Source organism: Nocardia brevicatena NBRC 12119 (genome assembly GCF_000308495.1).
GTDB lineage: Bacteria > Actinomycetota > Actinomycetes > Mycobacteriales > Mycobacteriaceae > Nocardia > Nocardia brevicatena.
The window spans coordinates 1-57,671 of record NZ_BAFU01000066.1; the positions used below are offsets into that span (position 1 = coordinate 1).

Genomic DNA, 57,671 nt, shown 5'->3' on the forward strand with positions numbered 1-57,671 from the left:
CCCCGTCGCAGACGATCGCCGAGGCATCACCGAGCGCCGCCTCGATGATCCGTGCGAGCGTACGCGAGATCCAGTTGTGCCGAGCCCCCGCCGCCACCTCGATCAGCCACCCATCCTCGAGTTCGAACCCCTTGCCGTCTTCCGGCAGGTCGTGCAGATCCAACACCGTGTAGGGGCCGAAGCCGGCATCACGGGTGGCGTGCCACGCTGTCATACTGCCCTCCAATGATCAGGCCTCCCTCTCGGGTGCGGCCCAGGTATTTCGATGGTATCGGAGAGCCCCTACGGAATGTCCGGGTCGACACTCGGTTCGGCGAGCTCAGAGGGCAGCTGCTATACGGTCGCCGATTTCCGTGGTGGACGCCGTGCCGGTGCGGGCGGCCAGATCCGCGGCGACCGCGGAGTGGATGCGCGCGGCGGCTTCGCTGTTGCCGAGGTGATCGAGCAGTAGCGCTACCGAGAGGATGGCGGCGGTGGGGTCGGCCTTGGACTGTCCCGCGATATCGGGGGCGCTGCCGTGGACCGGCTCGAACATGCTCGGGTTGGTACCGGTGGCGTCGATATTGCCGCTCGCGGCCAGGCCGATTCCGCCGCTCACCGCGGCGGCCAGGTCGGTGATGATGTCACCGAACAGGTTGTCGGTGACGATCACGTCGAAACGGCCGGGATCGTTGACCATATGGATGGTCGCGGCGTCGATGTGCTGGTAGGCGACCTGGACCTCGGGGAATTCGACGGCGACCGCGTCCACGGTGCGCTGCCACAGCGAACCGGCGAAGGCGAGCACATTGGTCTTGTGCACCAGGGTGAGGTGCTTGCGCCGGGCCTGCGCCTTGGCGAAGGCGTAGCGCACCACCCGTTCGACACCGAACCGGGTATTGGTGCTGACCTCGGTGGCGACCTCGTGCGGGGTGTCCACCCGGATCGCGCCCCCCGTGCCGGTGTAGGGGCCCTCGGTGCCTTCCCGGACCACCACGAAATCGATGTCCGGGTTGCCCGCGAGCGGGCCGGTGACCCCGTCGAACAGCTTCGACGGGCGCAGGTTCACATGGTGGTCCAGCGCGAAACGGGTGCGCAGCAGCAGTCCGCGTTCGAGTACACCGCTGGGCACCGACGGATCGCCGATGGCGCCGAGCAGGATGGCGTCGTGTTGTTTCAGCTCGGGCAGCACCGACTCCGGCAACACCTCGCCGGTCGCGTGATAGCGCTTGGCGCCCAGGTCGTATTCGGTCTTCTCCACTCCGGGCACGACCGCGTCGAGCACCTCGAGCGCCGCGGCGATGACCTCGGGACCGATCCCGTCACCGGGGATGACAGCCAGCTTCATAAAGACAATGCTCCGTTCGGTTCTACGCGACCGTATACCGGGACGTGCCGGTCGCGAGAGGACGGCACGTCCCGGGTCTCGGGGATCAGAACAGGTCGACCAGGACGACCTTGGTGGCGCCGACCGCTTCGGCGATGGAGGCCTGGACGTCTGCGGAGACCTCGCGGTTCACCCGCAGCACCACGGTGGCGCCTTCCTTGTTCACGTCCTGGGTCAGCTGGGCGGCCAGGATATCGACATCGGCGGCGCCCAGCGCGGTACCGATCTTGCCCAGCGCGCCCGGCCGGTCGGCGTAGTTGAGGATCGCCAGATTGAGGCCCTCGGCGCGCATATCGTAGTTGCGGCCGTTGATGTTGACGATCTTCTCCACCTGCTGCGGTTCGGTGAGGGCACCGGCCACGTTGAGAGTGCGACCGTCGCCGAACACCGCGCGCAGATCGATCAGGCTGCGGTGGCTGGGGCTCTCCGAATGCGTGGTGACCTCGGTGCTGATCCCGCGTTCGGAGGCCAGCGCCGGGGCGTTGACGAAGGTGACCGGCTCTTCGACATGGGCGGAGAAGATTCCGCGCAGCGCCGACAGCTCCAGTATCCCGACCTCGCTCGCCGCCAATTCACCGCGCACCTGGATCTCCACGCTCACCGGCAGCTCGTCGGAGAGCGCGCCCAACAACACACCTTGTTTGCGCACCAGGTCCAGCCAGGGGGCGACCTCGTCGCTCACCGCACCGCCGGCGACGTTCACCGCGCCGGGCACGAACTCTCCGGCCAGGGCCAGCAGCACCGACTTGGCCACATCGGTTCCGGCCCGGTCCTGCGCTTCGGTGGTGGAGGCACCCAGATGCGGGGTCACCACGACCTGCGGCAGCCCGAACAGCGGGCTGTCGGTGCAGGGTTCGGTCTCGTAGACGTCGATTCCCGCGGCGCGCACATGCCCGGACTTGATGGCCTCGGCCAGCGCCTCCTCGTCCACCAGACCGCCGCGGGCGGCGTTGACGATGATGACGCCCGGCCTGGTCTTGGCAATGGCCTCCTTGCCCAGCAGACCCTTGGTCTCCGGGGTCTTCGGCAGGTGGATGGAGATGAGGTCGGCGCGTTCGAGCAGTTCGTCCAGACTCAGCAGTTCGATACCGAGCTGCGCGGCGCGGGCCGGGGAAACGTAGGGGTCGTAAGCGACGACCTTGGTTTCGAAGGCGGCCAGGCGAGCGGCGAACAGCTGACCGATCCGGCCGAGGCCGATCACGCCGACCGTCTTGTCGAAGATCTCCACACCGTTGAACTTGCTGCGCTGCCAGGTTCCCTCGCGCAGGGTGGCGTCGGCGGCCGGGATCTGCCGGGCCGCGGCCAGCAGCAGGGTGACCGCGTGCTCGGCGGCGGTGTGGATATTGGAGGTCGGGGCGTTGACGACCATGACACCGCGTTCGGTGGCGGCGGGAACGTCGACATTGTCCAGGCCGACCCCGGCACGCGCGACGATCTTGAGATTCTTACCCGCTTCCAGCACCTCGGCGTCCACCGTGGTGGCGGATCGGACCAGCAGCGCGTCGGCCTCGGGGACCGCGGCCAGCAGCGCCGGCCGGTCCGGGCCATCCACCCAGCGGACCTCGACGCCGTCACCGAGCGCGTCGACGGTCGACTGGGCGAGCTTGTCGGCGATCAGAACTACAGGACGGCCTGCTTGGCTCACTGTGGGTTACTCCTGGAAGGAAAGGGGATGGTGGTTTACCGCGGCCCAGCTTAGTGGGCCGGCTTAGGCTCCCGATCCCCACCTGGCAGTCGGCCGCCATATGTCGCGGGATGGCGGACACGGGCCTCGGCCGTCCGGGGACACGACGCCGCCCCGGACTCCACGCGGAATCCGGGGCAGTGCATAGAAGAACAGGGGTGTCGCTACCTCAGCGGGCGCCGAACAGAAGCGGCCCGATGCTCTCCAGCAGGACGTTCAGGGTGGCGCTGCCGCTTTCGATGATAATGGGGACCATACGAATTCCTTTCCGTGTTCATTCGACCGTGCCGATCGGTTGTCACACGGAACATCGGCCGCCCGTTCTGCGCGGTTACAAAACCGACAATACAAGTGGCATACAACACAATTATCCCGCGAGCCGCGCGATGAATGCCATAAAAAGTGTCTTCGACCTCGAAGGATGCGATACCACGAAGATGACGGACAGATGTCGACCCCACGTGACAGAGAGCCCGTATCTACTCGAGAAATACCCCCTGAAATGTGGTGCCCATGATTTTCCGGGCTGAACCGGATATGACTGCGGACACAATTTCGCACATCGAATCGCGCGCTGAGAAACGCCGCGTTACCGATTCGTGAAAGCACTGTCCCCGAATACACGACGGGCCCCGCACCTATTCGGTGCGGGGCCCGTCGGTGACATCACTCAGATGGAGCGAACATCCTGAGCCTGCGGACCCTTCTGGCCCTGGCCGATCTCGAACTCCACCCGCTGACCCTCTTCGAGGGTACGGAAACCTGCGCCGGCGACCGCCGAGTAGTGCACGAAGACGTCAGGACCGCCTCCGTCCTGCGCGATGAAGCCGAAGCCCTTCTCGCTGTTGAACCACTTCACACTGCCTTGAGCCATCTTGCTACTTCATACTTCCTGTAGGGAGCCAGGCAAATCACGTCGATGAGCCTGATCTCTCTGTTAACGATGCCACGGCGCGAGAAGTTCCTCCACACGAAATTCGGGTGGATGTGAGGTAGAACGCCCCACGTGGCGTCCGGTTATGGCACCACCCCGAGCCGTCCGTCTCGAGCATCAGGGTTCCCACCTAGTACTCGGGAGCGATTTTCCGTCCGATTCGGCCACATCGGTGCCGGCGGACGCCGCGATGAGCAAAACTGAGATCGCGTCGGCCGGGTGAGCGGCCCCCGCACCGAGTGTTCGCCCGGTGAAGTCGCTTCGACAACCGAGCGGCAAGCCCACAGGGCAACGCTATTTCCTCTCCGGGGCGTCACCACACCCCGGCGGGGCGGCGCATCCGGTGTTCGGGCCGCCCGCACCGATGCGCGACAGGAAGGAATCGAAGTATGTTCTCGACAACCGGATCGACCGCGATACGCCGGACAGCCGCACGTATCGCGGTGATCGCCGCACTCACCGCGATACCGGTGGCGGCGGCGGTACCGGCGATGGCCGAACCGGCATCCCCCGCCCCGACGGTCACCGATATCCACCATCCCCGGCACCACGACCGGGACCGGGACTGGAACCGTGGCCGGGACCGGGACTGGAACCGCGACCGAGACTGGAACCGTGGCCGGGACCGGGACCGGAACCGCGGATGGCACGACAATGATCCGGGCCGGTGGCTGCGACACGTCCTGCCGCATGGCCTGTTCGGCAGCAGCTGACCAACAGATGAAAGGGGCTCGTCCGACCCAGCGGACGAGCCCCTTTTCGTCACGTGCCGAAACGAATGCGGCGCGCGTCTCAGGCGGTTTCGGTGATCGGCCGGTCCACCCAGCTCATCAGCCCGCGCAGCTTGGCGCCGGTGACCTCGATCGGGTGCTCGGCGTTCTGTTTGCGCAGCGACTCGAGCTCCTTGTTTCCGCCCTCGACATTGGCGACCAGCCGCTTGACGAAGGTGCCGTCCTGGATATCGCGCAGGATGTCCTGCATCCGCTTCTTGGTGTCGGCGTCGATGACCCGCGGACCCGACAGATAACCACCGAACTCGGCGGTGTCGGAGACCGAGTAGTTCATGCGGGCGATACCGCCCTCGTACATCAGGTCGACGATCAGCTTCAGTTCGTGCAGCACCTCGAAGTAGGCCATCTCCGGGGCGTACCCCGCCTCGACCATGACCTCGAAACCGGTCTTGACCAGTTCCTCGGTGCCACCGCAGAGCACGGCCTGCTCACCGAACAGATCAGTTTCGGTCTCTTCCTTGAAGGTGGTCTTGATAACACCGGCACGGGCGCCGCCGATGCCCTTCGCGTACGACAGGGCCAGGGCCTGACCCTCGCCCTTCGGATCCTGCGCGATCGCGATCAGTGCCGGCACACCCTTACCGTCGACGAACTGACGGCGCACCAGGTGGCCCGGGCCCTTCGGGGCGACCATACCGACGGTGATGTTCGCCGGCGGCTTGATCAGACCGAAGTGGATGTTCAGCCCGTGACCGAAGAACAGCGCGTCGCCGTCGGCCAGGTTGGGCTCGATGTCGTTGGTGTAGATGGACGCCTGAGCGGTGTCGGGAGCCAGCAGCATGATCACATCGGCCCACTCCGACACCTCGGCGGGCGTACCGACGGTGAGCCCGGCCTCCTCCGCCTTCGGCCGGGACTTGGAGCCCTCGGCCAGGCCGACGCGGACCTCGACACCGGAGTCGCGCAGGCTCAGGGAATGCGCGTGCCCCTGGCTGCCGTAGCCGATCACCGCGACCTTGCGGCCCTGGATGATCGACAGATCGGCGTCGTCGTCGTAGAACATTTCGACTGCCACTATGGTGGTTTCCCTTCTGAAGTGTCGGCACCCGCTCGGGCGGGCACGGAGAAATACGATCTATCGGCTACCGCGATGCGCGGATTCTGCCGGCTAGCGGGTCGCGGTGATCGACTTGGGTCCCCGGCCCACCGCCACCACGCCGGACTGCACGATCTCCCGAATACCGTACGGTTCGAGCATCCGCAGCAGTGCGTCGAGTTTGGACCGGGTCCCGGTCGCCTCGACGGTGAGCGCGTCCGGCGACACGTCGATGACCTTCGCCCGGAAGAGTGTGACGGCCTCGATCACCTGAGTCCGCACACTGGCATCGGCGCGCACCTTCACCAGGATCAGTTCGCGCGCGACCGAGGTCTCCGGGTCCTGCTCGACGATCTTGATGACATTGACCAGCTTGTTCAGCTGTTTGGTGACCTGTTCCAGCGGCAGATCGTCCACGGTGACCACGATGGTCATCCGGGAGATGTCCTTGACCTCGGTCGCGCCGACCGCCAAGGACTCGATATTGAACCCCCGGCGGGAGAACAGGCTCGCCACCCGGGCCAGCACGCCCGGCTTGTCCTCGACGAGAACACTGAGGGTGTGGGTGGTGCTCATGCTGTGTCCTTTCGGCATGACCGATCAGCGCCCTTCGTGGTTACGCACGCTGCCTCCTCCGGGCGCAGACCGATCATGCGGGGTCGTTCCCCTCGTCCGTACGCGCCTGATCCCGCCCGTGGGACATGGCCTCGTGGATGACGGCCGGTTCGGCGGCCTGCTCGTCTTCGTCGAACAGTGGCCGGATACCGCGGGCGGCCATGATTTCGTCATTGCTGGTGCCCGCGGCGACCATCGGCCACACCTGGGCGTCCTTGCCGACGATGAAATCGATCACCACCGGCCGGTCGTTGATGGACTGCGCCTCCCGGATGGCGGGCTCGACATCCTCTTCCCGCTCCACCCGGATACCGTGGCAGCCCAGCGCCTCGGCGAGTTTCACGAAATCGGGGATGCGCAGACCGTGGGTGCCCAGTTCGGTATTGGAGTAGCGCTGGTCGTAGAAGAGCGTCTGCCACTGGCGCACCATGCCCAGGTTGCCGTTGTTGATGATCGCCACCTTGATCGGGACACCCTCCACCGCGCAGGTGGCCAGCTCCTGGTTGGTCATCTGGAAACAGCCGTCACCGTCGACCGCCCACACCTCGCGGTCGGGTCGGCCCATCTTGGCGCCCATGGCGGCCGGCACGGCGTAGCCCATAGTGCCCGCGCCACCGGAGTTGAGCCAGGTGCGCGGGTTCTCGTACTTGATGAACTGGGCCGCCCACATCTGGTGCTGGCCGACACCGGCGCAGTAGATGGCATCGGGTCCGGCCAGCCGGCCGAGGGTTTCGATCACGTACTCGGGCGACAGCGATCCGTCCGCGGGTGGGGTCCAGCCCAGCGGATAGCTGTCGCGGACCCCGTTGAGGTAGGTCCACCAGTCGGCCAGATCCAATTCGATGCCGGCCGGGTCCGAGCGCAGGGTTTCCAGCAGTTCGGCGATGACCTCACGGCAGTCACCCACGATCGGCACATCGGCATGCCGATTCTTACCGATCTCGGCCGGGTCGATATCGGCATGGATCACCTTGGCGTCGGTCGCGAAGGAATCCAGCCGGCCGGTCACCCGGTCGTCGAACCGGGCACCGAGGGTGATCAGCAGATCCGACCGCTGCAGCGCCGCCACCGCCGCGACCGTGCCGTGCATACCGGGCATACCCAGGTTGAGCTCGTGGCTGTCGGGGAACGCGCCGCGCGCCATCAGGGTGGTGACCACCGGAATTCCGGTGAGTTCGGCCAGCTGCCGCAGCTGTTCCGACGCCTCGGCCTTGATAACGCCGCCGCCGACATAGAGCACGGGAGCCTTGGCCTGCGCGATCAGCCGCGCCGCCTCGCGCACCTGCTTACCGTGCGGTTTGGTGACCGGACGGTAACCGGGCAGCCGCATCTCCGGCGGCCAACTGAAGGTGGTCTGCTGCTGCAACACATCCTTGGGGATATCGACCAGCACCACACCCGGGCGACCGGTGGCGGCCAGATGGAATGCCTCGGCGATGATGCGCGGGATATCGGCGCCGTCGGTGATCAGGAAGTTGTGTTTGGTGATCGGCATGGTGATGCCGGAGATATCGGCTTCCTGGAAGGCGTCGGTGCCGATCAGCGGGCGGCCGACCTGGCCGGTGATGGCCACCATGGGAACGGAGTCCATCTGGGCGTCGGCGATCGGGGTCACCAGATTGGTGGCGCCGGGCCCGGAGGTCGCCATACACACTCCCACCTTGCCGGTGGCCTGGGCGTATCCGGTGGCGGCATGGCCCGCGCCCTGTTCGTGGCGCACCAGCACGTGACGCACCTTGGTGGAGTCGAACAGCGGATCGTAGACGGGCAGGATCGCACCGCCCGGAATACCGAATACGGTGTCGACGCCGAGTTCCTCGAGCGACCGGACCACCGACTGCGCGCCGGTGACCCGCTCGGGCGGGACCTGGCGGCGGGTGGCCGCGTTCGTCGGAACACCGGCGGGGGCCGGCTGGTTCGAAGGCGCGGGCCTACGGGCCGAGGAAGGCCCTGGCCGAGTTGTTGGTGCGCTCACCGTCTTGGTTCCTTACTGCTTGTCGTTTCGACCCCGGTTGCCCGGCCGGTGGCCCGGTCTCCCGGTATGTCCGCCACCGATCCCGGACCGCGGTCGTGGTCCGGACACGTCATCTCGGCACATCACGTCGCCCGACATATCTCGTCTCGACTCATCTTCGTCGTACCGATGTCCCTGGTCCGACACCTCAGGCTCCCGACACAAAAAAGCCCTCGACAGCCAGAGGCTGTTCGAGGGTGGCGCGTCGCAACGCGAGCTGACGTATTCGACTCAGGTAGTCGGGCTCAACGCTGGACGCGCCGACCGATTACGAGCAACTCGTTTCGCTTCACGCGCACGACGGTATGTGTGCGCGTGGTGCGGAGTCAAACAGCTGAGCGCCACGTTCCCATTATGTGGGACGACGGCGGTGCTCGGGTCCATCCACCATGATGCGAGGATGGTGGGGTGTCATCACCGCATCAGTCCGTGCCACCTCCTGAATCGTCCCATATCCCCACAGCCGGGACCGATACGGGTAGCACATCCGTCCGGCCTGGTGTGACACGGGTCATTCGGGTGCCGCGCCTGGCCTTTCTCGGCGTGTTCATGCTGCTGCTGTGCGTGTTCTTCCCGATCGTGGGCTGGCCCGCCGGACTGTGGTGGCTGCTGCTGCTCCCGATCGTCGTCTCGGTCTGGCTGCTGCGCACCCGGACGACCGTCACCCCTGAAGGGCTGCGCCTGCGGACGATGTTCGGCTCCCGGTTCGTCGAATGGGAGCGGATCCGCGGCCTGCGTATCCCCAAGCGCGGCTTCGTCCGCGCCCACCTGGACGACGACACCGAGGCGAAACTACCCGCGGTGAGCTACGACCGCCTCCGCGACCTGGCGACCGCCTCCGGCGGCCGCATACCCGACCCCTTCGCCCCACCCCCGGCCTCCGAGACGAGCGATGGCACCGCTCCCGACACCAATGCCTCGGAAACCCCGGAAACCCGAACCGGGTCCCCCGACAACGGCGACGGCCTTCCCTCGGACGACGACACCGGTACCACGCCGCCCTCCTCACCGGAGTAGCGTGGAGCGGTCATGAACTGAATATCCCGGGCCCATAACCCTCCAGTCCCGTATCCTTCGGAGTTCGCGGCCCACCTCGGATCCGGACCGACCGGAGCGATTTCGCGACAACGGAATCACGGAGGAAAAGGCCCGAGCCCCAAGGGACCGCGAACACGCGCCGCCGGAAAAGGCAGCGCAATCGAGACAGCCCACCCCGGGTCTGGACCACCGGAGCGATTTCACACAGCAGAATCGCACGGGGAGCAAGCCCCGAGGCACCACAGCCGCGAACAACACCGCCAACAACGGAGCACCCCTGGTTCGCGGCCCGCCCCGGGTCTGGACCGACCGGAGCGATTTCGCGACAACGGAATCGCGGAGGGAGGGAAGACCTGGGGTAACAGGGCCGCGAACAGCGCCGCCGGAGGCGGCGCGATTAGACACAGGACCAGCATGCCACCGCTTCGTTCACGCACCACCACCATCGGCCGCAATGCCGCGGGCGCCCGCGCCCTGTGGCGGGCGACCGGCATGACCGATACCGATTTCGGCAAGCCGATCGTCGCGATCGCAAACTCCTACACCCAGTTCGTCCCGGGACATGTGCATCTGAAGAACCTCGGCGAGATCGTGGCCGAGTCGGTGCGCGCCGCGGACGGGGTACCGCGCGAATTCCACACCATCGCCGTCGACGACGGTATCGCCATGGGCCACGGCGGCATGCTCTATTCGCTGCCCAGCCGGGAGATCATCGCCGATTCGGTGGAGTACATGGTGAACGCGCACACCGCCGACGCGCTGGTGTGCATCTCCAACTGTGACAAGATCACCCCGGGCATGCTCAATGCCGCCATGCGGCTCAACATTCCCACGGTGTTCGTCTCCGGCGGACCGATGGAGGCCGGTAAGGCCGTGGTTGTCGGCGGCGTGGCGCAGGCCCCCACCGATCTCATCACCGCGATCGCGGCCAGTGCCAACAGCAGTGTGACCGAGGAAGGGCTGACCGAGGTCGAGCGCAGCGCCTGCCCCACCTGCGGATCCTGTTCCGGGATGTTCACCGCGAATTCGATGAACTGCCTCACCGAGGCGCTCGGACTCGCGCTGCCGGGCAACGGTTCCACCCTGGCCACCCATGCCGCGCGGCGCGCCCTGTTCGAGCGGGCGGGCACAATCGTCGTCGAGATCGCCAATCGCTGGTACCGCGACGACGACGATTCGATATTGCCGCGCAATGTCGCCGATGCCAAGGCATTTCGCAACGCGATGGCCCTGGACGTGGCGATGGGCGGTTCCACCAATACGGTGCTGCACATCCTGGCCGCCGCGCGGGAGGGTGAGATCGACTTCGATCTGCGGACCATCGAGGAGACCAGCCGCCGAGTGCCCACCCTGTCGAAGGTCGCGCCCAACTCCGACTACCACATGGAGGATGTGCACCGGGCCGGCGGTATCCCTGCCATCCTGGGCGAGCTACGCCGGGCCGGACTGTTGGAAACCGATGTGACCACGGTGCACACGCCGACCCTGGACGAGTGGCTCGACACCTGGGACATCCGTTCCGGCAAGGCTTCCGAGGAGGCCGTCGAACTGTTCCACGCCGCCCCCGGCGGGGTGCGCACCACCGAACCGTTCTCCACCGAGAATCGCTGGTCGTCGTTGGACACCGATGCGGCGAACGGCTGTATCCGCGATATCGAGCACGCCTACACCGCCGAGGGCGGCCTGGTGGTGCTGCGCGGCAACCTCGCCCCGGACGGCGCGGTGCTCAAAACTGCCGGAATCGACGAGGAGCTGTTCACCTTCCAAGGTCCAGCGGTGGTCGTGGAATCCCAGGAAGAAGCCGTGTCGGTGATCCTGGAGAAGAAGATCCAACCCGGCGATGTGATCGTGGTCCGCTACGAGGGGCCGGCGGGCGGGCCGGGTATGCAGGAGATGCTGCACCCCACCGCGTTCCTCAAAGGGTCGGGCCTGGGCAAGAAGTGCGCGCTGATCACCGACGGCCGATTCTCCGGCGGCACATCCGGGTTGTCCATCGGCCACATCTCCCCCGAAGCCGCCGGCGGCGGGGCGATCGGCCTGGTGGAAAACGGCGACCCGATCCGCATCGATGTCGCCTCCCGCACCCTGGAGCTGCTGGTGGACGACACCGTCCTGGCCGAACGCCGGGCCAAGATGGAGGCACGCGAACGGCCGTGGCAGCCGCTGCACCGGGAACGTCCGGTCACCACCGCACTGCGCGCCTATGCCGCGATGGCGACTTCCGCCGACAAGGGCGCCGTCCGCCGCATCCCCTGACGCCGCGCCGCACGGGCCGGCCGGCCGACGAGCATTGTCCCCGGCCGGCCCGTGCGTAGGCTTCCGGTCATGAGCGAGCACGATACCCGAACCGTCGTCACCGAGTTCCTGCGCCGCGTCGCCGCGGGCGATCCGGATACCATTGCCGGCCTGTTCTCGGAAACCGTCGACTGGCAGGTCAACTGGCCGGAGGGAGAACACCCCGCGACGCCGTGGATTCGTCCGCGATCGACCCGCGCCGACGTGGCCGACCATTTCCGCGCCCTCTCCGAAGCACACGCTCCCACCGCACCGAGCGCCGACACCGCACCGCCGACCGTCCTGGTCGACGGTGACAACGCCGTGGTACTGACCGAGATCCGACAGACGGCCGCGCCCACCGGTCGGTCCTATACCGCCGGATGCGCGCTGCGTTTCACCGTGCGGGACGGCACCATCACCCGTTACCACGTCTACGAGGACAGTCTCTCGGTCGCGCGGGCGTTCGCCTGAGCAGGTCACGCCACCGACTCGGTCGCGTGCTCAGTCGAACGGGCCGATACCGACGAACGGGTTTCCGCCGTGCAGATACCACCAGGTGCCCACGGCGGCGGCGATCGCCAGCACCAGCACCACGAATGAACCGCCGCCAGGACGGGTGGCCCAGCCCCGACCACGGTCGAACGACCAGCGACCGGGGCCGGTGAGTATGACGATCGCCGCGATTCCCGCCAGGACGGACTCGTATTCGACCGCGCCGGGCCCCGCCTTGTATTGGAAACCGGGGTGCATCCCCTGTTTCCAGGCCCAGGCGTCGAGCATCACCGCCAGCACCGCACCGGCGGCCAAGGGGGTGGCCAACCCCAGGACGAGCAGCACGCCGCCACCGACCTCACCCGCGGTGAGCAGCGCGGCGGCCAGCGAGGGCTGATGCCACCCGCCCTGCTCCATCATGTCCCGGGTGCCGTCCAGGCCGGGCCCGTGGAACCAGCCCGTCAGTTTCTGCAGCCCGTGATAGAGGAAGGTGGCGCCGAGGAGCAACCGCAGCAGGAATAGGCCGAAATCGAGGGTGCCGCGGCGGTAGTCGCCGTTATGGCGCAACCGGGCGGTACCGTTCGGCGGGTTCGACGCGGGCGGGATACTGGCGTAGGAATAGGTGTTGTTCCCGCCCCGGGGCAATCCCACGGTGGGTTCGTCCGGTCCCTGAGGGCCGGGGCCAGGGGGGACGGCCGCCCGCACGGTGGGATCCTCGACCTCGGGGTCGAGGCCGAGTTCCTCCTCGGTGCGCGGTAGCGGTTTGCCTCCCGGACCGACCGGGGTGAACTGCCCGGTCGGCAGGTCATAGGGACTGCCCACATCCCCTCCGTTGGTGGATACCGCGCCCCGCGTCCCACCGGCCCCGTTACCACCTCCGGACGCCGGTTTCCCCATGGTCGGCGACGACTCGGACGCGGCCCCGTCTCTCGGCTTGGCACTCACGCATCCAGCGTAGGCCGCCGGCGCGGCGCACACCCTCACTGCGACTGGCGTGTCCGAGCCACCACCGAGAGGCGCGGCGACAGCGGTGTCCGTTACGTTGGGAGGTATGAAGGCGGTTGGCGCGCGACATGTGATGGTGGGAGTGCTGTTCGGCGCACTTGCCCTGGGCGGATGCGCTCGATTCGACGATTCTGCGTCCAGCCCGTTCACCCCGGAACCCACGCTGCACGGCGCGAACATCGATCCGAAGAAACCGGATCGGGCACCCACCTCCACCACCCGGCCCAGCGGTCCGTGTATGGACCCCGACCCGGCGGTGGTGGCAACCTGTCTGGACACCACCGGCGGGCTGATCTCCCTCGGCGGCACCGCACTGGTGGCCGAACGGCGCACCGGCCGTATCCTGCAGGTGGCCCCGCAACAGCCGCCGGTGGAGATCGCCCGCGTGGATGTGGACCCCGCGGGCGACGGCGGGCTCAGTGATATCGCGCTGTCCCCGACCTACGGCGAGGACGGGCTGATCTACGCCTATATCACCACCGGCAGCGACAACCGGGTGGTACGCCTCGCCCCCGGCGGCCCGCCGAAGCCGATCCTGACCGGAATCCCCAAGGGCGCTACCGGTAACCGCGGCGCCCTCGACTGGCGCGACCCCGACCAACTGCTGGTGCTCACGGGCGATACGGGCAACCCGGGCGCCGCCGCCGACCGCGGCTCACTGGCAGGCAAACTACTGCGCCTGAACTCTCCGGCACCGGGCAACGCCACCCCGGAAATCGCGGCCACCGGGATCGGCAGCGCCGGTGATATCTGCCTGGGCGGCGACCAGGTCTGGATCACCGACCGCGCCCCGGGCGTGGACCGACTGCAACGCCTCGGCCCTGACGGGCAGGTCGCCACCGCGTGGACCTGGCCGGACCGCCCCGGTGTCGCCGGATGCGCGGTAACCGCGGACGGTGTCGCGGTCGCCCTCACCGAGGCGAAGGCCATCGCCATGGCCACCGCCGACCCCACCACCCACGCGGTGACCGCCGAACCCACGCTGGTGGCGCAGAACAAATACGGTCGCCTACTCGGCGCGGCGCCGGGCGGCGACGGCAGCATCTGGGTCGGCACGGTGAACAAATCCGAGGGTGGACAGCCTGGCCCGTTCGACGACCGCGTGGTACGCATCCCGCCGCCCTCCGCCGGTGGTGGCGGACCGGACTGAGTCTTTGGCCGCGCCTTCGGCGCGGCGTGTTCGCGGCCTTCAGGTCTCGTGTTTCGGCGCCCGAGACTCGCGCCTTCGGCGCATGCGCTTCGGGCGCCGAAACGCGAGACGGCCGCGAACGGGGCCGCGACGGCGCGGCTCCCGAGGGGTTGCGTTGGGGGCGGAGCTTACGGCGGAGTGCTGCTTACAGCGGAGTGCCGGTCGGCAGGTATGGGTCGGGCTGCGGTGTGCACGAGGATCGACGGCGCGGCGTAACCCTGCTTCGGCGGGCCGAGGGGCGTGTGCGTTTTGGGTGGGATTACGCCGCTATACCGGATCGGTGACAGGGTTGGTCCCGTTGTCGTACCTCGCCGGGCGGTAGGGCGGGGCGTTCAGGAGCAGGCGGCGAGGACCAGTTCACGGACACGGGCGGCGTCGGCCTGGCCGCGGGTGGCCTTCATGACATCGCCGACGATCTTGCCGGCGGCCTGTACCTTGCCCCCGCGGATCTTGTCCGCGATATCGGGGTTGGCGGCCAGCGCCTTCTCGACCTCGGCCTGCAGGGCACTCTCGTCGGTGACCATGCCCAGACCCTTGGTCTCCACGATCCGCGCCGGATCGCCTTCACCGGCCAGCACCATGTCGACGACCTGCTTGGCGACCTTGTTGTTCACGGTCTTGGCCTCCACCAACCCGATCACCTCCGCCACCTGGGCCGGGGTGATGGGCAGGTCGGCCAGTTCGACACCGCGTTCGTTGGCCTTCTCGGCGAGATAGGCGACCCACCAGGAGCGGGCCTGGGTAGCGGGAGCGCCGGCGTCCACGGTGGCGATGATGAGGTCCAACGCGCCGGCGTTCACCAGATCGCGCATCACCTCGTCGGAGATACCCCATTCGGACTGGATGCGGGCCCGGCGCAGCCACGGGTACTCCGGAATGGTGCCGCGCAGGCCCTCCACCCATTCGGCGGCGGGCGCGACGGGCTCGAGATCGGGTTCGGGGAAGTACCGGTAGTCCTCGGCGGTTTCCTTGCGCCGGCCCGGTGAGGTGGAGCCGTCGGTCTCGTGGAAATGCCTGGTCTCCTGGACGACGGTGCCGCCCGAGGCGAGAACGACCGCCTGCCGGCGCATTTCGAACCGGACGGCGACCTCCACGCTCTTGAGCGAGTTGACGTTCTTGGTTTCGGTGCGGGTGCCGAATTCGGTCGCCCCGACCGGCATGAGCGAGACATTCGCGTCACAGCGCAGCGAACCGTGCTCCATCCGGACATCGGAGACGTTCAGCGCCTTCAGCAGATCGCGCAACGCGGTGACATAGGCCCGCGCCACCTCCGGCGCCCGCTCCCCCGCACCGGTGATCGGCTTGGTGACGATCTCGATCAGCGGCACACCGGCCCGGTTGTAGTCCAGCAGTGAATGGCTGGCGCCGTGGATCCGCCCGGTGGCGCCGCCGATATGCACCGACTTACCGGTGTCCTCTTCCATATGAGCGCGTTCGATCTCGACCCGGAAGACGCTGCCGTCGTCGAGCGGGACATCGAGATGGCCGTCGGTGGCAATGGGTTCGTCGTACTGGCTGATCTGGTAGTTCTTCGGCTGGTCCGGGTAGAAGTAGTTCTTGCGCGCGAACCGGCCCCACGGCGTGATGGAACAGTTGAGCGCCAGGCCGATCCGTACCGCGGCCTCGACCGCCTTCCGGTTCACCACCGGCAGCGAACCGGGCAGGCCGAGGCACACCGGGCAGACCTGCGTATTCGGCTCCGCGCCGAACGTGGTCGGGCAGCCGCAGAACATCTTGGTCTCGGTGGACAGCTCGACGTGGACCTCCATGCCCAGAACCGGTTCGTACCGGGTCACGACATCGGCGTAATCCATCAGTTCGACGGTTGGTGCGCTCATGGTCAACAGTCTATGGCGTGCCACCGCGCCCCGGGCCGCTGGTGCGCTCACCGGAGACCGGGGCCGCCGCGCGACCCGCGCCGACGGTCACTTCCGCGAGAAACGCTGTTTCAGCCAGTCGGTAACGGCGCCGAGTATCACCGGGTCGATGGTCGTCTCGATCGTGGCGTATTCGTCGACCAAACCGGTCCCGGCCGGCTGCATCAGGTGATTGAGCCCCTTGAAGGTACGGACGGTGGCGTCGGGATTGTCGGCCAGCAGCTGCCGCATCACCGGCTCGTTCTGCGCCGCGGAGACCTGCAGATCCTTGGAACCGAAGAACGCCAGCACCGGCATCCGCAGCGCGGACAGCGCCGGGGCCGGATCGTAGCCCACCATGGCCGCCGTATAGGGGGTGGCGATGGATTCGAGCTGGTCGGCCGGAACGCGTTTCTCCTCCGGCTGGGATTCGTTGTGCGTTCGGATGATGTGTCGGGCCCGTTCCAGGTCTCCGGTGCGCAGCGCCCCGACGAGCTCGGTGATATAGGCCAGGTGGGCGTCCGTCTCCTCCGGTGACGCGCCCGCAGCGCGCAGTATCTCCCGGTTCTGCTTCAACAGGATATCCGCGCCCGATACGGCCGGACCGGCCATGGAGATCACGAAGGCCACACCGCTGTCCGGTCGCGCCGCGACCAGCGGTGCGAGATAGCCGCCCTCGCTGTGGCCCAGCAACCCGACCCGGGTCGGATCGATCTCGGGGCGCCCACGCAGGAAATCGAGCCCGGCCCGGATATCGGTCGTCAAATCGTCATAGCCGGCTTCCTGCAGCACCCCGCCGGTGCCACCGACACCGCGGTCGTCGACGCGCAGGACCGCGTATCCGACGCGGGTGAGAACATCCGACAACACCAGGAACGGCTTGTGCCCCATGAGTTCTTCGTTGCGGTCCTGCGGTCCGCTGCCGGTGATCAGCAGGACCGCGGGAAACGGGCCCTGGCCCTCGGGGCGGGTGAGCGTGCCCGCGACGGTGATATCACCGCTTCGATACGTGACGTCCTCGGACACGTACGGCAGCGGCGGTTTCGGCTCCTGCGGCCGCTCCCGCCCGCGCACCGCACCGCGCTCCATGGCCAACGTGAACGTCCGGCCGGACTGGGTGAAATCGCCGGTGATGCGACCGGTTCCGGTATCGAGGCGACCATGGAAGGCGGCATCGCCCGGAACGTTGGGGACGGAGAATTCCACCCGTCCCGGCTCCGTGACGACCTTGTCGAGACTCGCCCCCACGATGCCCTGGGCCGGAATATCGATGGTGGCGCTGTCGGGTCCGGTGAAGTTCACCCCGACCGCCAACGGCTGCGCGGGAAGCTCGATCGTCCCGTGCCATTCTCCACGCACCGTGCCACCGCTGCCGGGCTCCGTAAGGGAACAGCCGGTGAGCAGCGCAACGACCATGGACAAGACCAGCAGGACCATCCGACCGGTGCGCATGCGCCCCACTGTACCGACGAGCCCGCCGTACCGGGGCGAATCCACCGGCCCGGACCGGTCGGGCGGGGCCGGTATCCACCCGTCCGGCCGATGGCGGTCCGTCCGCTGTCAGCCGAAGAAGGCCTGCGCTTCCTGGTACCGCTCGGCCGGCACCCGTTTGAGCTGCTCGGTGGCCTCGGACAATGGCACCAGGCCGATCTCGGTTCCGCGCAGTGCGACCATCTGGCCGAAATGACCCGCGTGTACCGCCTCGGCCGCGTGCAGGCCGAAGCGGGTGGCCAGGACCCGGTCGTAGGGGGTGGGGCTGCCGCCGCGCTGGACGTGGCCGAGGACGGTGGTGCGCACCTCCTTGCCGATCCGACGTTCGATCTCGGGGCCCAACTGTTGGGCGACGCCGGTGAAGCGTTCGTGCCCGAATTCGTCGATACCGCCCTCTCGGAGGGTGAACCCGGTGTCCGGCGCGGGATGCGAACCCTCGGCCACCACGCAGATGAAATGTTTGTCACCGCGCTGGAAGCGGCGCTTGATCATGGCGCACACCTCCCGCACATCGAACGGTTCCTCGGGGACCAGGGTCAGATGGGCGCCGGCGGCCATTCCGGAGTTGATCGCGATCCAGCCCGCGTGCCGGCCCATGACCTCGACCAGCATGACCCGCTGATGCGACTCCGCGGTGGTGTGCAGCCGGTCGATGGCCTCGGTGGCGATGGACAACGCGGTGTCGTGGCCGAACGTGACGTCGGTGCAATCGATATCGTTATCGATCGTCTTGGGCACGCCGACCACCGGAACACCCTCTTCGGACAGCCAACTGGCGGCGGTGAGCGTGCCTTCCCCGCCGATCGGGATCAAGGCCTCGATACCGTTGTCGTCCAGGGTCTGCCGGATGCGGCCGAGTCCCTGGCGCAGTACGTCCGGATTGGTGCGTGCGGTGCCCAGGATGGTGCCGCCCTTGGCGAGCAGTCGGTCGGTACGGTCGTCGTTGAAAATCTTGATCTTGCGGTCTTCCAGCAGGCCCCGCCAGCCGTCCTCGAATCCGACGATCGCATCGCCGTACCGACCGTTCGCGGTGCGGACGATAGCGCGGATAACAGCGTTCAGCCCCGGGCAGTCCCCGCCTCCGGTCAAGACTCCGATGCGCATGGCGCTATCTTGCCCGGTTTACGCCGGCGTCGATCCCCCGCCCCCATGACGATCGGGTTACACCGGCCCGGACCACCTCGCCAAGGGTGTCAGGACGTGCACACCCCGCCGGTGAACTCGCCGAGATGTTCCGATAGCAGGTCGGCAATCTTGTTCAGCATGCCTATCCCGTCGGAGTAGGTGCCGGAATCGGGTTGTGCCGCAACGGCGATCGCGATCTTGCCGCCGCCGGTGGGCACCAGCCCGAACTGTCGGACCAGATAGCCGCCGGAGGTGTCGGGCCCCCAACCGCCCTTGTACTCCGCCTTGTCGAACTCCGCTCCCAGACCCCACTGCTGGTTCGTGCCGATCTCGTCCATCAGGTCGACCACCGCCGCGGAATCGGATAGACACGGCAAGCGGGAAGCGAAAGTCACCTGGTCGGCCAGCGCCCATTCGGCCTGGCCGAAGGCCGAGTAGTCGGCGCGGACGCGTTTGGCCGGCACCGTGGTCACGGTATCCCCGGCCTCCCGCAGTACACCCTGCACCGCGGCGGCGGCCTGCTGGGGAGTGCCCAGCGAGTCCCACAGCGCATCGGCAGCGAAGTTGTCGGAGGCGGTGATGGTCGCCGAGACGGAGTAGTCGAGCCCGTCCGGATCCTTGCGGACGGCCGCGATCGCCAGCGGCACCTTCATGGTCGACCAGGCCGGACCGGTGGTCCAATTGCCGAATACCACCGGCCGGTCACCGCCGACCGGCATGATCGCCAGACCGATCCGCCCCGCCTGCTCGGCCTGGAGTTCGGTGAATCCGGCGGCCAGTGTGCCCGGCACGGTGACCGACATCGCCTCGCCGCTGTCGGCGTAGGTCATGAGCGAGCGGGGCGTTTCCGTGGCGAGAGGGGCGGGTTCGGCGGCGCAGCCGGCGAGCGCGGTGAGACCCGTACAGGCGAACGCCACGATCAACCGCCGAGCCAAGGGTACGTACCGGGTTTTCTGGGTATACACATCTCGGCGCATCGTGGTACGGACTCTCACTATCCCGATATCGGCAGTACGGTCGAAAAACCGTACTCCATCCCGGCGCTGTTCGCGCCTTTACGAGCTCGGCCGGTTGTGAAGCACCGGTGTGCGGCGACCCCGGGCTCAGTAGACGTAGACCACCGCGTTCTCACCGCCGCTGCAGGTGACCAGTCCCTTCTCCGCGGTGCAGGTCATGGCGTAGCTCCGGCCGGTCACGGGACTGACGGCCTCCACGACGACCGGTGTCCCGTCCGTGGCGGTGGCGTCGGCGTTCTCCAGATACGCCTTGCGGACCTCTTCGGCGAAACCGCAGCTGGTGACCGAGGTGCCGGTCGCCGACCTGCCGAACTTCCCGGTGCCGGCCTGTGCCTGCGGGCAGGGTCGCGCATCCACGGGCAGAGTGGCCGGGGCCGCGGTGGTGGAGGTGGCCAGGGTCGTGGACCGCGGGACTGTGGTCGCCCGGGGCACCGTCGACGTTACGACGGGCGCCGCGGAACGGGTGACGGCGCCGACCGGTGGGGCGGCGGATTCGTCGGACCCGAACAGCCGGGACCCGAGCACCGCCGCGATCGCGACCACCGCGACCACCATGATCCCGACCAGGATGGGTACGGCGACACCATGGTCCGGCCGCGACTCGGTGCGCTCGGACCGAACGCGCCGACCGCGAACGGAAGACTTCGAGCGAGCGGGGGAATCGTCGACCTCCGAGGTATAGGGGTCGTGAGCGCCACCTGTGGCACCGTATTCGGCCGGCTCCTCGGGATACGGCGAGTACCCGCCGGCATGGTCGCTGTCGCCGAGGTATTCGTCGGGTTCGGGTCGCGGACCGGCCGGCGGACCGAGGGGCTGTTCCGAAGCCGGCGTATCGAGCGAGGGGAACCCCGACATTCCATGGCCGTCGGCGGGCCACTCCGGCGGATACGGGGATTGCCGATCCGGTACGGCAGGAGCTCGGAAACCCCCGGTCGGCGGACCGGACGGGTAACCGGTGTCGTGGACGCGGGTCATATCGTCGAGCGGATACGGCCCGGTCGGCGTGGCACTGCCGGGGACGGCGGCCGGGTGCACCTGCTCGCCCCGGTACAAATGGGCGTCCGGGAACGGACGCACGGACCCGGCCGACGTGTGGGGGTCCGGTTCGGCGGGCGGCAGCGGGACGAGTTGGGTGTCGGAGGGCCGGACCTCGGTGGGGTCACTCGGGATGATGGCGGGCAGGACCCGTTCCCCGGTCGATTCCGGCGATCCGTCCCCGGCGCCGCGGTCCGGCATCTTGATCACCAGCGTGGGGAAACCGCCCGTCGTGGGCGCGCTCGGGGTGCCGGCCGGACGGGCGGGCGGGACCCCCGGCCGACCGACCGCTGTCCGCGGCCCGACCAGCGCGGCACGTGCGGCGCGGGCCAGTGCACCGGCCGTCGCGTACCGATCCTCCGGGTTCTTGGCCATGCCTTTGGCGATCACCTCGTCGAGCGTGACCGGTATCCCGGTGCGCTGGGCGCTCGGCCGCGGTGGCGGTTGGGACAGGTGGGCGCGGATGAGCACGCTGGTGCCGGTGGCGGGAAACGGCGGCGCGCCGGTGAGACATTCGTGCAGGACACAGGTCAGCGAGTAGATGTCGGCCCGGGCGGTGACCGGTCCGGTATCGAAACACTCGGGCGCCATATAGGTGTAGGGGGCGGGGGTGATACCCACCTGGGTGACGGCGCTGTCGCTCGCGGCGTGGGCGATGCCGAAATCGGTGAGATACGCGAAATCGACGTCGGTGACGAGGATATCGGCGGGTTCGACGTCGCGGTGCACGAGTCCGACGGCGTGCGCGGCGTCCAGCGCGGCCGCGACCTGTTCGATGATGCCGACGGCGCGGGCCGGGGACAGCGCGCCCCGCTCGTGCAGCAGCGTGCGCAGGTCGAAACCTCGTACCAGGCGCGTATCGAGGAAGAGCCGCCCGTGGATCACACCCCAGTCGTGGACGGGGACGATATGTGGTTCGGTCAGCCGGGCCACCAGCTGCGATTCCCGCCGGAACCGCGTCCGGTATTCCGGGTCTCGCGCGAGCTCGTCGGCCAGCAGTTTGAGCGCGACCACCCGGTCCTTGTCCGTGTCGTACGCCTCGTAGACCTCCCCCATCCCCCCTCTGCCCAGCAGTGACCGCAACTCGTACGGCCCGAACCGGCCTCCGATATCGGCCCCAGGCGTTTGCACCCGACCTCCTCCGCATTCCGGGCAGACGGCGTCCGACCGTGTTGCCCGTCAGACAGGAGATTGTCCGGGGGAGACCACCCCATGGTCAAACGCGAAGACGATGGCCGCCGCGCGGTCGCGCAGACCCAGTTTGCCGAAGATATGCCCGATATGACTTTTCACGGTGACTTCGGAGATTCCGAGAGCGTGGGCGATCTCACTGTTGGCGTGGCCGCGGCCGATCAGTTCGAGCACCTCGAGTTCGCGGGCGGTCAGGTCCGCGAGCCCGGTGCCGACCGCCACCGAGGCGGGCCGCGTGGTGCGATAGGTGGCCAGAACCCGGCCGGTGACCGCCGGGTCGAGCCACGCGCCGCCGGCGGCCACGGTGCGCACCGCCCGGATGAGATCCTCGGCCGGTGAGTCCTTGAGGATGAAACCCGCGGCGCCCGCGCGCAGCGCACCGGACAGCAGCTGATCGTCGTCGAAGGTGGTGAGCACCAGCACGGGCGGATGATCGGCGCGGGCCCGCAGCGTCCGGGTGGCCTCGATCCCGCCGACACGTTTCATCCGCAGATCCATCAGCACCACATCAGGGGTGTTCGCCGCGACCGCCGCCAACACCTCGTCACCATCGGCGCATTCGCCGATCCGGAAACCGTCCCGGCGGCGCAGGATCCGCCGCAGGCCGCCGCGCACCAGCTCCTGGTCGTCGACGACCAGGACGTCGAGCAGATCGTCGGGGGTGTCGGTGGTCGCCCTGGTCATCGCCGCTCCTGCCGGGCCGTGTCGACGGTGTCGGAGTAGACGGTATCGGGGTCGACGGTGGCCGGACCGGTGTGCTCCGAGTCGGACGTCCGGCTCGACCACGGGCACCGCGATCGGCCGCCCTGCCCCGACGCCATGGCCGGGGTGAGGGGAAACTTCGCGTGCACCGTCCATCCTCTGTTGTCCGGCCCGGCCCGCAGTCGCCCGCCGAGCAGTTCGGTGCGCTGCCGCATCCCGGCGATACCCATACCGCTGCCCCCGCCGGTCCCCGCGGGCAGACCACCGGGCACCGTATTGTGCACCCGCACCGATACCGATTCGGCGCCGACGGCCAACCGGAAATCGACCTCCGCGCCGGGCGCGTGCTTGGCGATATTGGCCAGTGATTCCTGGCCGATGCGGTACAGCGCCAGACCGAGGGCCGCCGATACCGCCCCCAGGTCGCCGGTGAGCCGGCGACGCACGGTGAGCCCCGCGTGGACGAAGTCGTCGATCAGCGCACCGATATCCCCGGCACCGGGTTCGGCGCCGCGAACGGACGGCCGGGTGTCGAGCAGCCCGACGGTGCGCCGGATATCGGCCATGGCCTGTCGCCCGAGCCGTTCGGCGTCGGTGAGCGCGTCCACCGCCTCGTCCACATCGCGGTCGGTGGCCAGCGCGTGTCGGGCGGCGGTGAGATGCAGCAGGGTGATGCTCAGCGAATGCGCGATGACATCGTGTACCTCGCGGGCGATACGGCCGCGTTCCTCCACGGCGGCCCGGGCGGCCCGGGCACCCTGATACTCGCGTTCCTGGTAGAGGAACCGCCGTTGATTCTGCAGCATGACACCGACCAGCCAGCCCAGCAGGATCCCCATCGCGTACATCGGGACCCCGGTGCGCAACCGGGTGTCATCCCACAGTAGTGCGCCCAGCTCGGCGAAGACGATCAACTCGGCCACCGCGGCCAGGGCCCACAGCACGCTCATCCGTTTCGGTGCGATGGCGGCGATCTCCCCGATCGCCACGGTCAGGACGAACGGCGCGAAATCGGCGGCCACCGGCTGGACGAAGAACAGGGCCGCGGCCGCCACGGCGGACAAACCCAGCTGCACCGGCGAGGGCACGATGGCGAAGTAGACGAACAAGGGGAACGAGAGGAACAGCAGCACCAGTGCCAGCAGGGGCAGCAGGGTCGGGAAATAGTGGTGCCGCTGGACGCAGGCCGCCACCCCGATCACCAGATAGGCCACATCGGCGCCGATCACGATACTCGGCGGATAGTCGAAGGGCAGTTCGGACAGGGAACGGCGCACTCCCGGCAGGCGGATACGGTGCATCGACGACCGGAGTCGGTCCCGGATATCGCGACCGGCCCGGAAGGCCGCCCGCCTCATCCGGCCGGAGGACTCCCCTCGGACGGTCTCCCGTGACACGGGGTCGTGGGCTGTGACCCGGCTCGCAGACACAACTCCAGGTTAGCCGGCGCCGGGACGCGGTCACATCGTCCCGCGGCAGGTTCACCGCTCCGCCCACGGTAGGAGATCGATTCGCGTCCCCGGCACGACGACAACGCCTGCGCCGATTCGTAGCGTGAAACACGTCGTCGCACCATCCGCGCGACGCCCGCACGCCCAACCACAGAAAGGGCTCGGCCATGTCCTGGGAAGACCAGCATCTGCGCACCGAAATCCTGCACACAATCCTGGACCGGGCGGCCGTCGATCCCGACCGCCCGGACCTGTTCGACGGTATCCCCGATCTGGATCGGCTGTTCGGTGATCCCGACGGAGTAGTTGCGGCGCTGCGGTATCGGTGGAAGATTCATCTCGATACCAAGCTGGAGACGGCGGCCGAACGCGGACAGACCGCCGCCGAGGCGTATCTCGAGCTGGCGGCCGAACAGCCCGTGCTCCGCGCGGTGCTCGATGCCCGAACGGCGTCACGGGTTCTCGTGGCATGAGGTAACGTGCGCGACCACGCGGACGGTCTCGGCCTCTCCGACGAGCGCACGAGAACCCGCGGGCGGACACCTGTACGACCATCCGCGGAAGGGACGGGGGATGCGATGACGCAGCCTGCCATGCTGGAACTGTCGAATGTCGTCAAGGAGTACCGGGTCGGCGGCCAGGCGGTCCGCGCGCTCGACGGTATCGACCTGCGGCTCGAGGCCGGCGAGTTCACCTCGGTGATCGGCCCGTCCGGCTCCGGGAAAAGCACCCTGCTGCATCTCCTGGGTGCGTTGGATCGTCCTGATTCCGGCTCCATCCGGTTCCGGGGCGAGGAGATCGGCGATCTCGACGAGCAGCGACAGTCCGAATTCCGCAGGCATTGCGTGGGTTTCGTCTTCCAGTTCTTCAACCTGCTGCCCACCCTGTCGGCGTGGGAGAACGTCGCGGTCCCGAAACTGCTCGACGGGACCGGGCTGCGCAAGGCGAAACCGAGGGCGCTGGAACTCCTCGACCGGGTCGGTCTCGGCAATCGGGCCGCGCACCGCCCCACGGAGCTGTCCGGGGGACAGATGCAGCGGGTGGCGGTGGCGCGGGCACTGATCATGGATCCGCCGCTGATCCTGGCCGACGAACCCACCGGAAATCTGGACTCGAAAACCGGGGTGTCGATTCTCGAGTTGCTCGGTTCGGTCGCCGAATCCGGTAACTCGGTGGTGATGGTGACCCACGATCAGGGCGCGGTGCGGTACTGCGATCGGATCGTCACGCTCGGCGACGGACGGATCGGGTCGGACGAGCGTACCGGGACGGGCCGCCGCGACACCTCGGTGGTCGGTGCCTGACCTGTTCCGCCGCATCGGAGCCGCGCTACAGCGGTGCGTCGTCCCACCACCGCGTCACGGCGATATCGGGTGACAACGCCGAGGCACCGGGATCGTCTTCCCCCGAATAGCTCACATAGAGCAGGGAATTCGAGCGACCCGGGTCCGATTCGAAACTGACGACCATCATGGTGGTGTAGCTGTGGCCGGGTGGACCGGGCCGGCTCCAGGTGTGCGACGTGTAGAGCGCACCGCTCTTCGAGCCCGCCATACTCTCGTGCGGCGGCAGTTCCTCGACCACGGCGCGCGCGTCGGCGGCATTGTCGTAGGTGAGGATCTTGTAGCTCATATGCGCCTGGGTCTCGTCGTGTCTACGGCACTCCCACAGCACCTCCCAGGGCGCGGTCTCCAACACATCGGAGAGACCCCCGACCGGGTCGCCGGGTTCGTACCAGAAACAGGAGGCCTTCTGATACCCCTGTCCGGCGGGGCCCGTTCCCTGCGGCAGCAGGGTCGGAAACAGCGCCCGGGTGCGGTCCACCGGGTCCGTTGCCTGCGGCGACGGCGGATCGGTCCGCAGGGTCGAGACATCACCGCCCTCCGGTCCGGCGGTCGGGCCCGTATCATCTTCGTCGCCCTGCCCGACCACGAACAGCGCACCGACCAGTACCAGCGCGACGACGACGATCGGTACCAGTACCAGCGCGGCGACCAACGGCGCGCGGCCGCCTCGTTTCGGAGGGAAGTGGTGGATATCGGGCCGATTCGTACCGTATCCGCCGGGAGGGCCGGGCAACGGGGCGCCGTACCCCGTCGCCACCGGGCCACCGGGCCGGGGCGGGTACGCGGTCCCGCCGACGGCCTGTCCGTTCTCCCCCACTGCCGCGGGCCTCTCATTCGAGACAACCGCGACGGTGGGACCGTCCGGCGCGGCCCCGCGCTCCGGCTGCGGGCCGTCTCCGCCCGCCCGCGCCGCGGCATCCGTCGATAGGGGCGCCGCGCCTCCACCGCCGACTCCGGAACGGGGCGGTACGGCGCCGGCGGCGGCCACCGGTGCGCCCGGATATCCGGAGCTCATGGCCCCCGCGCCGGCCGCGTAGCCCGAGGGAACCACCGGCGTATTCAGCGCCTGCCGGGCGGCGGCGGCGAATTCGGCGCAGGTGGCGAACCGATGAGCGGGATGTTTGGCCATGGCGCGGGCCAGCACGGCGTCCAGCCCGGAGGGAAGGCCGGGGCGTTTCACCGCCAGCGGCGGGGGGGCGAGCTGCAGGTTTCCGTGGATGATATCGGCGGGGTTCGGCGAATCGAACGGTGCCATCCCGGTGAGCAGCCAGTACAGCGCGCAGGCCAGCGAATACTGGTCCGACCGCGGATCCAGCTCGCCGCCGGTCATCTGTTCCGGTGAGGCGAAGGCCAGGGTCGCGGTGAACATCCCGGTCTGGGTGAGGCGGGTGGTTTCCGCGCGCAGTCGGGCCAGCCCGAAGTCGGTGAGGAACACCCGTTCGCCCTGACCGTCCTTGGCGCGGGCGAGCAGGATATTGGCCGGTTTGACGTCGCGGTGCAGTACCCCCATCCCGTGTGCGTAGTCCAGGGCCTCGGCGACCCCCTCGATGATCTGCACCGCCTTTTCCGGCGGCAGCGTCAGCGGATTGACCGTTCCCGCGTCCGCGCCGTCGATGTACTGCATGCACATCCACAGCTGGTCGCCCTCGGCACCGCGGTCGTAGACGGCGACGATCCCGGGATGGTCCAGGTGCGCGGCCAGGTCGGCTTCACGTTCGAATCGGGTGCGTACCGCGGCGTCGGCGAACAGGTCGCGGTTCAACAGTTTGAGGGCGGTCGGTTTGCCCAGTCGGGGGTGGCGGGCCAGATACACCGATCCCATGCCGCCCTGTCCGAGTAGTCGCTCGATGGCGAACCCGGCGAATACGTCACCGCTGTTCAGCAACGACAACCCCCTTCGGGAAACAGACGGCCCCGCGAGCCTACCGGGCGCCGGGGGCGCGTCACCATCATGACGGCACATACCCGCGTCCGCGGTCCGGGACAACCCCGCGGGCGGCTCAGCCGGGTGTGACCAGGCCGGACTCATAGGCCAGGACTACCGCCTGGGCCCGATCGCGCAGGCGAAGTTTCGTAAACACCTTGGAGACATGGGTTTTCACCGTCTGCTCGGCGACGAACAGCGCCTCGGCGATCTCGGTGTTGGACATCCCCTTGGCGATCAGCTCGAGTACCTCCCGTTCCCGTGGTGTCAAGGTGGCCAGCTCGGCCGGGGGTGTCCGTCGGACCGTGCGCCGCCGCACCACATCGGCGATGAGTCGTTGCGTCACCGTCGGCGCCAACAGCGCCTGACCTTCCGCCACCACCCGGACCGCACGGACCAGTTCGTCCGCCGGGGCGTCCTTGAGGAGGAATCCGCTCGCTCCCATTCCGAGTGCCTCGTACACATAGTCGTCGATATCGAAGGTGGTCAGCATCAATACCCGCACCGGTGGATCGAAGTTCGATCCGAGAATGACACGTGCCGCGTCGAGCCCGTTCATCTCCGGCATGCGCACATCCATGAGCACGACATCCGGCCGCAGCCGCCGCGCCTCGGCCACGGCGGCCCGGCCGTCGGCCGCGTCACCGACCACACTGATATCGGGTTGAGCGGAGAGCAGAGCACCGAACCCCTGGCGCACCATCGCCTGATCGTCGGCAATCAACACGGTTATCGCCACGAACCCACCCTAATTCGTGGGTCCGCGGCCGGGGACACCGCCGGTCCCGTCACGGGTGGACCGACGGCACCCGGGCCCGCACCTCGAATCCGCCGTCGGCGCGCGGCCCGGCCGTGACGTCCCCACCGACCGCGCGAGCACGGGTCCGCATACCCGCCAGGCCGTGGCCCTCGGCGCCGCTCGCCGGGACGGGCGTGACAGCGGCCTCGTTGACGACCACCAGTTCGACGTCAGGACCGCAGGTGATCCGTGCTCGTACCACCGCACCGGGCGCGTGCCGGGCGGCATTCGACAACGCTTCCTGCGCAATCCGATACAGCGCGAGACCCGCCGCATCCGGTACGGCATCGAGCGCACCGTCTATCGTCCAGGTGATCTCCATCCCGGCGCGCTCGGCCCCGGTGAACAGCGAGACCACATCGGCCGCGGTGGGCGTGGGCGTCCGCTCGGCGACCTGTCCGTCGCTGCGCAGCACTCCGAGCAGACCACGAACCTCGTTCAGCGCTTCCCGAGCGTTGGCGCCGATGGATTCGAATTCCGCCCGCACCTGCGGGGTGACTCCCTCTATCCGATACGCCGCGGTCTGCGCCTGCACCACCGCCAACGACATCCGATGGGCCACCACGTCATGCAGGTCGCGCGCGATTCGCGCCTTCTCCTCGAGGACGGCGCGCCGGGCCCGCTCCAATTCGGTGACCTCTTCCTGCCGGGCCAGTTCCCGGCGAGCGAGCACCACCCAGCGGATGAGCAGCGCCACGAACACCACACTGCCCAGGGATATCGGCCACATCCACAGTGGAGTGTCCGTGACGGGAGACACTTCGGCGGCCAGCAGCAATGAGGTGGCACCCCATACCACCCCGACCATGGGCAGCGGCACCCGTAGCGCGACCGCGAACAGCAGGAAGTTCAGGGCGACGATGTGCACCACTTGGAAGGGGATCTCGTGGTCGGGGCGATTCGGCAAGAGCAGCGCGAAGACCAGCGCCGATCCGGCCGAGATCGCCCAGCCGAGTGTGGCGTTCGTCCGTATCAGAAGTACCGGCAGTGCCGCGAAGGCGGCGACGAACGGCTGGGCCACCGCGGGCACGGCATGGGTGATGTGCAGGGTCGGCCAGGCCACCGCGAACAGCACCAGCGCCAGCAGGACGACGGCCAGGTCGAGGAGACGTCCCGCTCGGACTCGGGCGAGGCGGTTCCGGTGGGGGGGCGCGCCGGGATCCTCGAGCCCGGTGGGCATATCGGTGGCGCTCGCGTCGGTCATACCCTCGATGCTAGGAAACGGCCGGCGGCCCGGCTTCGTACCAGCGAGTGACTTCCACCCCCTACCGGGGAGGTAGTCCCGGCCGTGGCCGCTCCTCGAACGGGTATGGGGAAGGCCCCCGGCGGTAGGACGATGCGCGGCGCGGCCCCCTAAGGTGGGCCCTCATGATCTCTGCGAGCAGTCGCCCCCGATGTCCGGCTCCGCGGTCCGCGGCCTTCACCGCCGCCACCCTCTCCTCTCTGGTGACCATGGCCGTTCTGGCTCCCACCGCCGACGCGATAAGCCCCGATACTGGGCCCGTGACGCCGCTCGATGCCGCGGTGGTCGAGTTGACCTCGGGCGGACCGGGCTCGGAGACCGCGATTCCGGCCGATTTCGTGGAGCTCATCGGTTATCGACCCGCCACCATGGACGGCCTGCTGGTCGCACCGAACGGCGCCTGCTCCTCGCCCGTGTCGCTGCCGCCGGAATTCGATACCCCGTGTAAGGCACACGATCTCGGCTACGATTTGCTCCGCTACGCGGCTCGTCGGGGTGTTCCGCTGGGCCCTTGGGCCCGTCAGGCTCTCGATCAGGCGCTCGATCTCCGTATGCACGCCGCGTGCGCCACGCGGACGGATCCGCTGCTGCGCGCCCAGTGCGATACCGTGGCCGAGATCGCCGCCACGGCCGTAGAGCTCAATTCCCGCCGCCAGGAATATGGTGTGCCGGTGGAGGAGACCCTGGTCAGCGCCGCTACGGCGGATACCCCGACCCGCCCGTGGCTGTGGCGCGCGGCGGCCTTCGCCGTCGCCACGATCGTGGCGTGCGGAATGATGCTGCGCCGCCGCCGCACCCCGGCTCCCCTGGTCGAGGCCCCGCCCCGGGCTCTGCACGAGTTGACCCACCTCTGAAACACGTTCTAGTTTGGGGTGTGCTTGTTGTGGACAACGTGATCGAGGTGGACGCGCCCGCCGAGGTGGTGTGGTCGGTGCTCACTGATATGGACGAATACGGCGAGTGGAATCCGTTCATCAGCCGCTGCAGATCGACCCTCGAGGTCGGCGCACCGATCGATATGGTCGTCCGGCAGCTCACGCCGCGCCCCATCCGCATGCGGGAATACATCCGCAGCCATACTCCCGGCAGGGAATTCAGCTACGCGATGAAACCGATCCCGCTCGGTGCGCTGCGCAGCCTGCGGTCGCACACCGTGATCCCGCTCGACGCCGGTCGCACCCGCTACGAATCCCATTTCGAACTCGCGGGCCGGCTGTCACCACTGGTCGGACTGTTGTTCGGGCGCGGTTTCCGACGTGGATTCCCCGGGATGACCACCGGCGTCGCCCGCCGGGCCGAACATCTCCACACAGGGTAACCCTCCCGCCTCCCGGTGACGGTCGCGGAGACCACCACCGGGAGGCGGCGCGCTCGGATGGTCAGGCGATGTCCCCGCGCGCGGCCTCGTACGCGGCACCCACCCGGTACAGCCGATCATCGGCCAGGGCCGGCGCCATGATCTGCAGACCGACCGGCATACCGTCGTCCTTGCTCAGCCCCGACGGCACCGACATGGCGGGATGGCCGGCCAGGTTGGTCGGCAGGGTGCACAGGTCCGACAGATACATGGCCAGCGGGTCGTCGACCTTCTCGCCCAGCTTCCACGGCGTGAAAGGACTGGTCGGCGAGACCAGCACATCGACCTGCTCGTAGGCGGCGGCGAAATCACGGGCGATGAGGGTACGCACCTTCAGCGCCTGCCCGTAATAGGCGTCGTAGTATCCGGCCGACAGGGCATAGGTACCGAGCATGATGCGCCGCTTGACTTCCGGACCGAACCCGGCGGCCCGCGTGGCGGCCATCACTTGTTCGGCACTGCGGGTGCCGTCGTCGCCGACACGCAGGCCGTAGCGCATGGCGTCGAACCGGGCCAGGTTGGATGACACCTCGCTCGGCATCACCAGGTAGTACGAGGACAGCGCGTATTCGAAGTGCGGGCACGACACCTCGATCACCTCGGCGCCCAGTTCCTTCAGCACCCCGACCGCGGCGTCGAAGGACGCCAGCACCCCGGGCTGGTAGCTGTCGGAGTGCAGTTCCTTCACCACGCCGATCCGCATGCCACGCAGATCACCGGCGGCTCCCTCGCGGGCGGCGGCGACCACCGGGGCGACCGGTACGTCGCGGGAGGTGGAGTCGCGCGGATCGTATCCGGCGATCACCTCGTGCAGCAGCGCCGTGTCGAGCACCGTACGCCCGCACGGACCGCCCTGGTCCAGCGACGAGGCGCAGGCGACGAGACCGTATCGGGACACCGTCCCGTAGGTGGGCTTGGTGCCGACGGTCGCGGTCATCGCGGCGGGCTGGCGGATGGAGCCGCCGGTATCGGTGCCGATGGCCAGCGGTGCCTGATACGAGGCCAGCGCCGCCGATGAACCGCCGCCGGAGCCGCCGGGGACGCGGCCGGTATCCCACGGGTTCCTGGTCGGACCGTAGGCGGAGTTCTCGGTGGACGAGCCCATGGCGAACTCGTCCATATTGGTCTTCCCGAGAATCGGGATACCCGCCGCGCGCAGCCGCTGGGTCAGGGTCGCGTCGTACGGCGACACCCAGCCCTCGAGGATTTTCGAGGCACAGGTGGTCGGCATATCGGTGGTGGTGAACACGTCCTTGAGCGCCAGCGGCACCCCGGCCAGCGGCGAGACGGGCGCGTCGGCCTCGGCGATCACGGCATCGACCTGCGCCGCGGACGCCAGTGCCTGCTCCTCGGCCACATGCAGAAACGCGTGGTATTCGCCGTCCACCTCGGCGATCCGGTCCAGATGCGCCCGGGTGACCTCCACCGAGGTGACCTCGCGGGCGTGGATCTTCACCGCCAGTTCGGCGGCGCTCAGCCTGGTCAGCTCACTCATACTGTGCTCTCCTTCGGCATGCGCGGGCGCCCTCCGTGGTCACGCTGCGCTACCTCCTCCGTGCGCTGACCGCTCATTCCGGCTCCCCCAGGATCTGCGGGACGACGAACCGCTGCTCTTCCACCGCGGGCGCGGCGGCGAGCGCCTCGTGCGGGGTGAGACCGGGTGTCACCACATCCGGGCGGGTCACGTTGGTCTCCGGATCCGGCGAGGCGGTGGCGGGCACATCGGCGGCCGCGACTTCGGAAATGGTCCGAACATGGCTGAGGATCGAATCCAGCTGACCGGCGAACTGATCCAGTTCGGCATCGGTCAGGGCGAGCCTGGACAGCCGGGCGAGGTGTGCTACCTCGTCGCGGGAGATGGCGGTCACCGCGAACCCCTTTCGGCTAGTGCGTATGTTTGATTGTCTCGACTGCGAATGGACAGGCACAGCACAGCCTAATAGGCACTGCCCGAAGGCCGACCCGCCACCGTCGCGCTCGGGCGAAGCGCAGGTGGAGCCGGATCGGTCTCATCGACGGAGGCCGGCGCACCCGCAGCCCACACGGCCGCGGGTGCGCCCGTTCCGGTCACCCGGGACCCGCCCATGACACCCCGTCGGACCATTCATCCGACTTTTTGACTCGATAACCGGACGCAATGGGTGTAAGGATTGTCAGACCGGGTACTCGTGGAGGACCTCGGCCGTATATGAAAGGGATACGCACGTGTCATACCTGCTCCGCGTGCAACTTCCGGATCGTCCGGGAAGCCTCGGTGCGCTAGCGGTCGCCCTCGGCTCGGTCGGCGCGGACATCCTCTCGTTGGACGTGGTGGAACGCGGCGCGGGCTTCGCGGTGGACGATCTGGTCGTCGAAGTGGCCCCGAACGCACTCCCCGATACGCTCATCACCGCCGCCGAATCGCTCACCGATGTTCGGGTCGACTCGATCCGACCATATTCCGGGATCCTCGACACCCACCGGGAGCTGGAGCTGATCGACCAGGTCGCCGGCGCCCGGGACGACCGGCTCCAGGTGCTGGTGGACGGTGTCCCGCGGGTACTGCGAGTCGGCTGGAGCACCGTACTGGATATGGGCCCGCAAGGCGGCTACCGCGTGGTCGGCAGCCAGAGCGCGCCGCAGACCCAGGCGGCGACGACACCGTGGATGCCGTTGGAGAAACCCACCGTCCTCGACCCCGAGGGCGACTGGGTACCCACGATCTGGCGGGATATGGACACCAAGCTGGCGGCGGCCCCCCTGGGCGACTCCGGTAAGACGCTGCTGCTGGGACGTCCGGGCGGGCCGGATTTCCGCCCGTCGGAGGTCGCGCGCCTCGGCTACCTGGCCGGGATCGTCGCCACCGTCCTCGGCTGAGCGACGCCACATCCGCACGGCTGCCGCCGACCCGAACCGGTTCAACTGCCGAGGCTTCCCGTTTCGGGCCGGGCGATCTGCCACTTCTGCGGTTTACCCGGCGGATAGACGACGGTGAGGGTATCGCCGATGGACGGCCATTCGTGCACCTCCCGGACAAACCGTCCGTAGACCACTGTGCCCGGCTCCGTGGGACCGGTGAGATTACCGGTGACGGTCACGAACTGCTCCCCCACCGCATCCGGGCGCGGACTGACCCCGGTGAGGTAGAGCGTTCCGACCTCCGCCTGCTCCGGTATCCGCGTTCCACGCCGCCCGCGCAGTACCAGCGCGAGCATCCCCACCAGGGCGCCCACCATGATCACGAGCATCGCAACCTCGAACACTCTGTCCATGCTAGGCGCGCCCGCGCCCACACTCCGTCGGGCGCGGGGCCGATGACGGATCGCCGGTGAAACCGCGCCGGACGGCGGACCCGTCACGATCGGCCCCGCCCGCCGGATGCCCGGACCGACCGGTCAACGGACATCGATGGTGCTGGTGCCGTGCTCGGTGCGGCGGATCTGCCAGACCGCCGAGCGGGTGCGCTGGGAGCGTCCGTTACCGCGGTCGATGAGCGACCGCTCGCCGGTAGTGTAGATCAGCTGCGCACCACGGGTGTTGGTCTCCGGGTTCTGGAACAGCTGCACCAGCCGATCGGTTTCCTCCACTGTCAGATGTGTACCGATATCGTCGACCGCGAGCACGCGGCCGGTGTCCAGCGCGTCGAGCAGGACCGGTAGCAGCCGTAGCAATGCCAAGGTCGCGGTGGATTCCTCGGCAATGGTGAAGACCGGGTCGACACCGTCGTGCACCAAGCGCAGACCTACACCGTGCCGGGCCACCATGCGCGTGTACAGGGCGTCGCGGGCATTGCGCATATTGGCCAGTTCCCGCTCCAGCGCCACCGGGGTGACCCCACTGTCCTGTTCCAGTCGCTGTGCGTAGGCGGGCGAGGCGGCGCACCGTTCGATATGCTCGGCCAACCCGGCGATATCGGTGTCGAGTTCGCTCAGGTACTCGGCGTAGCCGGGATCGTTCTGGGCGATGAGCAGGTCGGTGATACCCAGATCGGCCGTCTGCAGCAGGGTGAGCAGCCGGGCGGCGTTTTCGGTCGACCGGGACAGGTGTGCGCCGAGCCGCAGCTCCACCGCGGCCGGATCGGTACCGCCGTGCACCACCTCGAGCATGGTGTCGAACCACCGATACGCCGGTACCAGCGCTTCGGCGTACATCTGTCCGGCCAGACCGAGCAGCAGGGCATTGGGCCGCACCAGCGGCATGAGCGCGGTGATGCCGTAGCGGGCCGCCTCGAACATCGGGCCCACCCGGATCTGTCCGGCCAACCGTTCGAAGACGATCCGCTTACGCGAGCGCGGATGGCTGTACAGCCATTCCGCGGCCACCTCGGCGGCCGCCAACCGGAATCCGTAGGTGTAGGGGCAGTCCTCCGCCATGAAGACGGCCTCGAATTCGGTGGGCCGGTCCGCGTGCCCGAGATGTGGGCTGCGGACCGGCCCGGCATAGGGGTCCCATCCGGCCACCGAATTCAGTACCGCATCACGCATCTGCGCCAGCGCGTCGATCAGGTTCGACTTCCCCGCGGCCGGACCACCGTGAACCGCCGTCACCGGTACCGCCACCGGACCGTTGCCGCGGACCGACCGCAACTCCTGAGGTTCGGCCAACGATTTGTGATTGGTCACCCGAAAACTGCGCAGCATGCCGCCATCCTCCCGCCTCGGCCCCGCCAACCGAAACCCCCGCGCCACCGGCCCGATACTCGGCAGGCCTATACGCCGGCCCCGGCGCCTCCGAATCCCGCACCTTACCTGGTGGATGCGGTGGAGGCGTTACTCGTTCGTGTCCTCCTCGGCCGGCGCCTTCGGGCGCACCCTCTCCGGTCCGGACGCCAGGAGCAGACGAAACCCGTCCTCGTCGAGCACGGGCACACCGAGTTCCTCGGCCTTCACGGCCTTCGAACCGGGTGAATCCCCGACGACGACAAAGGCCGTCTTCTTCGACACCGACCCGGCGGCCTTCCCGCCGCGCCGCAGAATCGCCTCTTTGGCGTCGTCACGGGAGAAGCCCTGGAGCGAGCCGGTGACCACGATGGACAACCCCTCGAGGGTGCGCGCGATGGATTCGTCGCGTTCGTCGACCATCCGCACCCCCGCCGCCCGCCATTTGTCCACGATCACCCGATGCCAGTCGACGGTGAACCATTCGATCACGGCGGCGGCAATGGTCGGGCCCACCCCGTCGGTATCGGCCAGCTCCTCCACCGAGGCCTGCTCGATCCGTTCCAGGCTGCCGAATTCCGCGGCCAGGGCGCGGGCCGCGGTGGGTCCCACATGCCGGATGGACAGGCCCACCAGCACCCGCCACAGCGGCCGGTCCCTGGCGGCGTTCAGATTCTCCAGCAGCCGGCGGCCGTTCGCGGACAGGCTGCCGTTCTTGTTCACGAACAGTGGAGTGGTCTTCAGCCGTTCCTCGGTGAGGTCGAACAGGTCGCCTTCATCGGTGATGGCACCGGATTCCAGCAGCGCGATCGCCGCCTCATAGCCGAGGGCCTCGATATCGAACGCCCCGCGCCCGGCCACATGGAACACCCGCTCCCGCAATTGCGCGGGACAGGTGCGGGCGTTGGGACAGCGGATATCGGCGTCGCCCTCTTTCTCGTAAGCGAGTTCTGTCCCGCATTCCGGACAGTGCGTCGGCATGACGAACTTCCGTTCGTCGCCGGTGCGCGCGTCGACCACCGGTCCGAGCACCTCGGGGATCACGTCACCGGCCTTGCGAATGGTGACGGTATCGCCGATCAACACACCCTTGCGGACCACTTCGGAGGCGTTGTGCAGGGTCGCCATGGACACCGTGGACCCGGCGATCACCACCGGTTCCATCACCGCGAACGGGGTGACCCGCCCGGTGCGACCGACATTGACCGCGATATCCCGCAGTTTCGTGGTGGCCTCCTCCGGCGGATATTTGTAGGCGATCGCCCAGCGCGGCGCCCGGGAGGTGGAACCCAGCCGCCGCTGCACCGACCGTTCGTCGACCTTGACCACCAGACCGTCGATTTCGTGCTCGATATCGTGGCGGTGTTCGCCCCAGTAGGTGATCCGTTCCAGCACCGCGTCGATGCCCTGCACCCGAACCGTATGCGTGGACACCGGCAGCCCCCAGGCGGCCAGCGCCTCGTAGGCACCGTGCAGCGAATCCGGGGTATAGCCCTCGATATGGCCGATGCCGTGACAGAACATCCGCAGCCTGCGCCGCGCGGTGATCGAGGGGTCCTTCTGCCGCAGCGAGCCCGCGGCGGTATTGCGCGGATTCGCGTACGGGGGTTTACCCTCGGCCACGATCGCGGCGTTCAGGTTCTCGAAATCCTCGAGCCGCATGTACACCTCGCCACGCACCTCGAGCACCTCGGGAATGGGATGGTCCGGATGTTCGGCCAGGGTGACCGGAATATCGTCGATGGTGCGGGCGTTGAGCGTGACGTCTTCGCCGGTCCGCCCGTCGCCACGGGTGGCCGCCCGCCACAATCGACCCTTGCGGTACACCAGATTCAGGGCGACACCGTCGATCTTCACCTCGCACAGATAGTGCAGACCGGTCCCGGCCTCGGCCTCCACCCGGCCTACCCAGGCCCGCATGTCCTCGACGGTGAACGCGTTGTCCAGCGACAGCATTCGCTCCAGATGATCCACCGGCGTGAAATCGGTGGCGAATCCGCCCCCCACCAGCTGGGTGGGCGAATCCGGGGTGCGCAGATCCGGGTACTGCTCCTCCATGGCCTGCAGCCGCTGGAAGAGCACATCGAACTCACCGTCGGAAATGATGGGCGCATCCCGCACGTAATACCGGAACTGGTGCTCACGCACCTCGTCGGCGAGCTGCTGCCATTGCGCGCGCTGCTGGGCGGACGCCGGTTCGGGGGCCGCGGTATCCGGTTCAGCGGGGAGTCCGAGATCGCTCACCTCTCGCAGGTTAGTCGAGCCTCCCGACAGGGCCGTATCACGTTCCCGCACGTCGCCGAGGGATTCTCCGGACGGACCACCCCCGCGACCCCGCTCGCCGGCCGGGGCCCGCACGGGCAGCGACACCGAACCCGGCATGCCGCGACATGCCGATCGCACCCGGACCCGCCGGACGTCAGGACACGGTGAGCGACTCCGGATCCTCCGCGAAGGCCTTGGCCACGTCGACCGCCAACCGCAACGCCTTCCTCGCCCACGCCGTCGAGGCCCCGGCAAGACCGCAGGCCGGACTCACCGCCACCCGCTCGACCAGGGTAGAGCGCGCGAACCCGAGGCGGTCCACCAGTCGCGCACCGGATTCCGCGACCGTGCGCCAATTCGCCGGACCGGTCGGAGCCGAGGTGGGTACCAGACCGAGGACCAGGTGTTTACCCGCGTCGATGGCGGCGCCGATATCGTCGAGTTGCCCGGTGGTCCCGATAGTCGCCATATCGAATCCGATCGCCGTGGCCGCGCAGCGGCGCAGCAGGCCCAGGGCGGGTTTCTCGGCGCAGGTGTGCACCATGACCGGCACCCGCTGGTGACCGATCATCGTGTCCAGCACCGCCAACGCCTCCGGCTCGGGCAGGGCGGGCACCGTGTTCAGCACGCTCGCCCCGGCCAGGGAACCCGCAAGCACATCGGTGAGCGCCGGTTCGTCCAGTTGCAGCACCACCTCGGCGTTCAGCCGCTTGGCGACCTCGGCGGTATGCCCGGCCACCCCCTCCGCCAGCGATTCCGCCAGATCCCGAAGCGCACCCGGGTCGGTCAGGGCCCGATGTCCGCTCGCCAGCTCGACCTGGGCCGCCAGAGTCAGCGGACCGACCGCCTGCACCTTCACCGTCCGCCCGGCCCCGGACAGGTCTGCGGTCTCCCACACCTCTTCCAGGGTGTCGAGATCGGTGCGCAGCAGATCCCGCGCCCGCCGCGACACCGCGCCCGGCCGGGCGGCCAGCCGATAACCGCGCGGGGTGGTGTCGAATCGCAGGTCCACCAGCAGCGCCGAGGCGCGCCCGACCATATCCGCGCCCACGCCGCGCGCCGGCAGCTCCACCAGATGCGGCAGCCCCGCCAGCTCCCCCACCACGACGGCCGCCGCCTCCCGCGGATCGGTTCCCGGCCACGACCCCACCCCCGTCGCGACCCCGACCGGAAAAACGCCGGAGGCGCTCACCGCGTCGCACCGGCCGCGACGGTCCGGGAGGTCGCGGAAATGGTGCCGCTGCCGAGCACCCGGTCCCCGTCGGCATCGAGTGCGTACAGCACCACGGCCTGGCCGCGCGCCACCCCGCTCAACGGTTCCCGCAACCGCACCGACAGCCCGGCGCCCACCGCCTCGGCGACCGCCGGCGCCGTCCCGCCGTGCGCCCGCACCTGCGCGACACAGTCGAACGGCCCGTCGGGCGCCCGGCCCGACGTCCACACCGCGCGTTCCGCCTCGACCGTCCACACCCGCAGATCCTGCGCCCGGCCCACCCGCACGGTCCCGGACTCGGGATCGATATCGGTCACATACCGCGGCTTCCCGTCCCCGGCCGGGCCCGGCAGGCCGAGTCCCTTGCGCTGCCCGATCGTGAATCCGTGCACACCCTCGTGCCGTCCCAGCTCGGTGCCGTCGGCGTCCACGATCGCGCCCGGCCGAATACCGATCTTCGCCCCGAGAAACGCCCGGGTGTCACCGGACGGGATAAAGCAGATGTCGTGACTGTCCGGCTTGTTCGCCACCGCCAGCCCGCGCTGCGCGGCCTCGTCCCGGATCTGCGGTTTCGGCGTGTCCCCGACCGGGAACATGGCCCGCGACAGCTGCTCGGCGGTGAGCACCGCCAGCACATACGACTGGTCCTTGTCGGTGTCCACGGCACGGCGCAGCACTCCGTTGTCCAGGCGCGCGTAGTGCCCGGTCACCACGGCGTCGAACCCGAGCGCCACCGCCCGGTCCGCCAGCGCCGAGAACTTGATCTTCTCGTTGCACCGCAGACAGGGATTCGGCGTCTCGCCCGCCGCGTACGACGCGACGAAGTCGTCGATCACGTCCTCTTTGAACCGATCCGCGAAATCCCAGACGTAGAACGGGATTCCGAGCACGTCGGCGGCCCGGCGGGCATCCCCGGCGTCCTCCTTGGAGCAGCAGCCGCGCGACCCCGTGCGCAGTGTCCCCGGTGTCGACGACAGTGCCAGATGCACCCCGACAACCTCGTGGCCGGCGTCGACGGCCCGTGCCGCCGCCACTGCCGAATCAACCCCTCCGCTCATCGCGGCGAGTACTCGCATACGCTACGCACCTCCTCTCGCACCGGCCAGACCGGCGGCCTTGGCCCGCTCCACCACCTGCGGTAGTACCTCGAGTAGGGCATGCACATCGGACGGTACCGAGGTATGCCCCAGCGAGAACCGCAGCGAGCCACGCGCCTGCCGCGGCTCCACACCCATCGCGATCAGCACATGACTGGGCGAGGCCACTCCCGCGGTGCAGGCCGATCCGGTCGAACATTCGATACCCGCAGCGTCCAGCAGCATGAGCAGCGAATCGCCCTCACAGCCCGGGAACGTGAAATGCGCGTTCCCCGGCAGCCGCCGTTCGCCGGTCGGCCCGTTGAGCACCGCGTCGGGTATCAGTTCCCGCACACCGGCGATCAGTTCGTCCCGCATGGCCACCAGTTGCGCTGTCCGAGCGGGCATTTCGTGGACGGTCTGACGCAGTGCCGCAGCCAGCCCCATCGCGGCCGCCACATCGGAGGTTCCCGATCGCAGGTCGCGCTCGTGTCCGCCGCCGTGCAGCAGCGGTACACACGGCACCTGCCGACCCAGCAGCAGCACCCCGATTCCGTGCGGCCCGCCGACCTTGTGCCCGGCGAAGCTCGCCGCCGCCAGTCCGCTCGCCGCGAAATCGATCGGTAGCTGCGCCGCGGACTGAACCGCGTCGCTGTGTATCGGAACGCCGAATTCCCTTGCCACCGCGGCAAGTTCCGCGATCGGCTGAATGGTGCCGATCTCGTTGTTCGCCCACATCACGGTGACCAGGGCCACCTCGTCGCCGTGTTCGTCGAGCGCCGCCCGCAGCGTCTGCGGCGATACCGTTCCCTCGTCGTCCACGGGCAGCCAGGTGATCCGCGCGCCCTCGTGCTTCTCCAGCCATTCCACGGCGTCCAGCACCGCGTGGTGTTCGATGGAACCGGCCAGGATGCGGGTGCGTACAGGCTCGGCGTCGCGCCGGGCCCAGTAGATTCCCTTGACCGCCAGATTGTCGCTCTCGGTCCCACCGGAGGTGAAGATCACCTCCGATGGCCGCGCCCCCAGATCGGCGGCGATGGACTCGCGCGCCTCCTCCAGCCGCCGCCGCGCCATCCGTCCGGCACCGTGCAGCGAGGAGGCGTTTCCGAGCATTCCGAGCGCAGCCGTCATCGCCTCGATGGCGGCGGGCAGCATCGGTGTGGTCGCCGCATGATCGAGGTAGACCGTCGTGGGCACACCATTGACCGCACCCGGAAACGCCGACTTCATGACCAGTCAAGGATAGCCGTCGCCCGCTCGCCGTTATTCCTGCCCACTCCCACCGCCCTCATCACGAGAAATATGGACACCTATTGAATGTGCCATTATTTAACGGTACGGTTTTCGGTGTAAGAAGCACGCCGGCGCAGCGCCCTCCGCCCCGGACACTCCGGACCCTCCGGCGGCAACAACCGAACGAGGACCTTCCGATGAATTCGACCCAGCCCCGGGCGCGACGCGCACTCGTCCGTATCGCGATCACCGCCGCACTCGCCGTCGTACCGATGGCCGCCGTCTCCGTATCCGCCCCCGCCGAAGCCCCAGCGCCGGCGCCGGGCATCCAACTCGACAATGTCGACCGCCCCGGCAAAGGCCGCAGCGACAACGGGCACGACAGGGACCGCGGCATCGACAACGGCCGACACAATCGCAATCGCCACGACCACTCCGACTGGAACAACGGCCGCCCCGGCCGCAACCGTCCCGGTGTCCACGACCGCGGACGGGACGACCGCAGCTGGAACCGCGACCGCGACGATCACGGGTGGAACGGCCGCCACGACCACGAGCGGGACCGTGGCCGGCACGATCACGACTACAACCCGCCCCGGCATCTCCCGCCGGCCCCGCACCTGCTGCCCCCACCCCCTCCGCCCATCCTGCTGCCGCCGTTCGTGCTCCCGTGGACCGGCAGCGCCTTCTGACCTGGACCGACCTCTCACCACATCCGAGCCGACGCGCCTCGCCGCCTCGGTGAACGCATCGGCTCGGATGTCAGGGGCCGATCCGCCGTACCGATGCCGCGGGTTCACGGCACATACCATCACCTCATGCCCTCTGTCCGGAAGCTGCACGACTGGCCGTCCACCGAACAGGAGGCCCTCGCCATTCAGCAGCGCCTGCGCCGGCTGGTCCGCGTCGAGCCCGGACCGGCCGGCATCCGGACGGCCGCCGGTCTGGACGTGGCCTATCGCGACAACGACCGGCTCATCGCCGTGGTCACGGTCGTGGATGTGACGAGTCTGAGCGTCCTGGATACCGCCGTGGTCCACGGCAGAGCCGAATTCCCTTATATCTCCGGCCTGTTCGCCTTCCGGGAAGCTCCCCCGCTGCTGCAGGCCCTCACTCGCCTCGACATCGAGCCGGACATCCTGGTCTGCGACGGCCACGGCCTGGCCCACCCCCGCCGATTCGGCCTCGCCTGCCATCTCGGCGTCCTGACCGACCTCCCCAGCATCGGCGTGGGCAAAACCGCCGTCGGCTCCTACGACCAACCCGGCATCCACCGCGGCGATCACACCCCCCTGCTCCTGGACGACGAACCTGTCGGCCGCGCTCTGCGCACCCAGGCGAACGTCAAACCGGTCTTCGTCTCGGTCGGCCACCGTACCGACCTCGACACCGCCTGCGACCTCATCCTGCGTCTCGCCCCGAAATACCGCCTACCCGAAACCACCCGAACGGCGGACCATCTCGGCCGTACCGCCTGAACCTGGCCCTGCCAGGGTCTCACCGTGATTCTCGCCGCCTGCCGCGACGAGAGCTGCCGGACAGTGGACATGGGATCGGCCGAACCCGTCCCGGCCGGATGCGGCCGAGAGCAACGTGGAAACATCAGGCCGTGCGAGCCGATTCGTTCACGTGGCGGTTCGCCTCGGCGAGTACCGCATGCTCCGCATCCGTCAAATCCGTGGCACGTACCGCGCGTTCACAGCGCAGCGCGAGCTCCCGGCGATCGGTTCCCGGCTGTTCGAGCGGCGCCAACACCAGTTCCGCGGTGACCCCGCGCGACCGCAGTACTCGTCTCGCCGAGGCCAGGAGGGTATCGTCGCCGACGAAACCCGGTACGGTGGAATCGTTTCCACTCCGGTCGAGATAGCGCAGGCGGACGGGCTGCACCGGGGTCGCGGTATCGACCGCAGCCTGAAAGAGGGCGGGCCGCAGACGACCGTAGGCGCGTCCGCACCAGGTGGTGCCCTCGGGGAAGACACCGATCCGTTCCCCGGCCGCCAACCGTTTCGACACCTGGTCTACAACATCGGGCAGGCGACGCAACCGCTCCCGGTCGATCGGCACCACCCGCATCAGCCGGGCGAGCCCGCCCAACAGCGGCCAGTCGATCAGATCCGCCCGAGCGACGAAACCGAGCGGCTGCACGGCGGCCAGCGCGAGAATATCGGTCCAGCCGATATGCCCGGCAACGACCAGGACCCCGGTCCCGGGCTCGGCATACCGCGGAGCCCGGGACCGCGCCCGCGGCTCGGCTCGGTCGCCGGCCTCGTCATCGTTCGCCGATACCCGCAGATCGACCACCCGAAGCCGGATACCGCAGCCGCGCAACAGGAACCGGGCGAAACGCCGCTGTACGCCGGAACGCAGACCGGCCGGTGTCAGCAGGTGAACCAGCGGATATGTCACCAGCACCGCGACCACGGCCACCACTCGCCCGGCGGCTCGCAGCACACCCGCCTCCCCGGTGTGCCGCACACATCCGGACGCACAGGGGCTCAACGGCATCCAGGCGTGCATGGGGGATACCGGCACGGTTTCGGCGGCGTGCTCCACCGCCGGCAGCGCCACGACGCCCTCGCCCGGAGCAGCCGCCGACGCGACTCGCTCGATCGTCTTCGGCCGGAACACCACCGGGACTCACCGCCCGCCGTCGAAGGCCGCGGCGGCGCCGCGCAACCGGTCGAGGTATCGGGTGTTGATGGTGTCCAGGCCGAGCAGTGCCACGAAATCCGCGACCGCGAAATCGGGGTCGTGCGCGGGCTCACCGCAGATCTCGGCATTGAGCCGCAGGTACCCTCGCAGCAGGGGCGGCAGCTTCGGGCGCGGGGGTGAGGCCAACTCGTCCAACGGACGACCGTCCACCACCACCGGACGGTACGGTCGCACCCGCCGCGTGGGCTCGCAGCCGTGTCGGGCCAGGACGAAGTCCCGTACGCCCCGCACGTTCACCCCTACCGGATCGGTGGGCGTGTCCTGCATGGGCACCGAGACGCAGCCCATCACCCACTCGTATCCGGTGAGCTGGATGTAGTGCAGGATCCCCGCCCACATCAGGGTGAGCACCGAACCGTTGCGGTGTTCGGGCACCACGCAGGCGCGGCCCATCTCCACGATCCGCATACCGGCGGGATCCAGGTCGGTGAGATCGAATTCGGTGGCCGTGTAGTACCCGCCGGCCGCGGTGACCTTGTCCGGCGGCAGCATTCGGTAGCAGCCGACGAACTCGTCGGTCAGTTCGTCGCGGACCAGCAGGTGATCACAGTGTTCGTCGAAGTGGTCGGCATCGAGCCCGGTGCCGTTGTCCGGGATCCGGAACCCGGGTTCGGCGGCGAAGACGTTGTACCGGAGCCGTTGGGCCGCCCGGCGGTGTTCGGCGTCGGAGGAGACGACCAGTGCGTATCCGGACCTCTGTTCCCCGCTGTCCGTCGGTCGGGCCGGGGCAGTCGGCAGGGACGTAATAGCCATACCCGTAAGCAGGCCATTCGCACACTGCGTCGGAGCGTCCGCCGGGTGTCGCGTCGATGCCGACTCGGTGAACGAGATGTACGTCACACCCGGTATTCACCACGGCGTCGACGGCCGTTCGTCGCGGGTCCGCGTCGGCTTCTCCCGAGTCGGCGCGGCCGCCCCGCACCGGCCGTGTTCCCCACCGTATTCGGGCGCCGACTCTCACGCCGCGGCGCGTGTCCGCTCCGACGACCTCCGCTTGGCCTCCTTCTCGACTTCCGCGAAGCCGGGCCGCCCCGTCCCGATGAACGCCACCAGCCACGACAGCACGGCCACGAACCGGTTCCGGAATCCCACCAGGTAGAACAGGTGCACCGCCAACCACATGAACCAGGCGATGACGCCGCGGAACTTGATGTGGTCGTTGAGTTTGGCAACCGCGCTGAACCGGCTGATCACCGCCATGCTGCCCTTGTCCCAGTACACGAACGGGGTGCCGGGGAGGGTTTTGCGGCGAATGATGTCGGCGACGTGGCGCCCTTCCTGCATGGCCACCGGTGACTGGCCGGGGTAGCCGTTGAGCGAGGTCATATCGCCGATGGCGTAGATATCGGCGTAGCCGCCGACGGTGAGGTCCTGGTTGACGAGCAGCCGCCCGGCCCGGTCGGTTTCGCAACCGGTGGCCTGGGCCAACAGGGCCGTGAACCCGCCCGCCTGCACACCGGCCGACCACACGATGGTCTCGGCCTCGATCTGCCGTTCGACGCCGCCCTTGTCCTTGACGGTCACCCGGCCGTCTTCGATATCGGTGACAAAGGTGCCGAGCAGCACCTCCACCCCGCTGCGGCTCAGCGATTTCTTCGCGTATTCCGACAGCCCGCCGCCGAACGGCGGCAGCACCTCGCCCGCGCCTTCCACCAGGGTCACCGAGACGTCCTGCTTGTAGTAGCGTTTGGCGAGTTCGGTGAGCTGGCCCGCGACTTCGACACCGGTCGCGCCCGCGCCCACCACCACGAAGCTCAGCAGCTTGGCCCGGGTTTCCGGATCGGCCTTCTCGGCCTCGGTGAAGACACGCTCGATCTGGGCCCGTAATAGCTTGGCGTCGTCGATGGTTTTCAGCGAGAAGGTCTTGTCGGCGAAATCGTCGCGCCCGAAATACGACTGGCTCGCGCCGGTGGCGGCGATCAGCGAACCGTAGCGGATACGGCGGGTGCCCTCGGCGGTCTCGTAGGTGAGTTCGGCGATATCCGGGTCTATCCCGACGACCTTGCCCAGCCGCACGTCGGCCTCACGGTTGCGGCGCAGAACGCCCGCGATGGGGGGCGCGATCTCGTCGGACGCCAACACCCCGGTGGCGACCTGGTAGAGCAACGGCTGGAACAGGTGTTCCGGCGTGCTCGAGATCAATACATAGTCCACACCCGACTTGGCCAGCTGCTTGGCGGCGGCAAGCCCGCCGAAGCCCGATCCGACGATGACGACATCCGCATACTCGTTTCCGGTGTCGACCATAGCGATGTTTTGCATATCAGCCTCCTTCACCATGACGAACCGTAATTATCGACAGAGATATTTCAACCTTCAGAGCGCATAATTAAGGAGACTCTTATCTGTATCGCTCATGAATGGAGATCGAAGTGGAGCTTCGCCAGCTCACGTACTTCGTCGCGGTGTGCGAGGAGCTCAGTTTCAGCCGGGCCGCGGCACGGTGTTTCATCTCACAGTCGGCGATCAGCCACCAGATCGCCCGTCTGGAACACGACCTCGGCGTCCAACTCTTCGAACGCTCGACCCGCTCCGTCGCCCCCACCGACGCCAGCACCAAACTCCTGCCCCTGGCCAAGCAGATGCTCAGCCTCGAGTCCGCCATCCGGGCCGCGGTGCGCACATCCGGGCCGAGAATCCGACTGGCCGCGAATATGTCCTTCGCCACTCGCTCCCTGTCGGCCATCGCGGGTGCCCGCGAAGCCCATCCGGGCGCGGAGATCGAATTCGTCATCAAACCCTTCCGCCAGCGTATAGCCGCCGTCGCCGACGGCGACTGTGACCTGGCACTCATCCGCGGCAGCGTCGACCAGCCCGGCCTCACCGTGGAGAAACTCTGGATCGAGGACCTCATGCTCGCCACCGCCCCCACCCACCCCCTCGCCGGCCGCACCGATGTCACCCTGCACGAACTCGGCAACTACCCGCTACTCCTACCCCCGGAATCCGAGCAGGTCCTCCTGCACACCGTGATCCGCAACGCCTTCGCCGATCTCCCCGTCGGCCCCACCTACGGCCCACCCATTCCCCCCGACCACACCGCCACCATGGAGCTCATCAACCATCCCGACGCCTGGACGGTGCTCTACGCCAACAGCCCCACCGAAGGAATCGCCACCATGACCCTCGCCGACCACCGCCTGCGCATACCGGTTTCCGCGGTCCTGCGCTCGGACACGCGTCGCTCCCCGATCCTGACCACCCTGCTGGACGCCCTGCACTCCGCCTAGCTCCACTCTCGACGCGATCGACAACTGCCGAGCCGTAGTGCCGGCCCTTCGGCACCAGTCCCCTCCCCCGTGCTCACCCGGAGCAACCAGGCGACACGAGAACAAACGCAACAGGCCCCCGGGATGGCCATCCCTACCTGGAAACAAGTGAGCCACTATGACGTCCGGCAGCCGATACCGAGGAACGCAATGAGGAATCTCCAATCTTCCCCGACCACACTGGTCGTGGACAGTCTTGATGCCGCGTTCGACGTGATCCGGGAACCGCTCCACGGCCCGGTCCATCGCCCGGCTCCGGGGCGGACCGGGACAGGTGGTATCAACAGACCGTCCTGAACCCGACCAACAGGCAGAGGCGATGCACACCGAGCCCCACTGGATCAGCACGGCCATCACCCCGAACCTCCTGCGCGGCGCCCTGGAACTGGAGCGCACCGAACACGGCGTGCTACCCCACCGGCTACCCGCGTGGGCGCGCGCCCAGTGCTCGGATCCACAGTTGACGATGGCGGAGTCGCAGCCCTCCGGGGTGCGGGTGGTCTTCCGCACCCGCGCCACGGCCCTCGAACTCGACACCCTGCCCGGCAAGCGCGTCTACGTGGGCGCTCCGCCACGCCCGGAGGGCAGATACGACCTGGTCGTCGACGGCCATCGCACCGACCGGGTCTTCACCACCGACGGCCGGATACAGCTCGTCGACCTGATGACCGGCGCCGTCGAGGACCGTCCCGGCCAAATCGCCACACTCCGCTTCACGGGTCTCCCCGAGCGGCTCAAGGACGTCGAGATCTGGCTGCCGTACAACGAGACCACCGAATTGGTCGCGCTGCGCGCCGACGCCGAGATCGAACCGGTGGTGGATACCGACCGACGAGTGTGGCTGCACCACGGCAGTTCGATCAGCCAGGGCTCCAATGCCGCCGGCCCGTCGAGCACCTGGCCCGCCGTGGCGGCCGGCCTCGACGGAGTCGAGCTGATCAACCTCGGTCTGGCAGGCAGCGCCCTGCTCGACCCGTTCACCGCCCGCACCATCCGCGATACCCCCGCCGATCTGATCGGTCTCGAGATGGGCATCAACCTGGTCAACTCCGATGTGATGCGGCTGCGTGCCTTCACCCCGGCGGTGCACGGGTTCCTCGACACCATTCGGGAAGGCCATCCCACCGCGCCGCTGTTGGTGGTGTCACCCTTCTACTGCCCCATCCACGAGGACACCCCCGGCCCGGGCGCGTTCGACCTGGAGGCCCTCCGCGCCGGAGAGTTGCGGTTCCGGGCCACCGGCGAGCCGGGCGAACGCGCGGCGGGGAAGTTGACGCTCACCGTCATTCGGGAGGAACTGTCCCGAATCGTGGAGCAGCGGGCCGCCGAGGACCCGAATCTGCACTACCTCGACGGTATGCAGCTGTACGGGCCGAAGGATTTCGCCGAGCTGCCGCTACCCGACGGGCTACACCCGGACGCCGCCACCCACCGGCTCATCGGGGAGCGCTTCACCAAGCTGGTCTTCGGCGGTAGCGGGCCCTTCTCGACGGACCGGAGACCCTGAGAGCACGGCCCGAAGGTTCGGACAAATGTCCACCGGCCCGGCACGCGTGTCGCGGCCGGGCCGGTGGGCGCCTCGACGGTCGGGCAGTGAGCGTCGAAGCTGCCGGTGGTCATGCCCTGGGCAGAGAGCGCCACCGGTGACCCGAGTGGCGAGGGATGTGGCACTCGAGTCGCTTGGTTCGGCTGTTCGGATGGTTCACGAGCGGGGCCGCTGGTCGAGAACGGCTCCTCGCGGCGCGGGCCGGACCTCCCCGTTGCGCAGGATCAGCACACCCGGGCTGCCGTCGGGCAGACGGTAGCCGGGCAGTTCGCGTTCGATGTTCTCGCGCAGGATCACACGGTCGACATCGGGGCGTTCCTGACCGTTGACGATGATCCTCTTCTCCGCGTGTACCGGCGCGGCCGCCGCGCCGCCCACCGCGGCACCGGCGATACCGATACCGCACACGGCGGCCGCGAACTTGGCCATCGAATTCAGCTTCACTGGAACTCTTTGTCTCGCTGCCTGTTTCGTCGATCCGCAAACCAACTTTCCGACAGTCGCAACGCTGGTTCCGCTCGCTGCGGACCCGGTGTCGGCCGGCTGTGACTCCGCTGGGAGCTCACAGCCTTCCTGAGGGACGTCCGTCAATAGGCGGTGATGATGTGCCCGGGGCTCCACATCCCCCCTCGGCGCACCGGGTCGAGTGAGATCCGGGCGGGCCGGGCGTCGCGGTCGAGCGGGATGAACCGCTCGACCGAACCCCAGTCGCGGTCCCAGTCGTCGTTCAGATAGGCGGGCAGGGTGCGCGCGGTGAACAGGAGCTGCGTCCAGCCGAGCGGGCCACCCCCGTCATGGCCTTGCCACAGGTTGGTGATGGTGGCGCCGTTGCGGTCGGGCAGGATGCGATATTCGGGCAGTTGGGAGACACCGGCCCGGGTGGGCAGGTGGTTCTGGCAGGGGAAGTTCAGGCCGACGGCCCAGTCGAGCAGAACCGGGGTGCGCGAGCCGACCAGGTCGTTCAGCGTGGTCGTCCGCGGGACGCGCGGCGGGGTGACCGCGAGCCATTGATCCTGGTTCAGATCCCGGTCATCGGCCACCAGGCGTACCGCGTCGGCGTCGCCGGACAGCCGGTCCAGCGGTACACGCAGGTTGCGCCACATCGGGGAGGGGCCGATATCGATCGGCAGCGCCCGCCCCAGGGCCTGCACACTGCCGTCGGGCCGGGTCCGGCCGTATTCGAGTTCGAGGCTCTGACCGTAGTGCTCGATGCCGTCGGAGTCGACGGAACGGATTCGGCCGGCCACGGCGATGGCGATGATCTTCCCGCGCTCGCCGGTGCTGGTGTCGGGGAGGCCGTACCAGCCGGTGGTCAGCGCGGCGGGGGTCTGGTCGCCATCCTGGTAGCTGCCGAGAATAGGGGTGCTCGCGGGGTCGAGCCCAAAGGGCAGGGCGACGCTGCCGCCGTTGACTCCGGTGCCCCGCGAGGTATCCGATTGGGAACCCGCGGACCGGGCGGCGTCGCGCAGTTCGTCCGGGTTGTCGGAGACCGAGTTGGCTCGGCCGGTGGTGGTTTCGACCTCGTCGGAGGCCAGCACCGACGCGACACCGTTCGGATCGAAGCCGGTGGGCTCGGTTCCGGCCAGGGCGGTGGCGATATCGCCGGACAGCGGCCGCAGCATGGACGCGTTGGGGTCGGTTTCCACGAGTACGTCGTCGGCCAGACCGCACCCGCCGGAGAACGCCGCGGCCACATTGGATTTCGTCAGCGAATACGCCGGGTACTGGGCGAGGGCCGCCTTGACGAACGACAGCACCACGAACAGCACCATGACCGCCGACGCGACCACCAGGATCGGTATACGAGCCGGCAGTTGGTGCGCCCGACGCGGTCGCGTCTCCGGCCGGATATGGAACCAGGCGGCCACGGCCAGCGCGAACACCGTCGCGGCCGCCGCCACGGTCGACAGGCCCGTTCCCGCCAGAGTGGGCGGCTTGTCCCACCAGGGGACCCCCCACGAGGACACATACCAGTAGCCGTTGGCGCCCACAAAGGTCATGGCCAGCGCGAAAAAGACCGCGGCGGCGAACAGCGCCCGGTTCCGCAGCGGCCGCATGACCCGCGGGCCGACGGCGACGGCCGTCAGGGCGGCGACGCAGGTGCCTAGTCCGACGAAAACCCCGAATTGGTGGGTCCATTTGGTGGGGGAGAACATCATCAGCGCCATCGCGGCGACGGTGATGCCGATGACACGCCGCGACGGTCCCACCGCCGTCCCCGGGATGTGGCCGCCGCGGCGCAGCATCGTCACCACGCAGACGAGCAGGCCCAACAGCATTACGAACATGCCGAAACGCCGGGTGAGCCAGCCGTCGGCATTGAGCTGCAGCAGATACTGGTAGCGCAGGAATTCGAAGAACCACGGTTCGCCCGGACCGATCCGCCCGTGCACCCGCACCATTTCGAGCACCGCCGCCAGGGTCCGATCGGCGAATACCACGGCCAGTACGACCAGGCCCGCGGCGAGCCCCGGCAGCAGCAACGGCAGATACCCGACGGTCCTCGCCCGCCGCACGAGTATCTCGACCAGCCCCCGGGCACCCGCCAGCAGCGCGCCGGCACAGATCAGCCCCGACGGGGCGACGGTCAGGGTGAACGCGGCGACGATGATCGCCATCGCCGCGGGCAGCAGCCGTCGGGTGGCGAGGGCCCGTTCGACCGACACCCAGGTGAGCACGACGCCCAACGCCACGAACGGTTCGGCCCGCAGCCCGTTGTTGTACGGCAGCCAGAACGCCAGGAACACCAGGGCGGCGGTCCACACCACGACCTTGTCGTTGTGCACGGCGCGGCCGAGCCGGGGCAGCACCTCGCGGCTGACCACCCACCAGGTGAGCACGGCGACCAGCAACGTCGGCAGCCGAACCCACGGGCTCGCCGTCGACACATGCGTCAGCCAGGAGATCACGTCGGTGTAGGGGGTGTAGAACGGGCCCTCGTCGACGCTGAACCACCGGTAGTAGTTCGACATGTAGCCGGAGTTGCGGGCATCCCGGGCCATCCCGAGGATGTAGCCGTCGTCGGAGGTGTTTGCGCCGATGAAATGCCATACCAGCAGGGTCGTGAATACCACCCGGTCGGTGGGCCGCAGGCGCCACCAGCGCGCGGGCAGGAATCGGCGGGTCCATCGGCCGTCGGTGCCGTCCAAGCGGTGCAGCGCCACCAGCGCGACCGCGGTCGCGAGCAGGCAGGCCACGATAACGGCGAGTTTCAGCGGGGTCGGCGAGGTGGAGAAACGCGAGTCGACGTCGATATCGACACGCATATCGCCGGGCACGGTGTCGGTCAGCTCGCTGAACACACCCACGACCTGCGGGCGCATATCGGCCTCGACGGTGGCGCCGGCGACCGTTGTCCCGTCGACCGATACGACGGTCCGCGCCGAGGACATCTCGACGCCGACCGAGCACCCCTGCCCGCGGACCGTCTCCAGCGGAGCCGACCACAGCAGCGTATTGCGGGAGACGATGTCGACCCGCCCCGGGCGGTCCACGGTATCGGCGACAACCTTCGCCACGAACCCGTACCGCTCCATATCCGGCGACTGCCGCGGCACGGTCGATACGGCGACACCCCCGGATTCGGCGAGCGCGGTGAACGCCGCGCAGGGGAGGTGGGCCGACAGCCCGGCCGGCGCGTAGGCGGTCAGCGGCGCCTCGACACTGTCCGCCGTCCCGGCCTCCGGCCAGGTCACCGACGCGGACTCCATCTCGACCGGTAGGAACGGCAGCGCCACCGCGAGCACTGCCCCCAACAGGCCCGCGATCCACGCGACCGGGCGAGCCCATCCTGTGGTTCCGTCCCACCGCTCGGGTTCGTCCACGGACGGCCGCACCGTCCAGATCACAGTGTCAGCCACAGGCGGTGATCGTAACGGACCTTCCCGTATCGGCCGGTCCCCAGCTGTCGCTCCGGATTTCCTCGGCTGTTCCGCCGATATTGTGCGTAGGGCTCTGGACGTGTCTCCGACACGCCGCCCGCTGATCGCGAGGGCTCGGTTCGACTCGCCCATACGGTATTCAGGGACGAGCCGGAATCGTTTCCGTAGGGCGATGCGCTCACCCGGTCTCGTCGACGAGGATCGGTCGGGTACCGGTCTGCCCGCGCCCTGGGCACTCGGGTAGGCGACATCCGTATCGGAAGGTGGGTCCATGAAGTTGGAAGCCGGGCAGGTCGCGGTCATCACCGGCGCCGCGAACGGGATCGGGAAGGCGCTGGCCACCGCCCTGGCAGGCCGGGCTCTGCGCGTGGTTCTCGCCGATGTCGACGCGGAGCCGCTCGAGCGGGTCGCCGAGGAAATCGGCGACCCGACCCTCGCGGTACCCACCGATGTCGCCGATCTCGACCAGGTCCGGCGGTTGGCGCAGCGGACGTTGGACGAATTCGGCCGGGTCGATCTCATCGTCAACAACGCGGGTGTATCGACCGGCGGGCCCTGTTGGGAAGTCGATCCGGCGGAATGGCGGCGGCTGTGGTCGGTCAATGTGGAGGGTGTGGTGAACGGGATCCACACGTTTGTCCCGTATCTGATCGCGGCCGGCCGGGGGCATATCGTCAACACTTCCTCGCTGGCCGGGCTGACCACTGGGCCGTTCGGCGCGCCGTACGCGTCGAGCAAACACGCGGTCCTGTCGATCTCGGAGGCCTTGCACGCGGAACTGGAGCTCCTCGCACCCGGGGTGCATGTCACCGCGGTATGCCCGGGCCCGGTCGACACCCGGATGATGCGCGGCCTGATCGATGGCGTGGCCTCCTCCCGCGACCAGGGCGACGCGGCCGCCGCGTTACCGTCCGAGCTGCTGGAAAAACTCGCGCCGTTGGCGCAGCACGTCGAGGAGATGGCCAAGGACCTCATGTCCCCCGAGCAGGCCGCGGAGATCATCGTCGCGGCGATCGAATCGGACCGGGTCTATGTCACCACCCACCCGGAGATGGCCCAGGCCGCCCGCACCCGAACCGAGACCATCCTGGCTTCCTTCGGCACACCCGCCGGCTAACCGACCGGCTCCGCCCGAGGGTGGCCCTGTCCCGGTCCCTCTCGGGCCCGGTTGTCCGGCGCGGACTGCCGTCATGACGCGATACCGATTGTTCGGCCGAACCGGATGGCGTGTCTCCGAACTCGTTCCGGGCACCATGGCGATCGCCGACGAGTACCGGCGGATTTTGGAGGTCTTCGCCCACGCGGGAGGCGATTTCGTCGACACCGCCTCCGCCTACGGCGCGGGTGAGGAGAGGCTCGGTTCCGTGGTCGACCGCTGCGACCGATTCCTCATCGGCACCGAGTACACGCTGACCCGCGACCCTGGTGATCCCAATACCTCGGGTAATCAACGCGAGAACCTGACCTGCTCGCTCGACCAGAGCCTGCGGCGGCTGCGCACCGACTATTTCGAGGAATCCGGCCCTTGGCGCTTACCGCAGATAGCGGACACCATGTGCGGTAACTCGGACATCGACCTGGGGCCTGCCCGGCCTCGTTCTAGTCCTCCGTTGTAGCTGCACCGACCAGCGAGAACGGGCATATCCGTTGCTTTTTCGGCGATCTACCGGAACCCCTGGTTACCGCCGATGTCGACCTCGATACCGGCTGCTTGTCAGCATTGCAGGGGCGCCGCGTCTCGATGCCTCGGTCGAGGACAGGGCGAACTCGCGGCACTGTGGAGGGTGCTGCCGGTGACCTGGGTCAGTCCCCACAGAACCAGTGCGGAGAGGGAGTAGACCGCGCCGACCCAGCAGGAGGCCGGCCATCCCCAGGTACCGTATGCCCAGGTGGTCGTGATCGCGCCGAGGGCGGACCCGAGGGAATAGAAGGTCATGTAGGCGCCTATGACGCTGCCGGTGCGGTGCGGGTGCGCTGCGGTCAGCAGGTGTTGACTGCTGACATGCACTGCCTGGACGGCGAAGTCGAGCAGGACGACGCCGATGACGAGCAGCCACAGGGTTGTTTCGGTCCGGGCGATGAGCAGCCAGGAGGCGGTGAGCAACGCCAGTGAGGAACCGGTGATCGCCTGCGCGTGCCCGGAGTCGGCCCATCGCCCCGCGCGGGCGGCGCCGAGCGCTCCGGCCAGGCCCGCCAATCCGAATAGGCCGATCTGCGTGGTGCCGAAGTTCCAGGGCTCGGCGCCGAGGAGGAGGGCGAGCCCGCTCCAAAGGGTTCCGAAGGACGCGAAGAGGAAGAAGGTGATCAGGCCTCGGCTCAGGAACAGGCGGTCCGTGCGCGCGAGCCGCCCCAGCGATGCCGGCACCTGCGCGTACCGCATACCGGGAGTTCTGTGGTCAGGGTCGAGTGTCGCGCGGACGGTGAGGGCCAGAGCCACGCAGAGCGCGGCGAGCAGCGCGTACACGGCATGCCAGCCGACCGTGTCGCCCAGGACACCCGCGAGGACACGGACGCCGAGGATACCGATCACCACACCCGAGGTGACCGCGCCGATATTGCGTCCCCGCTCGCTCGGCGCGGAGATGGCAGCGACATAGGCGACGGTCACCTGAACCACGACCGCGAACAGACCCGCGATCGCCAGCCCCGTCACCGCGACGGCACTGTTCGGGGCAGCGGCCGCGACCGCAGCCCCCGCGGCGGTGAGTACCAGGTGCACGGTGATGAGGCGACGACGATTCACCACGTCTCCGAGCGGGGCCAGCAGGACCAGACCGGCGAAGTAGCCGATCTGCCCGGCGGCGACCAGTCCGCCCAGTGACTCGCGCGCCAATCCCAAGTCGGCGCCCGCCGCCTCCAATACCGGCTGGATCGCATAGATCGTCGATACGGCCACTGCGCACACCAGCGCCAAGACGAATCGCTGCGATCCTGTGACTCCTGTCGCCATCACACCTCCCGAATCGGTAGCAAAACGCAACCATTTGACAGTAGGGCATAATAGTTTCGAATTGCAACCGATCGGGAGGAAGCTCATGACCGCGACACTCGGGTCCGACCGCGCGTGGACCGATCCCACCTGCCCTGTCGCGCGAACTGTCGACCTCGTGGGCGACCGGTGGAGCCTGCTGATCGTGCGCGACGCCATGGACGGCGCGGCGACCTTCACCGAATTCCGGCAGCGGCTCGGGATCGCCCGCAACATCCTCACCGATCGCCTGCGCAGGCTCGTCGACCACGGCATCCTCACCACGAGCACCACTCCCGGCGGCAAGCGACACATCTACGAACTCACCGAAGCCGGGCAGGACCTCTTCACCATCGTCGTGGCGTTGCGCCAATGGGGAGAACGCCACGCCTTCACCGGCAACGAACCCCATTCGACACTCATCGACCGTCACGGCAGCCCCGTAGCCCGGCTGCGCACCGAAAACCACGAGGGCAAGCTCGTCACCGCGGCGACCACCCGAGTCCACAAGGTGGACGAACACGACGCCTCGGTGGCAGATGCGTGACCGGCTGCATGACAAGCCATTCGAACAGAGCGGCCTCCGGCATGAGAGGGCACGCATATTCGACGCGCCCAGGCAACCAGGTGGTCAATGGTCAAACCCTGTCCATGAGCCGGGCCGCTATCCGTTCCCGATGCCGCTGGTCGGGCTGGTCCTGTCGGCAGTGCTCGTCCTCCCATCGCCTCGTGGTCGTGGCGATCGGAGTCAGGATGACCGGTTCTTCTCCGGAGCTGGTCGAGAACTTCGGGACCCGGCCGTGGCGCTGTCGCAGCCGAAAGTATTGGCCGGCAATCCACCGCTGCGGCGGTTGCGGCGAGATCTGTCACAGGTGTGGAGTTCCGGCAGTAATCGCGCGAAAAACAACGAAGTTGCCTGGATCAGCGGTGATCACGTTTGTACCGAAGCGGGCTTTCGCGTTCGGGTCCGGTAGCAATGGCGGAAAATCCAACGAAGTTGCCGGTAACGCCCTCTTGGGGAACCGCCGCGCCGATAACCACGACACGGCGGGATTCCCCGCCACGATGAAGCGGCCCCGGCCAGAATCCTGGATTCGGTCGGGGCCGCTTCATATCCCGACTGGAGGGGGTCGCCGTAGTATTCGCCGAAAACCGGGCGGATATGAACATAGCCGCCGATCAGGACGGATACGGCGCTGCCCTCGGCCACTCGCGTCAGACGCGAGAAACCCGCATCCGATGCGAGTCGGCAGCACGTGGATGTCCGCAGACCTTCGTTCGCAAGACACCTTCGAGGGCAATGCGTTTCCGCAGGTCGAATTTGTAACGCACGCCGTGTTGTCCCTCTATCCGTAACGGCTCGCGGTACGCAATCGATGGTCAAGCAATAGTGAAGCAATGTGGAAGATGGGATTTCGAATGAGAAGGACGACAACCGTCGCCACACGGATCGTCGTTGCCACCGCTGTGGTTTCGGGCTTCGCCGCGGTACTCGGCTCCCCTGCGGCCCAAGCCGCGCCGCAGGACTGCGTTGTCACACGGGACCTGGTCGGCGCGACGGCGACGTGCCACGACGACGCCCCCGTTGGGCGGGAGTACGCTCTGACCGTTGAGTGTTTCGGCCTGCACGGTGTGCCCAATGCCTTTCCCCTCATGGCTATCGGCCCTTACCAGGGTTCGTGGAGTGGTTCCTTCGGTCCGTCCGGTCACGGCACGGCCTCGTGCTTGGGCCCCCTGAGCATCGGGACCGCTACAAACGCCTACGTCGCGATCTACCGGGACTGATCCATCGCGCGGCATCGGCCGGGTGATCAAGCCACCGCATGCCGCAGTCCCGGGAAAGTGGAACGGGCCTCGGACGGCGATCCCGCGCCGGCTCGCAATAGTGCAGGGC

Annotated in this window: 49 protein-coding genes and 1 pseudogene; 18 read left to right on the forward strand and 32 right to left on the reverse strand. The window is 68.3% G+C overall.

Annotated elements, in window-relative coordinates; all coding sequences use genetic code 11:
- The 4 genes and pseudogenes from ON20_RS17640 to ON20_RS17655 all read right to left on the reverse strand — a co-directional run.
- Window positions 1-214 (reverse strand): annotated as a pseudogene (locus ON20_RS17640) (hypothetical protein); the annotation flags it as partial.
- Between the two features lie 105 nt (window positions 215-319).
- Window positions 320-1,327: a 3-isopropylmalate dehydrogenase gene (locus tag ON20_RS17645; protein WP_040836917.1), complete on the reverse strand. Its 1,008-nt coding sequence runs from the start codon at window positions 1,325-1,327 to the stop codon at window positions 320-322.
- A gap of 85 nt (window positions 1,328-1,412) precedes the next feature.
- Complete coding sequence (gene serA / locus ON20_RS17650) at window positions 1,413-3,011, reverse strand: phosphoglycerate dehydrogenase (protein WP_040836919.1); 1,599 nt, start codon at window positions 3,009-3,011, stop codon at window positions 1,413-1,415.
- 709 nt (window positions 3,012-3,720) lie between these two features.
- The gene (locus ON20_RS17655) at window positions 3,721-3,924 is read right to left on the reverse strand and encodes a cold-shock protein (RefSeq protein ID WP_040836920.1); all 204 of its coding nucleotides are present in this window, start codon (window positions 3,922-3,924) and stop codon (window positions 3,721-3,723) included.
- Between the two features lie 449 nt (window positions 3,925-4,373).
- Here ON20_RS17655 and ON20_RS36490 point away from each other — a divergent pair, with 449 nt between their 5' ends.
- Window positions 4,374-4,697 (forward strand): hypothetical protein, encoded by a 324-nt coding sequence (locus ON20_RS36490; RefSeq protein ID WP_040836922.1) that lies wholly within the window; start codon window positions 4,374-4,376, stop codon window positions 4,695-4,697.
- A gap of 79 nt (window positions 4,698-4,776) precedes the next feature.
- On the opposite strand, the gene ilvC is transcribed toward ON20_RS36490, so the two are convergent.
- The 3 genes from ilvC to ON20_RS17675 form a co-directional block, all read right to left on the reverse strand.
- Complete coding sequence (gene ilvC / locus ON20_RS17665; RefSeq protein WP_174361906.1) at window positions 4,777-5,778, reverse strand: ketol-acid reductoisomerase; 1,002 nt, start codon at window positions 5,776-5,778, stop codon at window positions 4,777-4,779.
- 105 nt (window positions 5,779-5,883) lie between these two features.
- Window positions 5,884-6,387, reverse strand: coding sequence for an acetolactate synthase small subunit (gene ilvN, locus ON20_RS17670; RefSeq protein WP_040836926.1), 504 nt, complete (start codon window positions 6,385-6,387; stop codon window positions 5,884-5,886).
- A gap of 73 nt (window positions 6,388-6,460) precedes the next feature.
- Window positions 6,461-8,401, reverse strand: coding sequence for an acetolactate synthase large subunit (locus ON20_RS17675; protein ID WP_040836927.1), 1,941 nt, complete (start codon window positions 8,399-8,401; stop codon window positions 6,461-6,463).
- 540 nt (window positions 8,402-8,941) lie between these two features.
- On the opposite strand from ON20_RS17675, the gene ON20_RS17680 reads away from it, so the two are divergent.
- The 3 genes from ON20_RS17680 (at window position 8,942) to ON20_RS17690 (ending at window position 12,226) form a co-directional block, all read left to right on the forward strand.
- Window positions 8,942-9,457 (forward strand): PH domain-containing protein, encoded by a 516-nt coding sequence (locus ON20_RS17680; RefSeq protein WP_245547291.1) that lies wholly within the window; start codon window positions 8,942-8,944, stop codon window positions 9,455-9,457.
- Window positions 9,458-9,892: 435 nt separating this feature from the next.
- Entirely contained in the window at window positions 9,893-11,734 is a 1,842-nt protein-coding gene (gene ilvD, locus ON20_RS17685) for a dihydroxy-acid dehydratase (protein WP_040836931.1), read from the forward strand.
- Between the two features lie 69 nt (window positions 11,735-11,803).
- Window positions 11,804-12,226 carry a nuclear transport factor 2 family protein gene (locus ON20_RS17690; protein WP_040836932.1) on the forward strand — a complete coding sequence of 141 codons (423 nt, stop codon included), beginning with the start codon at window positions 11,804-11,806 and terminating at the stop codon, window positions 12,224-12,226.
- A gap of 30 nt (window positions 12,227-12,256) precedes the next feature.
- Here the strand turns inward: ON20_RS17690 and ON20_RS17695 are convergent, their stop codons facing one another.
- A complete protein-coding gene (locus tag ON20_RS17695) occupies window positions 12,257-13,192 on the reverse strand; it encodes a DoxX family protein (protein ID WP_245547292.1) in 936 nt (311 codons plus the stop codon).
- Between the two features lie 106 nt (window positions 13,193-13,298).
- Here ON20_RS17695 and ON20_RS17700 point away from each other — a divergent pair, with 106 nt between their 5' ends.
- Complete coding sequence (locus ON20_RS17700; RefSeq protein WP_040836934.1) at window positions 13,299-14,402, forward strand: PQQ-dependent sugar dehydrogenase; 1,104 nt, start codon at window positions 13,299-13,301, stop codon at window positions 14,400-14,402.
- Between the two features lie 371 nt (window positions 14,403-14,773).
- On the opposite strand, the gene gatB is transcribed toward ON20_RS17700, so the two are convergent.
- The 7 genes from gatB to ON20_RS17740 all read right to left on the reverse strand — a co-directional run bounded on the left by gatB (window position 14,774) and on the right by ON20_RS17740 (window position 24,287).
- The gene (gene gatB, locus ON20_RS17705) at window positions 14,774-16,279 is read right to left on the reverse strand and encodes an Asp-tRNA(Asn)/Glu-tRNA(Gln) amidotransferase subunit GatB (protein ID WP_040836935.1); all 1,506 of its coding nucleotides are present in this window, start codon (window positions 16,277-16,279) and stop codon (window positions 14,774-14,776) included.
- An 87-nt stretch (window positions 16,280-16,366) separates the two neighbouring features.
- Window positions 16,367-17,749, reverse strand: coding sequence for an alpha/beta hydrolase family protein (locus tag ON20_RS17710; protein WP_040836936.1), 1,383 nt, complete (start codon window positions 17,747-17,749; stop codon window positions 16,367-16,369).
- A 108-nt stretch (window positions 17,750-17,857) separates the two neighbouring features.
- Window positions 17,858-18,892: an ATP-dependent 6-phosphofructokinase gene (locus ON20_RS17715; protein WP_040836937.1), complete on the reverse strand. Its 1,035-nt coding sequence runs from the start codon at window positions 18,890-18,892 to the stop codon at window positions 17,858-17,860.
- Between the two features lie 89 nt (window positions 18,893-18,981).
- Complete coding sequence (locus ON20_RS17720) at window positions 18,982-19,878, reverse strand: serine hydrolase (RefSeq protein ID WP_157228876.1); 897 nt, start codon at window positions 19,876-19,878, stop codon at window positions 18,982-18,984.
- Between the two features lie 138 nt (window positions 19,879-20,016).
- Complete coding sequence (locus ON20_RS40295; RefSeq protein ID WP_306306857.1) at window positions 20,017-22,095, reverse strand: serine/threonine-protein kinase; 2,079 nt, start codon at window positions 22,093-22,095, stop codon at window positions 20,017-20,019.
- 48 nt (window positions 22,096-22,143) lie between these two features.
- Window positions 22,144-22,839, reverse strand: a complete 696-nt coding sequence (locus tag ON20_RS17735; RefSeq protein WP_051162716.1) for a response regulator — start codon at window positions 22,837-22,839, stop codon at window positions 22,144-22,146.
- The gene (locus tag ON20_RS17740; RefSeq protein ID WP_245547293.1) at window positions 22,836-24,287 is read right to left on the reverse strand and encodes a sensor histidine kinase; all 1,452 of its coding nucleotides are present in this window, start codon (window positions 24,285-24,287) and stop codon (window positions 22,836-22,838) included. The genes ON20_RS17735 and ON20_RS17740 overlap by 4 nt, the downstream gene beginning before the upstream one ends.
- 188 nt (window positions 24,288-24,475) lie before the next feature.
- Here ON20_RS17740 and ON20_RS17745 point away from each other — a divergent pair, with 188 nt between their 5' ends.
- Together ON20_RS17745 and ON20_RS17750 are read left to right on the forward strand one after the other, a co-directional pair.
- Window positions 24,476-24,781 (forward strand): hypothetical protein, encoded by a 306-nt coding sequence (locus tag ON20_RS17745; RefSeq protein ID WP_040836938.1) that lies wholly within the window; start codon window positions 24,476-24,478, stop codon window positions 24,779-24,781.
- Window positions 24,782-24,886: 105 nt separating this feature from the next.
- The gene (locus ON20_RS17750; RefSeq protein ID WP_083865009.1) at window positions 24,887-25,612 is read left to right on the forward strand and encodes an ABC transporter ATP-binding protein; all 726 of its coding nucleotides are present in this window, start codon (window positions 24,887-24,889) and stop codon (window positions 25,610-25,612) included.
- 25 nt (window positions 25,613-25,637) lie between these two features.
- On the opposite strand, the gene ON20_RS35750 is transcribed toward ON20_RS17750, so the two are convergent.
- The 3 genes from ON20_RS35750 to ON20_RS17765 form a co-directional block, all read right to left on the reverse strand.
- Window positions 25,638-27,539 (reverse strand): serine/threonine-protein kinase, encoded by a 1,902-nt coding sequence (locus ON20_RS35750; RefSeq protein ID WP_051162720.1) that lies wholly within the window; start codon window positions 27,537-27,539, stop codon window positions 25,638-25,640.
- A 115-nt stretch (window positions 27,540-27,654) separates the two neighbouring features.
- Complete coding sequence (locus ON20_RS17760; RefSeq protein WP_040836940.1) at window positions 27,655-28,317, reverse strand: response regulator; 663 nt, start codon at window positions 28,315-28,317, stop codon at window positions 27,655-27,657.
- Window positions 28,318-28,366: 49 nt separating this feature from the next.
- Window positions 28,367-29,581, reverse strand: coding sequence for a sensor histidine kinase (locus ON20_RS17765; protein WP_083865010.1), 1,215 nt, complete (start codon window positions 29,579-29,581; stop codon window positions 28,367-28,369).
- 164 nt (window positions 29,582-29,745) lie between these two features.
- Here ON20_RS17765 and ON20_RS17770 point away from each other — a divergent pair, with 164 nt between their 5' ends.
- A complete protein-coding gene (locus tag ON20_RS17770; protein WP_157228877.1) occupies window positions 29,746-30,474 on the forward strand; it encodes a hypothetical protein in 729 nt (242 codons plus the stop codon).
- A 20-nt stretch (window positions 30,475-30,494) separates the two neighbouring features.
- On the forward strand, window positions 30,495-30,938 hold the full coding sequence (locus ON20_RS17775) for an SRPBCC domain-containing protein (protein WP_040836941.1): 444 nt from the start codon (window positions 30,495-30,497) through the stop codon (window positions 30,936-30,938).
- Window positions 30,939-30,999: 61 nt separating this feature from the next.
- Here ON20_RS17775 and gatA read toward each other — a convergent pair whose 3' ends face one another.
- Together gatA and gatC are read right to left on the reverse strand one after the other, a co-directional pair.
- Window positions 31,000-32,472: an Asp-tRNA(Asn)/Glu-tRNA(Gln) amidotransferase subunit GatA gene (gene gatA, locus ON20_RS17780; RefSeq protein WP_040836943.1), complete on the reverse strand. Its 1,473-nt coding sequence runs from the start codon at window positions 32,470-32,472 to the stop codon at window positions 31,000-31,002.
- A 73-nt stretch (window positions 32,473-32,545) separates the two neighbouring features.
- The gene (gene gatC, locus ON20_RS17785) at window positions 32,546-32,845 is read right to left on the reverse strand and encodes an Asp-tRNA(Asn)/Glu-tRNA(Gln) amidotransferase subunit GatC (protein ID WP_040836945.1); all 300 of its coding nucleotides are present in this window, start codon (window positions 32,843-32,845) and stop codon (window positions 32,546-32,548) included.
- 337 nt (window positions 32,846-33,182) lie between these two features.
- Here gatC and ON20_RS17790 point away from each other — a divergent pair, with 337 nt between their 5' ends.
- A complete protein-coding gene (locus tag ON20_RS17790) occupies window positions 33,183-33,833 on the forward strand; it encodes an ACT domain-containing protein (RefSeq protein ID WP_040836947.1) in 651 nt (216 codons plus the stop codon).
- Between the two features lie 41 nt (window positions 33,834-33,874).
- Here the strand turns inward: ON20_RS17790 and ON20_RS17795 are convergent, their stop codons facing one another.
- From ON20_RS17795 to ON20_RS17820, 6 genes are all read right to left on the reverse strand, one after another.
- On the reverse strand, window positions 33,875-34,219 hold the full coding sequence (locus ON20_RS17795) for a hypothetical protein (RefSeq protein WP_040837022.1): 345 nt from the start codon (window positions 34,217-34,219) through the stop codon (window positions 33,875-33,877).
- 132 nt (window positions 34,220-34,351) lie between these two features.
- Window positions 34,352-35,596, reverse strand: a complete 1,245-nt coding sequence (locus tag ON20_RS17800) for an AAA family ATPase (RefSeq protein WP_040836948.1) — start codon at window positions 35,594-35,596, stop codon at window positions 34,352-34,354.
- 129 nt (window positions 35,597-35,725) lie between these two features.
- Window positions 35,726-37,858 carry an NAD-dependent DNA ligase LigA gene (ligA, locus tag ON20_RS17805; protein ID WP_040837023.1) on the reverse strand — a complete coding sequence of 711 codons (2,133 nt, stop codon included), beginning with the start codon at window positions 37,856-37,858 and terminating at the stop codon, window positions 35,726-35,728.
- 175 nt (window positions 37,859-38,033) lie between these two features.
- Window positions 38,034-39,071, reverse strand: coding sequence for a methionine synthase (locus tag ON20_RS17810; protein ID WP_040836949.1), 1,038 nt, complete (start codon window positions 39,069-39,071; stop codon window positions 38,034-38,036).
- Complete coding sequence (gene mnmA / locus ON20_RS17815; protein WP_040836950.1) at window positions 39,068-40,168, reverse strand: tRNA 2-thiouridine(34) synthase MnmA; 1,101 nt, start codon at window positions 40,166-40,168, stop codon at window positions 39,068-39,070. Before mnmA ends, ON20_RS17810 begins: the two co-directional genes overlap by 4 nt.
- Before the next feature lie 3 nt (window positions 40,169-40,171).
- Entirely contained in the window at window positions 40,172-41,398 is a 1,227-nt protein-coding gene (locus tag ON20_RS17820) for a cysteine desulfurase family protein (RefSeq protein WP_051162722.1), read from the reverse strand.
- Between the two features lie 200 nt (window positions 41,399-41,598).
- Here ON20_RS17820 and ON20_RS17825 point away from each other — a divergent pair, with 200 nt between their 5' ends.
- Both ON20_RS17825 and ON20_RS17830 read left to right on the forward strand, forming a co-directional pair.
- The gene (locus tag ON20_RS17825; protein ID WP_040836951.1) at window positions 41,599-42,093 is read left to right on the forward strand and encodes a hypothetical protein; all 495 of its coding nucleotides are present in this window, start codon (window positions 41,599-41,601) and stop codon (window positions 42,091-42,093) included.
- A 126-nt stretch (window positions 42,094-42,219) separates the two neighbouring features.
- Window positions 42,220-42,879 carry an endonuclease V gene (locus tag ON20_RS17830; RefSeq protein WP_040836954.1) on the forward strand — a complete coding sequence of 220 codons (660 nt, stop codon included), beginning with the start codon at window positions 42,220-42,222 and terminating at the stop codon, window positions 42,877-42,879.
- A gap of 124 nt (window positions 42,880-43,003) precedes the next feature.
- On the opposite strand, the gene ON20_RS17835 is transcribed toward ON20_RS17830, so the two are convergent.
- The 3 genes from ON20_RS17835 to ON20_RS17845 all read right to left on the reverse strand — a co-directional run bounded on the left by ON20_RS17835 (window position 43,004) and on the right by ON20_RS17845 (window position 46,375).
- On the reverse strand, window positions 43,004-44,032 hold the full coding sequence (locus ON20_RS17835) for a lysophospholipid acyltransferase family protein (protein WP_306306858.1): 1,029 nt from the start codon (window positions 44,030-44,032) through the stop codon (window positions 43,004-43,006).
- A gap of 6 nt (window positions 44,033-44,038) precedes the next feature.
- Entirely contained in the window at window positions 44,039-44,866 is an 828-nt protein-coding gene (locus tag ON20_RS17840) for a GNAT family N-acetyltransferase (protein ID WP_040836957.1), read from the reverse strand.
- A gap of 204 nt (window positions 44,867-45,070) precedes the next feature.
- Entirely contained in the window at window positions 45,071-46,375 is a 1,305-nt protein-coding gene (locus ON20_RS17845) for an NAD(P)/FAD-dependent oxidoreductase (protein WP_051162735.1), read from the reverse strand.
- Window positions 46,376-46,485: 110 nt separating this feature from the next.
- Here ON20_RS17845 and ON20_RS17850 point away from each other — a divergent pair, with 110 nt between their 5' ends.
- The gene (locus ON20_RS17850) at window positions 46,486-47,343 is read left to right on the forward strand and encodes a LysR family transcriptional regulator (protein ID WP_040837027.1); all 858 of its coding nucleotides are present in this window, start codon (window positions 46,486-46,488) and stop codon (window positions 47,341-47,343) included.
- A 358-nt stretch (window positions 47,344-47,701) separates the two neighbouring features.
- Window positions 47,702-48,889, forward strand: a complete 1,188-nt coding sequence (locus ON20_RS17855) for a GDSL-type esterase/lipase family protein (protein ID WP_040836958.1) — start codon at window positions 47,702-47,704, stop codon at window positions 48,887-48,889.
- A gap of 195 nt (window positions 48,890-49,084) precedes the next feature.
- On the opposite strand, the gene ON20_RS17860 is transcribed toward ON20_RS17855, so the two are convergent.
- The gene (locus tag ON20_RS17860; protein WP_157228878.1) at window positions 49,085-49,357 is read right to left on the reverse strand and encodes a hypothetical protein; all 273 of its coding nucleotides are present in this window, start codon (window positions 49,355-49,357) and stop codon (window positions 49,085-49,087) included.
- A 158-nt stretch (window positions 49,358-49,515) separates the two neighbouring features.
- Window positions 49,516-52,788, reverse strand: a complete 3,273-nt coding sequence (locus ON20_RS17865; RefSeq protein WP_040836962.1) for an arabinosyltransferase domain-containing protein — start codon at window positions 52,786-52,788, stop codon at window positions 49,516-49,518.
- Window positions 52,789-53,080: 292 nt separating this feature from the next.
- Between ON20_RS17865 and ON20_RS17870 the strand changes: the two genes are divergently transcribed.
- Both ON20_RS17870 and ON20_RS17875 read left to right on the forward strand, forming a co-directional pair.
- Window positions 53,081-53,926, forward strand: coding sequence for an SDR family oxidoreductase (locus ON20_RS17870; protein WP_040836964.1), 846 nt, complete (start codon window positions 53,081-53,083; stop codon window positions 53,924-53,926).
- A gap of 73 nt (window positions 53,927-53,999) precedes the next feature.
- Entirely contained in the window at window positions 54,000-54,425 is a 426-nt protein-coding gene (locus tag ON20_RS17875) for an aldo/keto reductase (RefSeq protein ID WP_040836966.1), read from the forward strand.
- Between the two features lie 98 nt (window positions 54,426-54,523).
- On the opposite strand, the gene ON20_RS17880 is transcribed toward ON20_RS17875, so the two are convergent.
- A complete protein-coding gene (locus tag ON20_RS17880) occupies window positions 54,524-55,759 on the reverse strand; it encodes an MFS transporter (protein ID WP_051162724.1) in 1,236 nt (411 codons plus the stop codon).
- 85 nt (window positions 55,760-55,844) lie between these two features.
- On the opposite strand from ON20_RS17880, the gene ON20_RS17885 reads away from it, so the two are divergent.
- Both ON20_RS17885 and ON20_RS17890 read left to right on the forward strand, forming a co-directional pair.
- Window positions 55,845-56,324: a winged helix-turn-helix transcriptional regulator gene (locus ON20_RS17885; protein WP_040836968.1), complete on the forward strand. Its 480-nt coding sequence runs from the start codon at window positions 55,845-55,847 to the stop codon at window positions 56,322-56,324.
- Window positions 56,325-57,196: 872 nt separating this feature from the next.
- Complete coding sequence (locus ON20_RS17890) at window positions 57,197-57,562, forward strand: hypothetical protein (RefSeq protein WP_040837029.1); 366 nt, start codon at window positions 57,197-57,199, stop codon at window positions 57,560-57,562.
- Window positions 57,563-57,671: the final 109 nt, after the last annotated feature.

Coding starts and splice junctions, on each gene's coding strand:
- ON20_RS17645 (WP_040836917.1), bottom strand. CDS start 1,327: ATGAAGCTGGCTGTCATCCCCGGTGACGGGATCGGTCCCGAGGTCATC.
- ON20_RS17655 (WP_040836920.1), bottom strand. CDS start 3,924: ATGGCTCAAGGCAGTGTGAAGTGGTTCAACAGCGAGAAGGGCTTCGGC.
- ON20_RS36490 (WP_040836922.1), top strand. CDS start 4,374: ATGTTCTCGACAACCGGATCGACCGCGATACGCCGGACAGCCGCACGT.
- ilvC (WP_174361906.1), bottom strand. CDS start 5,778: ATGTTCTACGACGACGACGCCGATCTGTCGATCATCCAGGGCCGCAAG.
- ilvN (WP_040836926.1), bottom strand. CDS start 6,387: ATGAGCACCACCCACACCCTCAGTGTTCTCGTCGAGGACAAGCCGGGC.
- ilvD (WP_040836931.1), top strand. CDS start 9,893: ATGCCACCGCTTCGTTCACGCACCACCACCATCGGCCGCAATGCCGCG.
- ON20_RS17690 (WP_040836932.1), top strand. CDS start 11,804: ATGAGCGAGCACGATACCCGAACCGTCGTCACCGAGTTCCTGCGCCGC.
- ON20_RS17700 (WP_040836934.1), top strand. CDS start 13,299: ATGAAGGCGGTTGGCGCGCGACATGTGATGGTGGGAGTGCTGTTCGGC.
- gatB (WP_040836935.1), bottom strand. CDS start 16,279: ATGAGCGCACCAACCGTCGAACTGATGGATTACGCCGATGTCGTGACC.
- ON20_RS17710 (WP_040836936.1), bottom strand. CDS start 17,749: ATGCGCACCGGTCGGATGGTCCTGCTGGTCTTGTCCATGGTCGTTGCG.
- ON20_RS17715 (WP_040836937.1), bottom strand. CDS start 18,892: ATGCGCATCGGAGTCTTGACCGGAGGCGGGGACTGCCCGGGGCTGAAC.
- ON20_RS17735 (WP_051162716.1), bottom strand. CDS start 22,839: ATGACCAGGGCGACCACCGACACCCCCGACGATCTGCTCGACGTCCTG.
- ON20_RS17745 (WP_040836938.1), top strand. CDS start 24,476: ATGTCCTGGGAAGACCAGCATCTGCGCACCGAAATCCTGCACACAATC.
- ON20_RS17750 (WP_083865009.1), top strand. CDS start 24,887: ATGACGCAGCCTGCCATGCTGGAACTGTCGAATGTCGTCAAGGAGTAC.
- ON20_RS17765 (WP_083865010.1), bottom strand. CDS start 29,581: ATGACCGACGCGAGCGCCACCGATATGCCCACCGGGCTCGAGGATCCC.
- ON20_RS17770 (WP_157228877.1), top strand. CDS start 29,746: ATGATCTCTGCGAGCAGTCGCCCCCGATGTCCGGCTCCGCGGTCCGCG.
- gatA (WP_040836943.1), bottom strand. CDS start 32,472: ATGAGTGAGCTGACCAGGCTGAGCGCCGCCGAACTGGCGGTGAAGATC.
- ON20_RS17800 (WP_040836948.1), bottom strand. CDS start 35,596: ATGCTGCGCAGTTTTCGGGTGACCAATCACAAATCGTTGGCCGAACCT.
- mnmA (WP_040836950.1), bottom strand. CDS start 40,168: ATGCGAGTACTCGCCGCGATGAGCGGAGGGGTTGATTCGGCAGTGGCG.
- ON20_RS17820 (WP_051162722.1), bottom strand. CDS start 41,398: ATGAAGTCGGCGTTTCCGGGTGCGGTCAATGGTGTGCCCACGACGGTC.
- ON20_RS17825 (WP_040836951.1), top strand. CDS start 41,599: ATGAATTCGACCCAGCCCCGGGCGCGACGCGCACTCGTCCGTATCGCG.
- ON20_RS17830 (WP_040836954.1), top strand. CDS start 42,220: ATGCCCTCTGTCCGGAAGCTGCACGACTGGCCGTCCACCGAACAGGAG.
- ON20_RS17840 (WP_040836957.1), bottom strand. CDS start 44,866: ATGGCTATTACGTCCCTGCCGACTGCCCCGGCCCGACCGACGGACAGC.
- ON20_RS17845 (WP_051162735.1), bottom strand. CDS start 46,375: ATGCAAAACATCGCTATGGTCGACACCGGAAACGAGTATGCGGATGTC.
- ON20_RS17855 (WP_040836958.1), top strand. CDS start 47,702: ATGCACACCGAGCCCCACTGGATCAGCACGGCCATCACCCCGAACCTC.
- ON20_RS17860 (WP_157228878.1), bottom strand. CDS start 49,357: ATGGCCAAGTTCGCGGCCGCCGTGTGCGGTATCGGTATCGCCGGTGCC.
- ON20_RS17870 (WP_040836964.1), top strand. CDS start 53,081: ATGAAGTTGGAAGCCGGGCAGGTCGCGGTCATCACCGGCGCCGCGAAC.
- ON20_RS17875 (WP_040836966.1), top strand. CDS start 54,000: ATGACGCGATACCGATTGTTCGGCCGAACCGGATGGCGTGTCTCCGAA.
- ON20_RS17880 (WP_051162724.1), bottom strand. CDS start 55,759: ATGGCGACAGGAGTCACAGGATCGCAGCGATTCGTCTTGGCGCTGGTG.
- ON20_RS17885 (WP_040836968.1), top strand. CDS start 55,845: ATGACCGCGACACTCGGGTCCGACCGCGCGTGGACCGATCCCACCTGC.
- ON20_RS17890 (WP_040837029.1), top strand. CDS start 57,197: ATGAGAAGGACGACAACCGTCGCCACACGGATCGTCGTTGCCACCGCT.